This window comes from Patescibacteria group bacterium (genome assembly GCA_041665585.1).
In the GTDB taxonomy this organism is placed as follows: Bacteria; Patescibacteriota; Gracilibacteria; order JAHISY01; family JAHISY01; genus JAHISY01.
This window is the reverse complement of sequence record JBAYIN010000007.1, coordinates 1-53,489: the sequence shown is the minus strand read 5'-3', so window position 1 is coordinate 53,489 and position 53,489 is coordinate 1. Positions and strand designations below refer to the sequence as shown.

The window sequence follows — 53,489 nt, the reverse complement described above, 5'->3', positions numbered from 1 at the left end:
TATTTTTGTTTTTGGCTCCAGTGCTGATTTCATTCAGCAATCCGAGGATTGAAGAATGAGTGATTGAGAGATTTTTGATTCGACGAGCGAATCTCAATTCAGACAATCTCAGTAAAGGAACGCGCATATTCTACCAAAATTTGACCAAAATTGCAAAACTGTTTTTAGCCTATTTCAACTTAATCGCGACAATTTCAGAACGACTGCCGGTGCGCTCAGTCGGTCCCCAGACGCCTGTGCCGCTTGAAATATAAATTTGGAAATTGCCGATGCGGTGCAGACCATATTCGTAGCCAGCGTAAATCCACTTCGTGAGGAGCGTGAAAGGAAAAAGCTGTCCGGCGTGGGTGTGTCCCGAAAGCTGCAAATCGATTCCGAGTTCTTCCGCGTCGGTGAAATTTACATTCGGTTTCCAGTATAGATTTTGGTGTTTGGTTTCGCTCGCGTCGATGCCGGTCGGGGAGTGCAGCAGTAAGATATTCGTCTTGGCCGGATCGAAAACAGTATTGTCCGCGATAATTTTGCGGATATTTTTTTCCTCGCCAATCTGCGGATAGGCAATGCCAATTAGCTGCAGACCGGATAGGTCGATGATTTCGTCCTCTAAAATACGCATTTTAGTTCCGTGCAAAATCCGCAAGGAATCGGCGATGCCGCGGTAACCTTCGTGATTGCCGGTGACGAAATAAACGCCTTGTTTAGTTTGAATCTCGTCCAAAAGGTGGACATAAGATTCAAATCCATCCGCGCTGCCATCCAAGAGGTCGCCGGTGATGACGACGATTTCCGGCTGAAGCTGATTGATTTCATGCACGATTTTGCGCAAAAAACTTTCACCCAGAACTCCGCCGAGATGTACATCGGAAAGCTGCACGATTGTTTTGCCTTGCCACTCCGCCGGTAAATTGGCGAGTTCGATTTCAATATTCTTTACGACCGGATGAAACACATTCAACATGCCGAAGAGCGACCAGAGAATCGCCGTGGCGATGACGATTTGGGCGACGATTCGGAGATTCAGGTTCTGTCCGAAAATCCGCGCTGCGCCGATTACAATCCATGCGAGCAGAATCAGCCAAAACAAATTCAGCAAAACTCCGAACCAAACACCGAAACTCACGCTGACAATTTTCGTAAATAAATTACTGGTCAGGCGTGACAAGATCATCGATCCCACCAGTCCGGCGAAGAGCAAGAGCAGACCAAGCGCGATTTTTACTTGGACGATTTTGTCCTCAGTCGCGAAAGCGCGAACGCAAAAATCATAGACGGCGAAGTGGATGCTGAACACGACTCCGAGAATGACAACAAAAAACATCCCGAGTATTTTAGCTTATTTTGTAGTGTTTAAATTTACCACAATGCAAAAATAGCTCGACCTATTTGGCTGAGCTATTTTTGTTTTTGGCTCCAGTGCTGATTTCCATTCGACAATCCGAGGATTGAAGAGTGGATGATTGAGAGATTTTTGATTCGACGAGCGAATCTCAATTCAGACAATCTCAGTAAAGGAACGCGTATATTCTACCAAAATTTGATAAAAATTGCAAATTTATTATTCGACAACTTTCTCATCGACTGAGTTTGTGTTGGTAGAATTTTCTATTTGGGTTGGCGTATCGGCTGGCCGTTCGCCGCGTGGAGGGCGTTGTCCGGAACCATCTTGCGCTTGCTGAAAATCTCCTGGCATTTTATTGCGTCCCGGTTTGTTGGATTTTTGCGCGCCGCAGCCAGCCAAAAGAGTGACTGCCAGCAGTGAGACGGCGACGACCGAAAGGAAAGTCTTTTTAGAATTTTGCAATGAAAGGGGATTTAAAAAATAAAACGCTTCAAAAATAATACGCACGGATTTTGAAACTTCTTTCATCACTCGCTGCGCAAAGCATCGACCGGGTCGAGGCGGCTTGCCTTGAGCGCGGGATAAAAGCCGAAGAAAATTCCGACCAGTACGGAAAAAGTGAAGCCGACGAAGATTGAAATCGGGGAATGGAGGACATACCAATCTTCCAAATTATTTAAAAAGGGAATTGCGATCTCGCCGATGCCGATGCCGATGATGCCGCCGATCATCGAGAGAATCACTGACTCTGCCAAGAACTGCGCGAGAATATCTTTTTGTTCGCCACCGACTGCTTTGATGATTCCGATTTCGCGCGTGCGCTCGGTGACCGTCACGAACATCACATTCATAATTCCAATACCGGAAACAATTAAAACAATCGCGGCGACCGAAGTCAAAAGTATCGTCAGAGTGGTCGCGGTGTCAGTCGCGGCGCCGACCATCGAGCCGGCATCGAAAATTCGGAAATCATTTTCCTTCGCAGCTTTCAGCTTGTGATTCGCGCGCAGGAGCAGCTCGATTTCCGCGGTCGCGAGATCGACGGTGTCGGCGTCAGTCGCGAGGAAATACAGATTCGGCTTCGTCGTCGAGCCGAGCAGATATTTCGCTGCAGTGGAGTAGGGCACGAGCAAAGAGTCGTCGTAGCTCATCGGACCAGTGCTCGAGCCGATTTCTTTGAGTACGCCGATGATTTCGAGTTTCTTGTTGCCGACTGTCAGGATTTCGCCGAGTACGGTTTCTGGGTCGGTGCCTTCATCCCAAAATTTTTCTAAGACTCCGTTGCCGATGACCGTGAGCAGCGCGGTATTGCCAGATTCGTCTTCCGTGAAGACGCGACCGGCTGCGAGACTGAGATTGGAAATGTCAAAAAATTTTGCCGAGCTGCCAAAAACCGAAAAGCTCGAGCTGGTTTTGCCGTAGGAAAGATCCAAATTGCCCTGTAAAACAGCTGTCCCAACATTCACATAGGCAGCATTCGCCAAAACATAATCGACATCCTTTTCTGAAATCTTGGTCGAGCTGGCGGAATCGCGTCCGCGCATGCCCATCACGATGACCGAGGTGACATTGAGATTTTTGTACTGGTCGGCGACTTTTTGCTGGCTGCCGAGTCCGATGCCGACGACGATGATGACAGTCGAGACGCCGATCACGATTCCGAGCATGGAGAGACCGCTGCGCACCTTATTCGCGAGTAGAGCTTCAAACGCCATTTTGAGAGTTTCGAAATTCATTTTTCTAATTTGTAATCGTGGCTCGTGATTTTTCCGTCTTTCAGAAAAACAATGCGGTCAGCATATTTCGCGGCTTCCGGTGTGTGGGTCACCATGAGGACAGTCTTGTTGCGCTCTTTGAATTCACAAAAAATCTCCATAATTTCCTTGCCCGATTTCGAATCGAGCGCACCAGTCGGTTCGTCCGCGAGAATAATTTCCGGATCATTCATCAGCGCACGAGCGATGGCGACGCGCTGCTGCTGTCCGCCGGACAGCTCGGGCGGGCGGTGCCTGACGCGTTCACCGAGACCGATGCTTTGCAAAAGTTTGGTGGCGCGCGCTTCGCGCTCTGCGTGCGGGATGCGTGCGTAGATTGCGGGCAGTGCCACATTTTGCAGCGCGGTCATGCGTGACAGGAGATTGAAAGACTGGAAAATAAATCCCATCTTCTTATTGCGCACGAAGGCGAGTGCGTAGTCTTCCCGAATCACGCCGATGTCGCGTCCTTCCAAAAAATATTTGCCGCTCGAGAGCGCATGGAGGCAGCCGATGATATTCAGCAGCGTCGATTTGCCGCCGCCGGATTCACCCATGAGCGCGACGAATTCGCCTTTTTGGATTTCCAAATCAATACCGCGCAAAACCGGAACTTCCTCGCCGTTCGCGAGAAAATACGATTTGTGCACATCCTCGAATTTGATCAAAACATCTTTCATCTTAGCTGGGTGGTGGTCCGCTCATCGTGCCTCCGCCGCCTGTGGGACCGCTGCCCATGCCGCTGCTGAGACCTTTTTCTTCGAAGAAAGCTTGCCTCTCTTCATCAGTCATATTCTGCAGCGCGGCGCGTTCTTCTTCGGTGAAGGCTGGCGCGCCAGTCGGGGAAGCTTTTGACGCATTACTGTCGGCTGCGTCGACTACGATTTGCTCACCTTCGGTGAGTCCGGAGCTGACTTCGACCATCGAGCCATCATTAAACCCGGTCGTGATTTCGCGCGAGGAGCCGTCCTCCATTGAGACGAAACTTTTATCATTTCGCGTGACGACTGCGCCGACCGGAATCGCCAGCACACCTTTCGCTTCTCCGACGACGAAATCGACATAGGCAGTCATGCCTTCGCGAATCGGCACATCGCTCCAATCTTTGAGCGCAATGCGTACGGGATAAGTCACAATGCCGCCCGTAGTCGTCGAAGTGAGCGAGACGAAAGTCACGGTGCCCTCGACCTCGGTATCTTCGATGGCATCGAAAGTCGCAATTACCCGTTGACCCTTTTGAATTTGATTGATCTCGGCTTCCTCGATATTTACTTCGATGAAGAAAGTGTCTTTATTCAAAATTGTCGCGAAGGTTTCATTTTGGTCTTTGATGATGAGGTCGCCGACTTGTCCATTGAGCTCGACGATTTCACCGTCAATCGGTGCGGTGAGCGTCGCCTCGGCGATTTGATTTTTAATTTTTTGGACATTGATCTGCGCCGAATTAATCTGCGCCCGCAGCGTGGCGAGATCGACAGCAGTTGCCGGTTCGGTCAATTTCAAATAGTTCAATTCCGCGACATCGACCGAATTTTGCGCACTGGCTTCGCTGCGTTTGGCACTGGCTCGCGTTTCGGCGAGGCTGGTCTCAGCGTCTTGGATGTCGTCATTGAGCGAATCGACTTTGTCAGATTTCGACAAAACCTGTGAATTAATCGTCTGCTTCGAGGAAATCAAGCTTTGTTCATCCGAGCTCATTTTGGACTGGTAGCTCGACGCCGAAGATTCGAAACTTGCAAGCTCGCTTTCAGTCAAAATTGTCGAGGTGGTCGTATTTTCAAAAGTATCGTAGAGCGAACTGAAAGCATCGCTGAGCTCGCTCGTGAGTGCGATGGCGGCGTCGATTTTCGCGACGACATCAGCTTTACTGGAGCTTGCCGAGACGGCAGTGTAATTATTCAAAAGATTCCGGTAGTCCGATTCGGCTTTTGTGAAGCTGATTTCCGTGTCGTGTAATTTCACAGAATTCAACGAGCCGAGTTGTAGATAGTAATCACTGTCCTGGTCGAGAATTTTATCGGCGGCGTCCAGACTGCTTTTCACATCGATCAGGATTGAGTCGATTTTGAGTAGCGCGTTTTCGTAAGCTTGCGCGACGGCTTCGAGTGTCGCGTCAGTTGTCGCGTCGCCATTCTCGATCGATGCCAAATCCTTCTTCAGATTCGCGAGCTTCGTCTCAGCTTGCTGAATCGAGAATTCATTGTCTTCCTGAGTTTTGGCGAGACTGGCTTTCGACGAGTCTAGCGATTTTTGTTGCAGCGCAATTTCTGTTTTAGTCGCGCCGTCGAGTTCTGATTGCAAGTTCGCGTAGGCCGTGTTCAGTGAGTTCTGCGCGCTTTTGAGATCGAGCTCCAGGTCGGTCGATTCAATCGCGGCGAGCTTGTCGCCGGCATGGACTTGGTCGCCTTCTTTCACATAGACCGCGGTGATGTGTTCACCGGTCGTCGAGAAAGAAACCGCCACGCCGTCTTCCGCGACGACATTGCCGCTCGAGCTCACGGTAGTCTGCAAATCAGTTTTCGCGACTTTGAAAGTTGCGGTGGTCGCTTCGGTCGGGCTGCTGGATCCGCTCCAAAAATAACCAAAAGCGAAGGGCGCGAGCGCGACGATCACTACTCCGGCGATTATTTTCTTCGAAAGAAAACGCTTCCAGCTCTTCGAAGTTTGCCGGCGTTCCAAAATCTCGTCGAGGGAATCTGGTTCTTGATTATTGCTTAGGTGTGGCATCTTTTTCAGTGAAAATTAAATTAATAAATTCGGCGCTGTTTTTTTCCGGACTGGTGCTATCGAGCCAAATCGCGACGAAATCGCCTGGTGCGAGTTCGACTGGAGAAATCACAGCATCATTTTTCGCCGGAAAATCTTGCGCACTTACGAGCTCGCGCACACCGGCGGCATTGCGGGGAGGTTCGGCACGCCGTGTGATTTCGATACCGGCGGGAATTTCGACGACGATATTTTCTCCGGTGAAAGCATTCAAGCGTTCTTCCATTTCGGCGATGCGTGCCTGCGGCGGGAGCGTGTCCAGTTTGGTTCGCTGCTGGTCGGTCGGAATTGTCGGCGGCTGTTCGAGCTTCGCAATCGTGGCTTGGTTGCCGACGAGCGAGATGATTTTTCCCACTACTTCGGGCGCGCGTCTCGGTCGGTCATCGTGTGCGAGTTGCGGCAATTTTCTGAAGTCGTGCCGCGGTGCGTGTTCGCCGGTCAAGATCCCGGCGGCGAGACTGATGACTGCGATTGCGATTAGCGCAATGCCAATTTTATTGAGGTGGTGTTTTTGCAAGGGGAAATAATTATGTAAACACAGTTTTATTTAAATACGCGCGCGCCAATAATTTTCTTTCGATTTTTGAAATAAAAATTTGTCCGGCTGCGTATAACTTCTTTAGCAACCCGAACCTTGAAACCCAGGAGCATGGAGGAAATTTTCAAAATTGTTTTAAAATTCGAAATTCGAAAATTTTGCTCAGCTCAGGTCGCGAATTAGTTTCGTGCTTCGCGTTAGCAGTATTGATTTCTAAATCAATGTAAGTGTAATAAGTGCAAATGGAATAGAGATAGGTAAGTTTAAAATTTATAAACTTTCAAATGAATCCCAAATGCCAAAAGCCAAAATTACTTGAAATCTGTTAATCTGAATTTTGAAAATTATTTTGTGAATTGGCGGTTTGAATCTTGAAATTTTACTTCTGCTTCAGCAAACTAAAAATTAGTTTCAAGCTTCGCGTCGATATTTCCACTCTCCACCAAAATTGCCTCCACTCCCAAAAGACTCGAACTTGGATTCAGATGTCGAGCTCGTGCGGCTCGCGCTCGCCGATTCTGACGACTATGCTCGCATTGTTGAAAAATATGAGCGACCGCTGCTCCGCTATGTGTTGCGCATTTCCAATATCTCCCGCGAAGAAGGTGAGGATCTGCTCCAGAATATTTTTCTCAAGGCTTACCAAAATCTGCGTGACTTCGATTCCAGTCTCAAATTTAGCAGCTGGATCTACCGCATCGCGCACAATGAGGTGATTAGTAATTGGCGCAAAAAATCCGTCCGCATCGCCGAAGTCAGTCTCGAGTCAGCCGAAGCGGCGCAGCTGCTGAAGTCGACGCTCGACATTCCGACGACAACTGACGAAAGATTTTTGGCCGAATTTGTTCATTCGATTCTCGCAAAAATTCCGCAAAAATATCGTGAGGTTTTGATTCTGCGTTACCTCGAGTCCAAGGACTATGCCGAGATTTCCGATATTCTGCATTGTCCGATGGGCAGCGTCGCTACGCTCGTCCACCGCGCCAAAAAGGCTTTCGAGCTCACCGCAGGAGAAGCGGTTCTCAATAAATTTATTTAATTTTTGCAATGCAGAAACTTTCTGAAAAAATCTTGACCGAAATTAAAAAGCGCAAATTGGCGCCGCATTCGCGTGCGCTTTTTCTCGTCAAAAACTATGGCATTTGGGTGCTGGCACTGATTGCGCTTTTAGCTGCGGCAATTTTCGTCGGGACTTTCTCTGCGGAATTACTCCAAGCCGAATGGGAGTTGTTGCCGCACTTCCCGGGCGGCGAAATGAATTTCATTGCCCATACCTTACCGATTTTTTGGCTCGCGACGATTTTGGCTGCCAGTGCGTTTGCGTATTTTCTCTTTCGTCGCACTAAGCACGGTTATCGTTTCGGCGTGCTCGCGGTCGCGGGTGGGATTTTTGTCGCGAGCGTCGCGGGTGGAATTTCATTGCTGGCGACACCGCTGCCGCCGCAGCTGCACGCTCTGCGCGTCCAAAATTTTCCACCGCATTTCGAAGAGAGTGAATGGATGGATCCCGAAGAGGGTTTTCTTTTTGGTGAGGTTTTTTCGATTGAGGAAAAGCTTTTGATTCTGAATGCTCGTGATGCGTCAGTCTGGAATGTCGATATTACGACTGCCAAAATTCCGCCGGAATTCGTCATTGTCATTGGTGAGAAAATTCGCGCAATCGGTACCAAGACTGATGATACCAATTTCACAGCTGACTTTATTTTGCCTGCCAATCCCAGGCAATTAGAACGGGCGAGATTTGAAAGAAACATGCCGATGCGCGCGTATTAGTTTTCGAAAACGCGTTTGATATTCGTCTGATCGGGCACAAGGCTTTAATTTTTTAATTCCAAAAAAATGCAAAACAAGACTATCCTCGCGGGGATTTCCGCGCTCACCCTTTCGGCAATCGTGCTTCCTTCGGTTTATGCTTTCGGCGGCTTCGCCGGTCCGGGCAATCAGAATTTCGATCCAGCCAAAACGACTGCGATCGAGACAGCCATCGAAAACCAAGACTTCGCAGCCTTCCAGACTGCGACCGGAAATACCAGGATGACCGAAGATCAATTCACCAAAATGGCTACCAACAGAGCCACGATGGAAGCCGATCGCACAGCAATCGAGACCGCAATTACAAATGGTGATTACGCAGCTTGGGTCAAATTAATTACTGCCAAAAATTCTGACGCACCGATTCTCGAAGTAATCACAGCTTCTAATTTTTCTAAGCTCCAAGAGCTTCAGAATTTGCATGAGCAGGCGCAGGCGATTCAGGAAGAGCTGGGAATTGAGAGTCCAGGATTTGGTGGCATGGGTATGGGTGGTGACATGAAGGGTGGCGAACACGGTAGAGGTGGGCGTGGCGGAATGTTCGGCAGTCACGACAATGACACAGACGAAGAGTAACTCTTAATTTTGAGGGTGGGAAAAAGCCTCCGCAAGGGGGCTTTTTGTTTATAAAAATTTTCCGTGCGGGGAAATTTCTAGTGGAATTTTTGTAGGTTTTACTTTCCCTTCGCCAATTCTTCCGCGCGTTTTTTCGCAGCGAGTGTCGCGCGCTCGACGATTTTCGTAAGTCCCGCCTTTTCAAAAACTTTCAAAGCTGCGGCGGTGGTGCCACCTTTCGAAGTCACATTTTCCCGCAGCTTCGCAAAAGGAATTTCCGAGATGTCGGCTAATTTTGCTGCGCCGAAAAAAGTTTGACCGACGAAAGCAGCAGCGTTTTTGCCGAGTCCCATTTTGCGCGCCGCTTTTTCCAGGGCTTCGGCGAAGGCGAAAAAATACGCCGGACCGCTGCCGGAAATTGCCGTCACTGCGTCGAGCATTTTTTCGTTTTTGAATTCGGCCTGTTCGCCGAAACTTTCTAAGATTTGGCGCACCAAAACTTTTTCGTTTTTCGCGACTTGTCGGCTCGCGTGCCAGCCGGAAATTCCGCAGCCGACGGCGGCGGGAGTATTTGGCATGACGCGCACGATTTTCGCCGAGCCGGTCAGTTGCTTTAGCTTCGCGACGCGCGTGCCCGCGAGAATCGAAATCACGAGCTTGTCAGTCGAGAAATTTTCGCACAAAGATTCAAGCGACTGCGGTTTCACGGCGAGCAAAATTACGCCGACTTGTGGCGCGACATCTTTGATTGAATGCTCGGTTTTGATCTTAAATTTTCTTTTCAATTCGCCGAGCTTGCGATTGTCGAGATCGACTGCGCTGATTTCCGCTGGCGTGAAAACTTTTTCCCGAATGAGTGATGCGATAATTGCTCCGCCCATCACGCCTGCGCCGACGACTACTATTTTTGACATAATTTTTAGATTTAAATTTGGCTAGACTCAGAAGATGGTGAAGATAGTTAATTTTTAAAAATTTGGATTTTGGATTTATTTACAAAATTATAAAATTAAAAATTTTTTCGTCCGTCGAGAATCTCCCGAATAATCTGGGGAATTTTTTTCGCGAGTGCCTGCGGAGTCGTACTCTCCGATTTTAACGCAATTCTTTCGCCGGCGAGACCGAGCAAAAACGCGGCGAGGCCTGCCGCTTCGAAGGCTGCGACTTCGCGCGCGAGTAAACCGCCGGTGAGTCCGGCGAGTGTGTCGCCCGATCCACCGACCGTCAAAATCGGATTGCCGGTGTTGTTCCACCTTTTGCGTTCGCCCGAAATAATTGCATCGGTGCGACCTTTTTTCAAAATTACGGCATTCAGATTTTTTGGCATTCTCTGAAATTCCGCCGCGTGGGGAGTGAGGACGACTTGCGTCGAAATGAATTTCGGTAAATTCGGCAGCAGTGCGTCGGCGTCGAGCACGAGCGGTTGGCGACAGTTTTTCGCGAAGAAGCTGACGGCTTTCCCAGTTTCCGAATTCCGTCCGAGTCCGGGTCCGAGGACGACTGCTGCATTTTTTTCGCGTGCGAAGTCGAGAATCTCGCGAGCAGCTTCAAGCGTCAAAAATTCAGTATTACCCTTGAATTCGTGGATTAAAAAATTGGGCGAGAATTTTTTCGTGGCGGCGAAATTTACTCCCGGTACGAAAATGTCGACGAGATCGACGCCGGCAGCGAGTGCGCCGAGTCCGGCGAAAAGTGGCGCGCCGAGATAATTCGCGCTGCCGCCGACGATGACGACGCGACCATTTTCACCTTTGTGAGAATTTTCTCTGCGTCTTGGAAAATAAAATTCCACATCGCCCGGTCCGAAAAATTGCTCCGCTGATTTAGGGATTCCGATTGGGACGACGATTTCGCGTGCGGAATTTTTGCTCGCATGAAAGGCGATGACGAGTTCGGGTCTGAGATTGCCAGTCGGGACATCGAGACTGACAATTTTGCGATTCCCCCCACTGAAGTGGGGGGTTAACTGGGTGTTGGAGTTTTTTAATTTCGTGATGATGTTCGCGATTGGTGCGCGTAGCTTGCCTCGCTGTCCGACTCCCAAAAGCGCGTCAACCAAAAGTGCGCCATCGATTTTGGTCGTGCTCGAATATTTGGTGATGAGCTCTTTCGGTAATTTTTTCAAATAAAATTGCGCGTCTTGATTTTTCACTGCGCCTGCCAAAATTACTTCGACGGGAATTTTTTTCCGCAGCAGCTCCAGCCCGACGACGAAACCGTCGCCACCATTACCGCCGCTGCCGCAAAAAATCTGGACTTTTTTTGGTCGTCCGAATTTTTGTAAAATCACGGCTGCGGCTTGTTTTCCAGCGTTTTCCATCAGTTTCCGTGTCAGCACGCCGCGGAATTCCGAGTTGCGATCGAGGACGGCGGAAGGGAGTGCTAAAATTTTCATGCTAAAATTTCACCTGAATTCTCCCAAATATGCTGCGAAAAATCACTTTCTTTTTTCTTTCCTTTTTTATTCTGGCGCCACTCGCTTTTGCTGTGACGCCGGTCAATGTTTTCGTACGCGAGGGTTGCGGTCACTGCGCCGACGAAGAAAAATTTCTCACCGAGCTCGCGCAGACGCGCAACGACTTCGAAGTTTTTTATCACGACATCGGTGAAGTCGAGCATCGCGCGCATTTCGATGCACTGACCGCGCTGGAAAAACTTCCGAAAGCGACACCAATCACGCTCGTCGGCAACACCATCATCCAGGGTTTCAGTTCAAGTGAGACAACCGGTGCGCGGATTTCCGAAATTCTCAATGCGGCAGCGGGCAAAGAAACGCTGGATTTCGAGCAATTTATCGCAGCGGGCGGTAGTAGCAAAGTCGAAAAAGTCGGCGAGGGGATTTGTCAGGATACCGGTGAAGTCTGCGCGGCACCGGAGGAAAAATTAATCGTCGATGTGCCTTTCGTCGGCACGGTCGATGTCGGGAAATATTCTTTGCCGACGATGGCAGTCGTGCTCGGTTTCGTCGATGGCTTCAATCCCTGTGCGATGTGGGTGCTGGTCACTTTCCTGATTGTGCTTTTGCAAATTGGCGATCGTCGCAAAATGTTCGAGGTCGCCGGAATTTTTATTTTCGCAGAGGCGGTGATGTATTACGCGATTTTGAATGTCTGGTTTACGACTTGGGATTTCGTCGGACTCGATCGCTTCGTCACGCCGATCATCGGCGCGGTTGCAATCTGCGGAGCGATTTTCTTCCTCTGGGAAGGGTTCACGAGTGACGGGACATGCAAGGTGACGAGTCCGGAAAAACGCGCGAAAATTTCCAATCAAATCCGCTCCCTGGCTTCGAAGCCGATGACTTGGGCAGTCGCGGCGGGCGTACTCCTCCTGGCTTTCAGCGTGAATATCATCGAGTTCGCTTGCTCCATCGGCATTCCGCAAGCTTTCACCAAGATTCTCCAAATCAATTCGCTGTCTTTTTTGCACCGCCAATTTTTGCTCGCGATTTACATCTTCTTTTATGTGGTCGACGATCTCATCGTCTTCGCAATCGCGCTCGCGGGTATCGAGAAGCTGGGCATCACGCACAAATATTCCAAAATCTCGAATATCATCGGTGGAGTTTTGATGCTGATCCTTGGCAGCTTATTGATTTTCGCGCCTGAGCTTTTGGAATTTGCCTGAGTAATTTACGACTGCTGCACCCTTGAATTTAAAGCTCTTTTCTGTTAAAATAAAGAAAATAAAAACCAAATATGAATCAAGCTTTCGCAGAACCAGTCCAAAAAATTGATACCTTGCTGACGCGTGCCCTAGGCGTGCCGGCAGATTTGAGCGCGCAGTTTTGCCAAAAATTAAACGCAGCGCCCGAAGAGAGTCAAAAGGTCGCGCTCGAAATGATTGGCAGAAAAGCCCTCGAAATCGAAGCTGGCAAAAAAGCAATTTTGCAAAAAATTCGCTTGATTAAAAACAAAATTAAATTGGAACAGGAAAGGCTCAATAAAAACGCGGCGGAAGAAAATCTCATCGCAGCTTTAAAAAACATTTAACAAAAATCAAAATGCCAGACAACGCAGAAAATCCCGCTTTCGGATTTATGAAAACCCAAAAGACAGAGATTGGCTTAAATGCCGAGGAAATGAAAGCTGTTCTCGATACAGATGGGAAGCAATTTTGGACAGATCCAGAAATTGCGCAAATTGCCAGCAAAACAAATGAATTGAATTTGGCAATTCAAAAAGAAATTGCAGAGTCGCGTGCACTTCTTGGTTCGCCCGAAGAAAACGCTGAAAGTGCGCTGGCGAAATTAGGTGTCGAGTTGGGGCAGGCGATTGACGCTGCTGAAACAGTCGAGCCGATTGCCGCTGCAATTCAAAAAGCAATTAGTGGGTTGCAGGCTAATGAGCGAGTATTCGCGAACAAATACAATACGCAAGCATATTTAGCAGATCTTGGAATTTCGGTTGATACCAAATTGATTTGAGTCGTTGAGTCATTAAGTCATTGAGTCATTGGTCATGGGTTCGGAGGGTTGTTGGGTCTTTAAGTCTTTGAGTCATTGAGTGGATTTTCTAAAGTCGTGCTGGTGCAAAGTAGAAACGCCCAGACGGGCGTTTTTTCGTTGGAGATTATTTTGTAAATTACAAGACTTGAAAATTTTCGCAGCTCAAACCTGGATTAGTTTCGGGATTTACGCTAAGAAATATAGCCAACAAACTATAATTCAACATAATCTACATGCTTCCTAACCATGCCGTTAACGGCATGGTTAAAAGACATGCGTATGTTGTTTTGCAGTTGCTTGGCTATAGCTTTCTTTTTTTGTCAAGGCGATTTTAAGAATGATTTTACAAACCGAGAAGCTTTCCCTATAATTTTCCGGCTGATTTTTAGGTTGTGAGTGAGTCGTGAGTGAGAATTGCTATTTTTCCTCACCTCATTTTATTTATGGCTACCCCAAAAAAAGCTTCTAAAAAAGAAGCGAAAACGCCAGCTCGCGCCAAAGCGACTTCCGCGGGACGCAAAAAGCTGGTGCTTGAATCGACTGTGAAAGCGAAGCCTTATCGCATTCCGGCGGTTTTGCCGAATGCGCAGACCGCGCGTCCGAAGAATCCGCGCCGCTTCCTCGACAAGAAAAAAGTGCATGTGCCCTTGCCAAATCTCGTCGAGACGCATCTCAAGAGCTACAACTGGTTTCTCGAAGAAGGTCTGCATGAGCTTTTTGACGAAATTTCGCCGATTCAAGATTCCTCTGGCAAAAAATTGGAACTGCACATTCTCAAGCATTCCATCGAGGCTCCTAAATTGACTCCGACCGAAGCGAAGGAAAAAAGCGGCACTTACGAAGGTACGCTCAAAATTCAAGTTCGCCTCGTCAATAAAGTGACGGGTGAAATCAAAGAGCAAGAAGTCTTCTTCGGCGGTATTCCGCTCATGACTGACAAGGCGACTTTCATCGTGAATGGTATTGAACGCGTCGTTGTCTCACAGCTCGTGCGTTCGCCAGGCGTTTTCTTCTCGCCGAATCCGCTCGTCCCATATTTTCACGCTGCCAAAATTATTCCGAAACGCGGTGCGTGGCTCGAGCTCGAGACAGACAAACGCGGTATCATTTCTGTCAAAATCGACCGCAAGCGCAAAATTCCAATCACAGCTTTGATTCGCGCTTTCACTGGCTGGGACGATGCGAAGATTCTCAAAGAATTTGCCGATGTCGATACTGCTGAAGGGCGCTTGCCTTTCATCGCGACGACGCTCGAAAAAGATCCGGCTGAGTCAGTCGATGAAGCGGCTCAATTAATTTACCAAAAAATTCGTCCGGGTGATCTCGCGACACCGAGCAATGCGAAGGCTTTGATCGACCAACTTTTTTTCGATTACCGCCGCTACGATATGGGTCCGGTCGGTCGTTACAAGCTGAATAAACGCTTCGAGCTCAAAACGCCGGCGGACAAAAAACACCGCATTTTCCAGGTTGACGACTTGATCTTGATCATCAAGCATCTCATCAATCTCAATAATGGCATCGGCGCGTCGGACGACATCGACCATCTCTCCAATCGCCGCATTCGTGCGGTCGGAGAATTAGTCCAAAATAAATTCCGCGTCGGACTTCTCCGTGTCGATCGCATCGTGCGTGATCGTATGACGGTCATGGATCTCGAGACGGCCGCACCGCAACAATTAATTAACGCGCGTCCGATCACAGCTTCGCTGCGCGAATTTTTCGCGAGTTCGCAGCTCTCACAATTCATGGATCAGACGAATCCGCTCGCTGAACTCGAACACAAACGCCGTCTCTCCGCGATGGGTCCGGGTGGACTTAGTCGTGAACGCGCCGGCTTCGATGTGCGTGATGTGCATACTTCGCATTATGGTCGCATCTGTCCGGTCGCCACACCAGAAGGTCCGAACATTGGTTTGGTCGTCCATCTCGCAGCGTACGCGCGTATCAATGAATTCGGTTTCATCGAAACGCCTTATTACAAGATTGCCCAGGACGCGCCGCTCAAAGTCGAAGAATTAGTCTTGCGTCGTGCGAAAGCTGATATCAAAGATGGCAACAAAATTCTCGCGAAAGAAGGCGAGCCAATCACGAAAGAAGCGGCGAAGAAATTAATTGAAACCGCCAAGAAAGAAAAATCCGAGCGCGCGCCGACTCGAGCGTACATCACGACGGACTTCGAATACTACGACGCAGACGAAGAAGAGAGACTCAAAGTCGCGCAAGCCAACTCAGAATTGGACGAAAACAACAACTTTCTCAAGACGCGTATTTCTTCCCGTGAAGGCGGCGATCCATTACTCGCGCATGTCAACGATCTCACGCACATCGACATCGTGCCGCAGCAAATTTTCTCTGTCACGACTGCGCTCATTCCATTCCTCGAACACGACGACAACACGCGTGCCTCGATGGGCTCGAACATGCAACGCCAAGCCGTCAACTTGCTCAAGCCACAGTCGCCGCTCGTCGGCACGGGTGCCGAGGCAATCGTCGCGCAAAATTCCGACCAGATTGTGATTGCCGAAGACGATGGCGAAGTGACGAGTATCGACGCTTCGCAGGCGACGGTCGTCTACCGCAGCGGCAAAAAGCAGACTTACAAAATCGCGAATTACCAACGCTCGAATCAGGGGACTTGCATCACGCAGCGTCCTGTCGTCGATCTCGGTCAAAAATTAAAACGCGGCGACATCATCGCCGAAGGCGCGGCGGTCCATGAGGGCGAGCTTTCACTCGGTCAAAATTTGCTCGTCGCGTACATGTCCTGGGGCGGCTACAACTTCGAAGACGCGGTCATCATTTCCGAGCGCATCGCGCGCACGAATCGCTACGATTCCGTGCACATCGAGGATTATGTTCTCGGCGTCCGCGAGACCAAGCTCGGTATGGAAGAAGTGACGCGCGACATTCCGAATGTCGCCGAAGAACGGTTGAAAAATCTCGACGCAGACGGAATCATCCAAGTCGGCTCTTATGTTTCCGAGGGCGATATCTTGGTCGGCAAAATCACGCCGAAAGGTGAGACTGAGCTGACGGCTGAGGAGCGACTGCTCCGCGCCATCTTCGGTGAAAAAGCACGCGACATGAAAGATACTTCGCTGCGCATGCCGGGTGGCACAGGCGGCAAAGTCATCGATGTCAAAATTTTCACGCGCGATGACGGTGTAGAGCTTCCGATCGGTGTCGTGCGCCAGATTCATGTGCATGTCGCGCAACGCCGCCAACTCCAAGTCGGCGACAAGATGGCTGGTCGTCACGGCAACAAAGGTGTCGTCTCGATCGTCGTGCCGGAAGAGAACATGCCGTTCTTACCAGACGGTACGCCTGTCGACATTATCTTGAATCCGCTCGGTGTCACGAGTCGTATGAATATCGGTCAAATTCTCGAGACGCATCTCGGCTGGGTGGGACAAAAGCTCGGCTGCAAATTCGCGACGCCGGTACTCGATGGTATTTCAACTGAAAAAATTACCGAACTCATGAAAGAAGCCGGACTGCCGGAAGATGGCAAAGTTCAGCTTTTCGACGGTCAAACGGGCGAACCATTCAACCGCAAAACCACCGTCGGTATCACTTACATGCTCAAATTAAACCACCTTGCGGAAGACAAGATTCACGCGCGTTCAGTTGGACCTTATTCTTTGGTGACGCAGCAACCGCTCGGTGGCAAAGCGCAACACGGCGGACAACGCTTCGGAGAAATGGAAGTCTGGGCACTCGAAGCCTACGGTGCCGCGCATGTTTTGCAAGAAATTCTCACAATCAAATCGGATGATGTTTATGGTCGTTCCAAAGCTTACGAGGCGATCGTCAAAGGCGAGGAAATTCGTCGCCCGCGCACACCGGAATCATTCAATGTTCTCGTGAAAGAGTTGCAAGCGCTCTGTCTCAATGTCGAGCTGCTCGACCTCAATCCGGTCAATGAATTGGAAGAGGATGAAATGCTGACAGTCGATGAAGACGAAAGTCTTTCCGTCGCTGTCACCAAAGGTGAGGCTGGTGCTGGCGTATTCATCCCGGAAGACGAGCAAATTTCCGAGCTCGAAGATTTCTCTGACGAAGAGCTGGACGAGGAGGCCTCACTCGACGCGGTCGGTGAAAGCTCGATCAAAGAAATGAAAGACGACTTAGACGAACTCGAAGAAGGGAATTCGTAAAAAATGAAAGCGCGAATTGCAATTCGCGCCTACTAACTACTTTCTTATGATTAAAAAAATCTTAAATCTCGTCGGGGTTGTCGCAATAATTTTGGTTGGTTTTGCGTCCATTCCTTCTACGGCTAGCGCGGCTAGTTTTGGGTCAAGTTGTATGCTTTATATGTATCAGCCAAGCGAATTTCAATATCACCTTGAGTTAATCAATTCAAATACATTTCAGAAAGATGCTCTGTGTCGAGTTGGGACATATCGAATCGAAAACAATACAGGCACTGCAAAAATAACAGCAATGTCTGAATATTCATTAGATATTTCTGTCTCGAATGGAGATGATTTTACTGTTTATGTAGGGAAGGATGGTGAAGAAATTAGTCGACATCTTCAAAGCCCAATCACAGCTGAATCAGATATAAATAATTGCATGAGTAGTGTTACAGATACTGGTGGTGTGTTTAGTATTGAGTTGCTTGGTAGCGACGGTAAGCGTGTTGCCCATTGTCGTTTTACCAAGTACGACTATAAGGTTTTGAGTGGCGAAGCCAAGATGACAGAAATGAATGAATATGTCTTATATTTTGATGGTACAAAAAAAGGAAAGATTCAGGTTACAACTACCTCGCCAAGCTATTATCAGGCTCAATTTGAAATAGGAAATTCTGTAACATCCACATCCTGCACTGACTCGGATGGAGGGAAAAATTATTTTATGAAAGGAAAGGGGACAGGTATTTATGGTGGCGGCAACGGTGTAATTTGGGGAGAAGATAGCAACAAGTGCTCTGGGAGACAAGATCTTAGCCTGAATTACGGCGTAGTTTCCGATTGTTGTGCTGACAGCAGCAATAACAATCAATTAAATGAGGCTTATTGTGACGAAAACGGTTTTTTACAATCTGTTGGTTATAGTTGCCCTAATGGTTGCAAAGACGGAGTCTGTATTTCTTCTGGATCTACAACCACTACGACTATTCCTCCTGCTGGTTACGAAGATGTAGTCATCACAAATCCGACTGCAGCGTCGAATCCATTTTCTGATGTTTCCATTTCTTCTATCGAAGGCAAAGCGGCAGTTGAGCTTTATCGTCGCGCAGTTATTGGCGGGTTCTCGGATGGCGAATTCAAAGGCAGCCAGCCGGTCAATCGCGCTGAGGCGGCGAAATTTCTTTTGCTCGCACGCGGCATTACGGTCGGTAATTTGAAAAATAATGGTCGCTTTGGTGATGTGAAGACTGGCGAGTGGTACGAAAAATTTGTAATGAAAGCAGCTGAGAAAGGAATTATTAACGGCAATCCGGATGGCACTTTCAGACCTGCTAATACTGTCAATACAGCGGAGTTTCTGAAAATGCTAACGAAGACTTTCAATCTTTCTACGAATCTTCCTTACACTTATTCTGATGTTTCTAGTAATGCTTGGTTCGCGCAGTTTGCTGGCGTGGCCCAGAAATACGACCTTTTCCCGAATCGAGGCAGCCGATTTTTACTACCATCACAAAATCTCACTCGGAATGAAGTTGCGGTTGCGATTTATCAATATTTGAAGAGTCGATAAAAATTTTAAATTTTAAATCCTAAATTTTAAATTAATTTCATGCCAAACGATCCAACCCTCGACCGCGACAAACTCCAAGCCTTTGACGCGATTTCCGTGTCGATTGCTTCACCCGAGCAAATCTACTCGTGGAGTTACGGCGAGGTCACGAAGCCGGAGACCATCAATTACCGCACGCAAAAACCGGAACGCGACGGACTTTTCTGTGAAAAGATTTTTGGCCCGTCGAAGAACTGGGAATGCTACTGCGGCAAATACAAGCGCGTGCGCTACCGCGGTGTCGTCTGCGAAAAGTGCGGCGTCGAAGTGACGCGTTCTGTCGTGCGCCGTGAGCGCATGGGTCACATCAAGCTCGCTGTCCCGGTGACACACATCTGGTATCTGCGCTCGACGCCGAGCCGTGTCGGTTTGCTTTTAGACTTGCCAGTCAAGACGCTCGAGCAGGTCGTCTATTTCGCAGCGTACATCGTCAAATCCGTCGATGAGGCCGGACGCGAAAAAGCACTCGCCGATCTCGAAGAGGAATTCAAGAATCAGCAGAAGCTCGCGCGTGACGAGTTCAAAGACAAAATGAACGAAATGAAATTGCTCCACAAATCTGCGGCGACTGCCAAAGAAATTGCGGCGCAGGAAATCACCGCGCTCGAAGATGAGGCAGTCAGTGCCGTCGAAGAAATCAGCGAGCAGTACCATGTCTCGAAAGAACAGCTCCAGAATCTCGCGGTCGGCAAAGTCATTTCCGAATTAAATTACCGCGATCTCTCGATGAAATTCGGTCATGTTTTCGCGGCTGGGATCGGCGCGGAAGCGATTCGTGAAATCATCGCCGAGATCAATCTCGACGAATTCATCAAGCTGCGCACCGCCGAACTCAAAAAGGCGACGGGTCAGAAGTACAAAAAAACCATTAAACGGCTGAAGCTCGCGGGTTCGCTCAAGCAGGCGGGTCTCAAACCGGAGTGGATGATTCTCACTGTTTTGCCAGTTATCCCACCGGATTTGCGTCCGATGGTGCACCTGGATGGCGGTCGTTTCGCGGCTTCCGATTTGAATGACCTGTATCGCCGCGTCATCAATCGCAACAATCGTCTTAAACGCTTAATTGAGATTGGTGCCCCGGAAGTCATTCAACGCAATGAAAAACGCATGTTGCAGGAAGCCGTCGATACGATGCTGCACAATTCCGCGCGCAGCGCGAAAGCGGTTTTCTCCGTCGGCGACAAACGCAAATTGCGTTCGCTCTCCGACATGCTCAAGGGCAAACAGGGTCGTTTCCGTCAAAACTTACTTGGCAAACGCACCGACTACTCTGGTCGTTCCGTCATCGTCGTCGGTCCGAAATTGCATTTGACGGAGTGCGGCTTGCCGAAAGAAATGGCGCTCAAACTTTTCAAACCATTCGTCATCGGTGCGCTGATCAAAAAAGATTTGGCTTACAATGTGAAGTCCGCCGAAAAATTAATCGAGCAAAATCGCCGTGAAGTTTGGGATTCACTCGAGGAAGTGATTGAAGGTAAAAAAGTGCTCCTCAATCGTGCGCCGACTTTGCATCGTCTCGGTATTCAGGCTTTTCAGCCGGTCTTGATCGAAGGCAAAGCGATTCAAATTCATCCGCTCGTTTGTCCGGCTTTCAACGCCGACTTCGATGGCGATCAAATGGCCGTCCATCTTCCGCTTTCCACCGCTGGTCAGAAAGAAGCTTCCGAATTAATCGCGGCGACGCAGAACATGCTCAAGCCTTCGACGGGTGAGCCGACGACGGCACCGACGCAGGACATGGTGCTCGGCTGCTACTATTTGACGCTCGTGCGCGATGGGATGACTGGTGAGGGCATGGTTTTCACCGACATTTCCGAGGCCGTCAATGCGTACCGTTTGGGTGTCGTCCATTTGCATGCCAAGGTCAAAGGTCGTTTGGCGGCGGGCGAAGAGATTCACGAGACGACGGTCGGTCGTTTGATTTTCAATTCTTTCGTTCCCAAAGAATTGGGCTTCCGCAATACCGTAATGAACAAAAAGGCTTTGAAAAAAGTCATTGGTGATGCTGTCCAATTTTCCGGTCAAGACAAAGCGGTGCGTTTCTCTGACGATCTCAAACGCATCGGCTTCAAATTTGCAACCAAATCCGGACTTTCGATTTCCATGCACGATGTCATCGTGCCGGAAGCGAAGCACGCTTTGGTCGAGGCATCCGACGAAGTCGTGAAAGAAATCAACAATCAATACTGGAAAGGCTTCATCACTGACGACGAACGCTACCACCACACGATCAAAGTCTGGGCGGAGACGAAGCAGAAAATTTCCAAAGAAATTCAAAAGGCGACGCCTGAGGACAACGACATCTTCGCGATGATTGACTCCGGTGCGCGTGGTAACTGGGGACAGGTGACGCAGCTCGCCGGTATGAAAGGCTTGGTTGCGAATCCGGCTGGTAAGACGATTGAGCTGCCAGTGAAATCTTCTTTGAAAGAAGGCTTCACGATTCTCGAGTACTTCATCGCGACGCACGGCGGACGCAAAGGTAAATCCGACACCGCTTTGAAAACTGCCGAAGCTGGTTATCTCACTCGCCGTCTCGTTGACGCCGTTCAAGACATTATTTGCCGCGAAGCCGACTGCGGTTCCAAAGATTTCGTCATTCAACGCCGCGCGGAAATTGAAAAGATTGGTGAGAATTTCGCCGAATCACTTTTCGGTCGCACGCTCGCCGGACCGCTCGCTCATCCGAAGACAGGTGAATTGCTCGCGGACGCGGGGACGGAGATCGATCGTCCGCTGATGCAGAAGATCGAAGAGCTCAAGATTGACGGCGTAGCGATTCGTTCGATTCTCACTTGTCAGACAGAAAATGGCGTCTGCCAAAGATGCTACGGTCGTGACCTCGGTCGCGACACGACGGTCGAAGTCGGCACAGCCGTCGGCATCATCGCGGCGCAATCCATCGGCGAACCGGGCACACAGCTCACCATGCGTACCTTCCACATGGGTGGTGTCGCCGGTGAAGAAGATATCACGCAGGGTTTGAACCGCGTCGAAGAATTATTCGAAGCGCGCGCGCCCAAAGCCGAAGCCGTCATTTCCGAAGTCTCGGGCAAGGTCAAAGTTCACAAGAAAGACAATCAAACGCTCGTCACGATTACCGCGAGTGGTGAAAGTTTCGACCGCTATTTGCTCGCGGGATTCACGCCGGATATCAAGATTGGCGAAAAGGTCAAAGCGAAACAAATCGTCGCGCGTGGCATCGGCAATCGCCTCACGATTAAGACGCAGAATGCGGGCGTAATTGAAAAAATCACCGACAAAGAAATTGTCATTTCCCACACGAAGGGCAATGAACGCGAATACGAAATTCCTCCGCGCGTGGGTCTCGCGGTGCGAACTGGCGATCTCGTCAGTGCTGGTGCGCCGCTCACGATCGGTCATCTCAATCTTCGCAAGATGATGGAGCTGACTGACATCAAGACCGTCCAAAATTACATCGTCAAAGAAGTTCAATCGATCTACACCGCGCAGGGTCAATCCATCAACGACAAACATGTCGAAGTGATTGTCCGCCAAATGTTCTCGAAAGTGCGCGTGATTGATTCGGGCGACACGACTTTCCTTCCGGGCGAGGTCACCGATTCAGTCAAATTAAAAAACACGAATGCCGCGCTCGTCGAAGCTGGCAAGAAACCCGCCTCCGCCGAAAATCTTTTGCTCGGACTCACGCGTGTCTCACTCCACACGGATTCATGGCTCTCAGCGGCATCCTTCCAAGAAACAATTCGCGTCTTGGTCGAAGCTTCGACTACGAAGAAGATTGATATCCTGCATGGCCTGAAAGAAAATGTCATCATCGGTAAACTCATTCCAGCCGGTAAAACCTATCAAAAAATGCATCCTGAAGCACTTACGCTTTAGCAATAATTCAATAATCTAATAAGTAAATGATTCAATGATTCAATAAGCAAATGATTCAATAACTCGATTGTTGAAATCATCAAAATTGATTAGAATCCCGCAACTAAATCTTAAATTTTCAATTTTAAATTATTATGCCAACCATCAACCAACTCGTTCGCAAGTCACGCAAGACACCGCGCCGCAAATCTAAGTCGCCAGCGATGCAGTTCATCTCGAACTCATTGAAATCGACGACGCGCGAAATGAAACTGGGCTGTCCGCAGAAGCGGGGAGTCTGTGTGCGTGTCTACACGACGACGCCGAAGAAACCAAACTCCGCCGTGCGAAAAGTCGCGCGCGTGCGTCTTACCAATGGCTACGAAGTGATCGCGTACATTCCGGGCGAGGGTCACAATCTCCAAGAGCATTCCGTCGTGATGATTCGTGGCGGTCGCGTGAAGGATCTTCCTGGTGTGAAATACCACATCATTCGCGGTGTGCTCGATACGACCGGTGTCGCGAATCGCAAACAGAGCCGCTCGCTCTACGGTGCGAAACGCCCGAAGGCCGAGAAGAAGAAATAAGTTTGTAAGGATTAAGTTTTAAGGAGTAAGGACTAAGTAAAAAGCGGTAGAGACGAGGCATGCCTCGTCTCTATTTTTTTTATCCACTCTCGTTTGCTCATTGTGATTATTGCTAAAAGTTAACCCACCAGATATCTGGTGGGTTAACGCTTTGAACTGAGTAGTTGTTAACTCACCACCTAGGTGGTGAGTTAACTTTTAGGCTTCTTTTAGCTTTTTTTGCGCAATCAAAATTTGACTTTGTGGTTGTGTATCGATTAGATTCTCATCTTGATATTTTGCTTTCTTATGCCCACAACCCAACGAGAGACACCTCAGATAAAACTTAAAGTATTGATTAAATATCAATATCCAATGGCACGAGACAGAATCGGAGGTTTACTTGGAAGATTGGATGTCTCGACGGTTCGTGCGCCAGAAATTAGTGATGATGGAATATTATCTATTCCGGTCAATCAAGCCTACTTTTTAGGAGACGCCATTATTCAAAAAATTATCGTTGGTCTATCCAGGCGCGGAGTTGATGCCAAAATTGTGACAGCAGAATAGGTGGTCAAATAATTTGCATTTCCCCAGGATTCCCTTAAAATCTGCCAACAAATTATTTCCCGATTTAAAGGTGAATTAATTAGTAATCTTTAATCTCTTTCCATGAAACGCAAACTTGTGAACGGCATTCCGTTCAAAGGCGACCTGCTTCCAGGTGCCGATCCGCTCCAAGAAAAATTCATCAACTGTCTCATGTTGCACGGCAAGAAATCCATTGCTCGTGAGATTTTTCGTAAAATGCTGGAAGAAGTAAAAAAGAAAGGCGAGGGCAAGCCAGAGGAAATTTTCGTCCTCGCGATTGAAAATGCTTCGCCGGCGATGGAAGTCCGCCCGAAACGCGTCGGTGGCGCGGTCTACCAAGTGCCGATCGAGGTCAATGCCAATCGCCAACGCATCCTCGCGATGCGCTGGATTCTCGACGCGGCGCGCGGAGCCAAAGGTCGTCCGATGCATCTCAAGCTCGCTTCCGTCATTCTCGAGACGGCGAAAGGTGAGGGTCCGGCCGTGAAGAAGAAAGAAGATTCACATCGCATGGCGGCCTCCAACAAAGCTTTTGCGCATTTCGCCAAGTATTAAAAATTTGCGAGTCGCGAGTAGACGACATTCGCGAATGTCACCTACGGGTTTTTTTGTCGCCTGTGTTTTTTGTTTTTGTTAAAATAGTTTACGAATTAACCCCACCAAAATGACCAAAAATTCAGACCACGCGAAACACGCGTTCTTTTACCTGATCGCTTTTTTCGCGCTGGGCTTCGTCGCGACCGCGATTGGTCAAGTTATTTTCCAGCTCATTAATCATACACTCGTCGAAACTACTTCGAGCTATTCGGGCGATTATCTCCAGTCGATTCTGCGTTTCGCGATCTCGGCGCTCATTATTTCTGCGCCGATTTACTATCTTGCGACGCGTAAAATCAATTCCGACCTGGCGAAAGGTCAGCTCGATCCGGAATCGGGAATTCGTAAATGGCTGACTTACATCGCGATTTTCATCGCGGTCGCGGTCGCGGTCGGCGATCTCATTACGACGCTGAATTCTTTTCTTTCCGGCGAAATCACACTCAAATTTTCGCTCAAAGCTGCGACGATTTTCGCGATTGTCGGCGGATTCGGAGCGTACTATTTCTTCGATCTGAAGCGCAAGAATTTTGCGCGCGATCTGACGATTCGCACTTTCGGCATTGCTTTTCTCGTGGTCACCGCAGCTTGTCTGGTGATTGCTTTTTCCTTGCTTGATTCACCGGCGCGAGCGCGCGCTTTGCGCGAGGACGATGCACGCATTCAGGATTTGCAACAGATTTCTTGGGCAGTCACCGATCTTTACAATTTGAATTCCACACTGCCGCAAAATCTAGATGTGCTTGCTGCTGACGGCAAGCTTGATGAAGATGTTTTACTCGATCCGGTTTCCGGGCAGCAGTACGAATTCACGATGATTGATTCTTCGAATTACACGCTGTGCGCCAATTTCGAGCTTGCGACACCGGACGATGATGATTACAGTGATCCGGCTTGGCAGCATGTGGCTGGTCAGGCTTGTTTCGCGGTCAGTCTTTCTGGCATTCAGAAGGACTATCCGATCGTCAATGTGAAACCAATTCGCTGATTGAGTTTTCCCAAGATTCCGTTAAAATCACACGGCTGTTAATTTTTTAATGACTCAAATTTCCACAAGCACGACCGGAATTTTCCCGAAAATCGGTGGGACTGCGCCGTCGTTGCGCGCGAATTTACACAAATTTGACCGTGACGAAATCGACATCGCGGCAATCGAAACCATCATCCAAAAAAACATCGAGCGTGCGGTCGTCGAGCAAATTGCTGCGGGCATCGACTTGCCGACGGACGGATTGATTCGCTGGACCGATCTTTTTTCGCCTTTCGTCAAAAGTTGGCAGGGACTGACGCGCCGTGGTATTCACCGTTTTTACGACACGAATACTCTGTACGGCGAGCCGGTCGTCGAAGGCGAGCTTGTTTTCACCGCGTCGCATGCGGCGGCGGATTTCGCAATCGCCAAAGAATTTGGCGCGAAAAAAGCGACCTTGCCGGGAGTCTTCACTTTCGCGGCAGCTTGTGTCGATAATTTTTATCACGACGCGAAAAAATTACGCTCGGTCTTGGCGGCGAATTTACTGCTCGAAGCGCAGAAATTGGTTGAGGCGGGTGCGGAAATTATCGAAATCCATGAGCCAGAGCTTAGCTGGAATCAAGTTGATGTCGCTGAAATCACAGCAATTTATTCCAAGTTCGGTGAGCTCAAAACCAAGATTCTGGTCACGACTTATTTCCGCAATTTTTCCCAGGCGACGGCAGACAGTTTGCTCGTGGCGAAAGTCGGGATTGGAATTGATTGCTCCAAACCTTGCGAGATTGTGAGTCTCGCGACTCCACTCCTGCAAGTCGGCATCGTCGATTCGCGCGAAACCAAATTGGAAAGCCTGGAAGTTCTCGCCGCTCGTCGCGCTGAGGCACTGCAAAAATTTCCTACCGCCGAAATTATTTTCGCGACGACGAGTCATGTCGAATATCTGCCGCACGAAATCGCGCTGGCGAAAATTGCACTTTTACAAAATGTTAAAAATTTGAAATGAAAATTGACCTGAATTTACCGCTTCTTCCGACGACCTCGGTCGGCTCGTTTCCGAAGCCGGAGTATCTCGCGACTGCGCGCGCGCAATTTTACAGAAATGAAATTTCCCGCGAAGCCCTGCTCGCGTTGGAAGAGCAGGCGACGCGCGAATTTATCCTGCTCCAGGAACGCGTCGGACTCGATGTCCTCGTCGACGGCGAAGCGGAACGCGGCGACATGGCGACTTTCTTCGCCGAAAAAATGAACGGCTTCAAAATTTCCGAGCCAGTCCGTTCGTACGGCAATCGTTATTACAAAAAACCACGCATCGTCAGCGCGATTGAATTTCGTGAGCCGATGACAAAACACTTTTTCGAGTACGCCCAAAAATTAACTTCCAAACCGGTGAAGGGTATGCTGACCGGACCGTACACGATGATGGATTGGAGCTTCAATGAATTTTACGGCAGCCGTGAAGAAGTCGTGCGCGCTTTCGCCAAGGTGCTGCGTCAGGAGGCAATCGAGCTCATGCAAGCGGGTTGCAAAATTATTCAGGTGGACGAGCCGGCGCTTTCAGTTCGCTCGGACGAGATCGAGCTCGCGGCGGAAGGTTTGCGCTTGGTTTTGGACGGACTCGAAATGTACTCAATCACGCACATTTGCTACGGGGCTTTCGAATTTCTCGCTCCCAAAATTCACTTGCTGCCGGTCGATCAGATTGACCTCGAATTTGCCGGTCGTGACTTCGAATTACTCGAGCAGCTGCGCGGTCATGAATTCCCGCAGGATGTCGGACTCGGCGTCTACGATGTGCACACGCACAAGATTACGCCGCAGGCGAAGATTGAAGAATACATTGCCAAGGCTTTGACCTTTTTCCGACCGGAGCAGATCTGGGTCGATCCGGATTGCGGACTCAAGACACGGACTTTCGAAGAATCTGAAAAAGGCCTAGCCGAGATGGTTGCGGCTACGAAGGCGGCGAGATTAAGTATTAAGTAATAAGTGTTAAGTAATAAGGACTAAGAACTAAGTTTGTAAGGAGTAAGTTTTTTTTGTTGAAATTTGAGAAATGGTCGCAACAAGTTAAAATTTGCTCGCATAATTTCCCCCAAAATGAAAAAGTTTCTGCTCGCGATTTTGATCGCGCTCGCTCCGCTCGCGCTTTTCGGCTGCGGCGATGATCCCGTGGACACGACTGCGACTGAAGGAGTCGCTTTCCAAACCATGCAAGGTATCGTCCAGAAGCTGGGTGCTTCGATTTACCAGCAGGGGACCCATCGTCTCGAAAAAGACGGCGCGCTCGTCGCGTTGCTCGAGGCGGCTAGTCCGCAGATTGACCTCGGTGATTTCGTCGGTGAAAGCGTCGAAGTTGAAGGGATCGTCTCGCCGACGACTGAAGGCAATTTGCAAATCATGAAAGTGGTGACAGTCACGCCGCTCAGTACTACGGCGGCTGGGACGACGGCCCAGTACGAAAAATTTTCCGACGAGCAATTCGGCTTCTCAGTGAAATATCCGACCGAGCTCACGCCGACTCAGACGCGGCGCGGAGTCGCGTTTTACGATTCCGAGGAAAAGGTTATCGAGGTTGTCGTGCTCGAAAACTCTACGAAACAAGAGCTTTCCGAGTGGCTGATTGATAATTACAATTACACTGCGGATGCGCTGCGTCGTGTTTCGGTCGCGGGGCTCATGGGCTATCAATTTCAAAATACGACCGGTTCGGTGATTTACCTCGGCGATGGGGCGCAGATTTTCACACTCGCGTGGTATGACAATTCCACAGAGAATCGCGCGCGGAATCGCAATTACTATCTCGAGATTGTGCAGAGCCTGGTCGTCGCTGGCGTCGACACGACCGGCACCAATGTCGCGTCGACAGCGGTCGCCGGCGCTGCTGCGAAGGGCGAATTTTGTGGCGGGATCGCGGCAATCGGTTGCGCGACTGGAATGACTTGCCGACTTTCCGGCAATTATCCCGATGCCGGTGGTATCTGCGTCGCAGCGACCACGACGATCACGACGACAGCAGTGACTTCTGATCAGATTGCGGCGAACAATAGCTTGCCCTCGATTTCCGCAGGCGAGCTGCAGCGCGGTTGGTATTACGGCGACCGTGATGCCAAGAAGCCCGGCACGCCTGATACCTGGATTCTCGTCGACGCGGGTACGCGCGCCGCGATGTGGCGCCGAGTCGATACCACGGTCGAGCCGACAATCACGCTGCCCGAGGCGACCGCGACAGCGAGTCAGCTTTCGGGTGAGGAACAAAAAGTTTTTGATTATCTTTCTGCGAATATCAATGCGCTCTCGCCTGAAGCAGCCACCAGTGGCACATGGCAGCTCGACCAGCTGGCCTTCGTCGATCCGAATTTCGTTTACGCGATTTTTTCTGCCGGGCAAGGTCAGCAGCAAACGCGGCGCTTACTTTTCACCTACACGATTCAAGATGGCAAAGTCGCAGCTGAGATGCAGGCTTTTTTCAAAGTAGGTGTCGAGCAGGATTGGCTCGTCGTCGAAGGCGCCGACACGGCGGCTGGCAAGGCACAGATGATTGTGAATACGCGCGGAGAAATCGTCACCAATGTCTCCGAAGGCTTCCGCCTTTTCACGGATTACTCAAATGGTTTTTCTTTCCAGTATCCGAAAGACTGGTACTGGCAAAAAGCGAACATGACCAAGTTTGAATTTTCCGATGAGCCCTTTCCGGCCGGGATTGCAGTTTTGACCGTCCAGATCATGAGCGGCAATGCTTTCGACTTCGGTATCAAAACAACTGAAAAAACCGAGACCGTGATTTATGCGGCGCTGACTGCGACCAAGAGTTTGCGTTTCGCTATTGCAGATTTGAATTATCTCGATGTGCTCGAGACCGCGAGTGAGTCGCTGACTGCGCTCAATTAATTTTCCCGCAGTTTGTATTTTTACGAAAAAGCCAGCGAATAATAGGCGTCAATCGATTCGAGTGATTTTACGAGCGCGAGTCCCAGCAAACAACTCACGATGACAATGAGTGTGCTCAGGATGATTTTGGTTAAGTCTTTGAGTTATTAAGTCATTAAGTCTTTAAGTCTTTAGCTTGTTGAAAACTGGAACTTGGAAATTATTTCGTAAATTACGAAACTTGAAAATTCGAAAATTTTTCCAACTCAAGCCTGAGATTAGTCTCGCAATTCGAGTTTTCAGTTCGTCGCTCAGGCGAAAGATTTTCCATACTTTAATTCTTCGCCGCAATCACATTTTTACCGACCCATTTGCGCAGGGCTTCGGGGATCTCGATACCACCATTCGCGAGTTGGTAATTCTCGAAAATCGCGACCAACATTCTGGTCATCGCGATTGCCGTGCCATTCAGCGTGTGGACGAATTCCGTGCCGCTGTCACCGCGAAAACGAATCTTCGCGCGGCGGGCTTGGAAATCAGTGCAATTCGAGCAGCTCGTCAATTCACGAAATCTTTTCTCAGTTGGAATCCAGACTTCGAGATCGATCTTCTTCGCCGCTGGTGCGCCGAGATCGCCCGCGGCGATATTGACTGCGCGGTAGGGTAGTCCGAGTTGCTGCAAAATTTCTTCCTGTACACTGACGAGGAAAGCGTGTTCGTCCCAGGATTTCTCTGGATCGCAAAACGAAAACATTTCAAGCTTGTCGAATTGATGGACGCGGAAAATACCCTTCGTGTCTTTGCCGTACGCGCCCGCCTCGCGGCGGTAGCAGGTCGACCAGCCGACATATCTTTTTGGCAAATCGCCTTCCAAAATTTCATCGGCGTGAAACATCGTGAGCGGTACTTCGCTCGTGCCAGTCAAAAACAAATCGTCGCCTTCGGCATTCGTCTCGCTCGACGGATTCACTTCGTAAATGTTCATCTTCTCATTCGGGAAGAAGCCGGTCGCGACCATCGCTTTTTCATGAACGAGCGTCGGTGTAATCATCGGCGTAAAACCCTTGTTTTGTAGGATTTCCAGCGCGAACTGCGCGAGCGCGAATTCGAGTATGACGGCTTCATTTTTCAAATAATAAAAACGCGAGCCGGAAACTTTCACGCCGCGGCGCGTGTCGATGAGGTCACAGATTTCGCCGAGCTCGGCATGATCGCGCGGTACAAATTCGAAATTGCGAATCGCGCCGACCTGGCGCAGTGTGACGGCATCGTCTTCGCCGCCGTCGGGCGCGGACTTGTCCGGGGGGTTCGGAATCTCGAGTAATTTTTTGTCGAAGGATTTTTGCGCGCGGGCGAGCTGTTCTTCGTAATTTTTCAAGTCGCTCGCGACACCTTTCATCTCTTCAATCAATTTCGAGCGCAGGGCAGGGTCTTTCGCGCTCGCGATTTTTTGGTTTGCTTCGTTTTGCGTGCGCCGCAAATTTTCCACTCTTTGCAACAATTCTCGTCGCTCGTCGTCGAGCTCGAGTAATTCGTCCACATCTATTTTTCCGCCTTTGCGGGTGACTGCCGCGGCAAAATCTTGCGGATTGGAGCGAAGTTTTTGGAAATCAATCATGCCGGGATTTTAGCAAATTAGCGTCCGAAATCCTCCCTAACCCTCCTTTGCGAAAGGAGGGAACTACAAAATAGCAGTTTCAAGAGTCCCTCTTGGCAAAGAGGGCATGCCTGCTGGTAGGCAGGGTTGGGGAGATTTTTAGAATTTAGAATTTGGAATTTATTTTCCAACGAAAGCAGTTGCGCGATGCGCCTACAAAATTTAAAATCCATCCACTTTTTCTAACGAAACTAGTAACTAAAAACTGTTTGGGGCTACCGAGCCGAAGGCTGGACTTCGTCCCTCAGTTGGCTAGAGCATCCCGACGGTCATCGGGAGGGTCAGGGTTCAAGCGGTTTTATATCACGAAAATCTGGGGCTGTAGCTCAGTTGGCTAGAGCACTTCCATGGCATGGAAGGGGTCAGGGGTTCAAATCCCCTCAGCTCCACCAAAATTAGTTTGTAGTTGGTAGTTAATAGAAGATTCTATTAACTACTGTCTATCAACTACGAACTCTTAGAATTGCTGTAAAAATCTCAAATCATTCTCGAAGACCAGTCGCAGATCTTTGATCTCGTGGCGCAGCATCACCATGCGATCGAGCCCGAAGCCGAAGGCGAAGCCGCTCCACTGCGTCGCATCGACGCCGACATTTTTCAAAACATTCGGGTGGACGAGACCGCAACCGACGATTTCGATCCAGCCGGTTTTTTTGCAGGCGGCACAACCTTTACCGCTGCAAATCGTGCAGCTCATGTCCATCTCGAGCCCGGGTTCGACGAAGGGAAAATAGCTCGTGCGAAAACGAAATTTCGCGTCAGGATTGATGAGCTGGCGGACGGCTTCTTCCATCACGGCTTTCATATTTGCGAGCGAAATGTCCCTGTCGACGACCAAGCCTTCGAGCTGGTGAAACATCGGCGAATGCGACGCGTCGAAATCATCTTTGCGAAAAACGCGACCGGGCGCGACGATGCGAAATGGCGGTTTGTGTTCTTGCATCCAGCGAATTTGGACGCTCGAAGTTTGCGTCCGCAGCATTTTTCCATCCGCATTCTCGAGAAACAAAGTGTCCTGTGAATCGCGGGCGGGGTGATCGGCGGGGATATTGAGCGCAGTGAAATTGTGAAAATCGTCCTCAATCTGCGGGCCGGTCGCGACGGCGAAACCCATTTTTTCGAAAACTTTTTCGGCCTCGCGAATGAATTGCGTGAGCGGATGGAGCGTGCCGCGTTCCGTTTTTTCACCGGGCTGAGTCGGATCGATCCATTCCGTCTCGGCGAGCTTCGCGAATTTCGCGTGTTCGAGTTCGCCGAATTTCGCGGCGATGGCTGACTCGATTTCGATTTTGACTTCATTCGAAAGTTTGCCGACTTGACCTTTCTCCTCGCCTGACAGATCTTTCAGTCCGCGCAGGATTTCCGTCAGCCGACCTTTGCGACCGAGAAATTCCAGCTCGACGGCGCGTAGGCTTTCGGTATCCGTCGAAGCGGCGATTTTCGCGAGGGCTTCGACAGAGAGCGTCTTCAATTTTTCAATCATTGCGAAACAAATTTTAAAATATTAAATGTTAAATTTTCAATTGCTAGTCTTTCGCGGAAAAATAAATTTCGACAAGCCCGACTGCCGCTGCAATTAGTATGCCGTCCCACCAAGTCAGGATTCGTAAGATTTGGAAAACAAGCGCGACTTCGATGGCAATCGTTAGAAAAATTGACTGCCGAAGCGCGATTGAAATGTGTTGCAGGTAAATTTCACCTCGTCGAAACCAGACGCGAAAATAAAAGCCGGTGAGCGTCAGCGTGCCGACGAGCGCGAGGAAAAGTGCAGCGAGGAAAAATGGCACGGCGAGCGCCGTCGAGGTAAATGGGTCGAGTCGCAAAATTACGATTGCGAGCGCGCTCCAGCCGAGCACGGCGAGGAGGGTGAGTCCGAGAAGATACGACTTGGAACTTGGAGCTTGAAACATGGAACAAAACTTTTTATTTTTTAAAAATTAGTCGACCGACTCTCCAATTTTTTTAGAATCGCCGGAATTTTAGCAAAATCGGCGAGATGTACGATTCTTTGACTCGGCGAATACAGCGCGGCGGCAGGATGATAAAGCGGTAAAAAAACTTGTCCGTCTTGGCGGCGTTTGGGCTGACCGTGTGCGGCTGAGATTTTGAGTCCCGGCAAGAAACGATTCATCGAATGTCGACCGAGTGTTGCGATTAATTTTGGCTGGATAATCTCAATTTGCCGAGCGAGGAAAGGCCAGCAAGTTTCGACTTCGATTGGCTCGGGATCGCGATTTTCTGGCGGACGACACTTCACGACATTGGCGATGAAAATATCCGCGCGCGCGAGTCCGATGGAGGCGAGCATTTCATTCAAAAATTTTCCCGCCGCACCGACGAAGGGTTCGCCCTGCAGGTCTTCCGACTTACCGGGACCTTCGCCGATGAAAAGAATTTCTGCATTCGGGCTGCCCGAGCCGGGGACAGTCTTGCTGCGTTTTTCGCAAAGTTTGCAATTGCGACAAACCGCTATTTCTGCAGCGATTTTCGCGAGTTCAACGGATTTTGTTGCTGTGTCCATTACGGGAATTTTAACACTGCTGGAGTCTTCACTCCCTCCCCTCACCCCTCCCAGAGGGAGGGGGATGGAAATAAATTTCTCCCAGAGGGAGGGGGATGGAAATAAAGTTCTCCCAGAGGGATGGGGAATTAGGAAAATGAATTTAACTTACTACCTAGGTGGTGGGTTAACTTTTTGATCCCTCTCAGAGAAAGGAGGAATCAAGTGAGACCTCTCTTAATCCCTCCCCTTCGGGGGAGCCTGCCTGCCGGTAGGCAGGGCTAGGTGGGGGTTTATAGGGATGGCAACAGAATTAATTTTTTGTCAGTGATTTTTGTCTAAAAAATTTAGCAATTTCTCGACTGCTTTTCCGCGGTGGCTGAATTGTGCCTTTTCACTTTTATTCATAGCAGCAAAAACTTTCTCGGCACCGTCGGCGCGGAAGACGGAGGAGAGGGGAATGCGCGGCAAAATCGGCGCGCCGATTTTTTCCAAAATCTCGCCCGTCACTTCGCCGCGAAAAAAAAGCGTTTTTCCAAAACCCCCCTCAATCCCCCTTTGGCAAAAGGGGAGGCGAGCAAAGCGAGCAGGGGGATTTGCCAGAGCCAGGACACAAACAAATTTGGCTCGACGATTTTTCTTGTTCTCCATTCTCGCCAAAAAATGCGCGAGCCAGTCCTCGTCACTGGCGTTTTCGCCCGCGCCAAAGCGGACAGTCTGCACGCCGAGCTCGCCCGGCAGTGCCTCGACCAGGATGCCGGAATCGTCGGCGAGTGCGGGGAGTCCTGTTTGTGCGCAGCAAAATTCCGCTTTGATCCGCGCGTTTTCCTCGAACGCCGCGCCATCTTCCGGCGGTAATGTTATTTTTGGAAAATCTTTCAGAGTCAGGATTTCACAGTCCAAATCAGCGAGCGCGGCACTGAGTTCACGCGCCTTCGATGGATTCGCGGTCGCGAGCAGTAATTGAAATTTCAGGCTAAAAATGGTAAAATGACGCGATAACTTTACTAAAAATGCAGACCATACGCCTTCGTTCGCCACGGCGAACTACGGCGCATTACACACTAACAAAATAAAATATGACTGTAAAAACCAAAACGACCGATGCCAAAAAACTTTACAACCTGCTCTCTGATGCCGAGGTTATCTCGGACGGCGAGCGGTCGTTTTGGCTCACAAATTTCGACCGGCTTTCCGAGCAGGCGAAAAACGATCTCGCTGCGATTCTGAAAAATGGCGAACGCGAATTGCGCCAGGAACGCGATGCGCACTCCGCGCGTGTCGCCGAGATTGACACGAAGTGTGTCGCGCAGCTCCAGGCAGTCGCGAAAGCCAACAAACTGAAAGCTTCCGCGGGAGATGACGACGAAGATGATTACGACGAGGAAGAGATTCTGCGCACCTTACAACAAGCTGGCGAAATTTAAAAATAAAAATTAACCCCAATAAAATGTCTTTCAAATCTGCCTTCGCTGCAATCGGTCAAAATCTCGAAGAGGTTGGGAAACAAGAGGGCGAAGCGCTCCTGGCGGATGCCAAAGCGCGTGGAACAGTGCTTGCGACTGAAGCGAAAGATAAGGCTGTGCAAAAAATTGCAGAAAAAAAAGATGCAGCTGCTGAAAAAATTTCAGCGGTGGCGCAAGAAAAATTAAATCAAGTCGCGGACAAATTGCCGCCGCAGGTAGTTCAGTCCGGCGCGAAGCTCGGTTCCGTCGCGCAAGACCTGACTGCCAAAGTGGATCAGGTCGTCCCAGTCAGCCAGACGCTCCAAGATGGCAAAACAAAAATTTTGACTGCGGCGAAATTGGATGCGCCGAAGGCCTAAATTTAGGCTAAAAAATTAAACTTAATCAAAACAAAATGTCTTTCAATAAAACTGCCGAAATCGGCGCTGCCGTCAAAAATGACAAACAAAATGAAGGCGGCGGCGGTCCGCGTTCCGAAAAAAAAGAACAAGGCAAAGAGTGGAGCAGCGATCTTCAAAATGAACTCGCGCAAAAAATTTCTGGCGCGACGAAAGAAGAATTAAAAAAAACGGCGGATGCTCTGCCGGTGCGACCCGTCCAACGCGGCGATACGCTTGGCACACTCGCGCAAGGCCTGACTGACAAGTTGGTTTGGAATACGCCGGTCGATTATCGCAGCTCGCGAATCGCGGAAGGCAAGAAGCCGACTAAATTAATCGATGCGAAGGATATTTATTCAGGTCAATTTGTTTGGGTTGAGAATGGCACGATTATTGTGGCAGATGGAATGCCACAATCTTTAGAGAAACAGGGCGAAAAGAAAAATGAAAAGAAAGACGAAGATGAGAATCATGAATCTAAGGACAAATCTGATGAGCACCTCAAAGAGGAATCTACAAACAAATCTACAAGTAATTCCGTAGCCGAGGAACAAGTTTCTCCAGCAAATAAAAATGGAGATGATGAAAAGACTCAAAAATCGGAAGTTCCTGTCAATCCAGTCGTGTCTGGGGCAAAGTCTGAACAGGCTCCGGCGACTCAGCCAGATTTGAATGGAACAAAAAATCCAAAGACAAGTGAAGCGCAATCAGCCAACCCGGCTAAGCAAAATAAATCAGGAGAATCGCAATCTAATTCAGCAGAGCCGCAATCAGGATCAAAGACAGAAAAGCCTAAAACCCAAGCTGAAAAAGAGGCTGCGCTAGAAGCCGAAATGGAGAAAAACAAGGCGGGCGTGCTTGCGCGTGTGCAAGAGTTAGGCGGCAAAAATCTTGATGATCCAATTACGATTGCTGGTCTGAATTTCACGCCACAGATTCATCCTGGGAATGGAGGATTAAATGGTGCCGAAGATTGGAATAAAAATGAATATGAATATTGGCGAAACGGCGCATATAAAGGTTACTCAATTACCATTGGAATTGGTGTCACGCCGCCACATGTTTTGCGTTATAGCCATAATTTTTCTTCTATTGAAACCACTGATGTCCTCCCCAATAAGGCTGGATTGGAAAAAGCAATTGAGGCAGTCAAACAGGAAATTGATGTAGAGAACGCAAAGAAAAATAAGCCGGAGGAAGCTCCGAAAACCCAAGCTGAAAAAGAAGCTGCACTGCAAGCCGAAATGGAGAAAAACAAAGCTGGCGTGCTTGCTCGCGTGCAAGAGCTTGGCGGACAAAAGCTTGATGCTCCAGTCTCCATCGCCGGCTTAACTTTTAGTCCAGATGATGGTAGTAATGTTTGGCGTGATAATGTTCACGAATGGATCTTTAATAACATTTATTGGTTCACAACCGATTATAAGGATGACAAAATCTGCTTTGGCATTCACACTCAATCACCGCATGTCTTGTGTTTTCAAGCTGAAGCTGAAGCTAAAAAGTCGTCAGATGTCCCAGGCGACAATAAGGCTGGTTTGGAAAAAATGATTGAAGAAGCCAGACAAAAAATTAATGCAGAGAACGCAGAGAAAAATAAGCCGGATGAAAATCCGAAAACCCAAGCTGAAAAAGAAGCTGCGCTAGAAGCAGAAATGGAGAAAAACAAAGCGGGCGTGCTTGCGCGTGTGATTGAGCTTGGTGGTAAAAAACTTGATGCTCCAATTTCTATTGCGGATTTAATTTTTGAGCCAGATGAAGGAAATGGTGGCTTGAGTAATGCCAATGATTGGACTGATGAAGGTCGCCATTATTGGTTGTCGATTGAATATGAAGGTCGGGCAATTTCTTTTGGAATTGAAGCTAAATCTCCGCACGATGTGAGATTTGGAACATCTAGAGTTAAAGGTTTTCCTACTTTAGTTTTAACTAATTTAATCGAGACGGAAAAGCAAAATATTGATTTGGCAGTGAAAGCCGAAAAAGCAGCCGAGCCAAAAAATCCGGCAGCGCGAGCACCTGAAACTCAGCCTGAAACCCAGCCTGAAACTCAGCCAGCAAGACCGCCTGAAATTATATTTGGTGATGACAATGGAAAATTAACGCCTGAACAAAATTCTCAACTCAAGGAGGCTTTAGATTCATTTCAGGCTGAGTTTGGGCTCAAGAATATCCGCGCGAAAACTTTTGGTGGAATTGGTTTTGACAAGCAAATAGTCGTTGATTTCAAAGATGATCAAGGTAAAGACCATACTTTGGATAGCGGTGGTCACCTCAGGATGAAAACAGCTCTTGAAGAGATTATCGAAAAATTGAATAAGTTTAATTTGTACGAACCAGAGTCAACTCCTGCGTCTCAAAAATACCAGGAAGCTCAATCAAAAATTGGAGAAGAGGCGCCTGTTTTTTCTCCATCCTCCAAGCCGGCAGCTGAGTCGCAATCAGTGAAGCCAGAGGTCTCAGTCGCTACACCAGAAGCGCAAGCTGCACAAGAAAAACTTGAAAAATTTGCGGAAGCGCGTAAAGCAGGTGTGCTTGCGCGAGTGAAGGAGCTCGGCGGAACTAGTCTCGAGGATCCATTTACATTACAAGGGCTAACTTTTTCGGAGTGGATGGTCGACGCTGAAAGCATGGCCTATCATATGGAAGCTCAATATAAAGGTCACGATATAGACATAATGATTCGTATGGAGAAGCCATATTCTTTCTCTTTGCACGGTTTTATCGGAGGTGTAGTTGACCGTGATGTTCCTAATAACAGCAAGCCTGAATTGGAGAAAATGATTGATGAGCTTAAAAAGGAAATTGATACAGAGGAGGCAAAAAATTCGTCAACTGGAAAATTTTTCGAGTCGGTTAGCGCGGGAGGCGCGGCAGCTTGGTCGTTCATCAAAGATAAATATGCCGAATATATTAACCCCAAAGAAGAAACGACTGAGGTGAAACCTGAATCAGATCCAGTCAAGATTGAGCGACCAGACACATTAGCCCGAAGACAGGAGAATGGTGATGCAGCTTTAAATGGAATTAATTCAGATGCTCTTGGTAAGCAGCTTGAAGCATACAAGCAGGATATTGCAGGTGGTTCGACCGAAACTCCCATCAATACGGCTGAACAAAATAAACCGACAAAAGAAGTTTTGGCTCAACGAATGCAAAAAAGCGGAAAACTTTTAGATACATTTTTAACGAAATCAGAGGCGCTCAAAAATAAACATGGATTAATCCAAGCAAATATCGCTGATCGTCTGACCGAAATTAGTAGCAAGCTCCAAAGCCCTGACCAAATCACATTGAAAGAATTTGATGCGATGGATGCCGCGATGGAACAATACATTATCTCGCTCGACAAGATGCTCGCGAGCAATTAGCTCAGTCGCTGATTAATCTTTTGAAATAAAAAATAGACAAGGGAAAAAAGGGAGGCGTCCGACATCTGCGATTAAGCAAATGTAGAGCCTCCCTTTCTCCGTTTTAATCACCTTTCTTGTTCCGCCGACTGCGGTTTTTGCAGCCGAGTTTTGCACAGCCGAGCCGGCGGAAAGAACTTATTCCGGGAAGACCGGGGCGTCGAAGACGCCCTTGTCAGACTCAAGGTGAGCCTTGGTGAAAGGCCACCTCGAGTCTATTACTTTCGCCGAGTTGGCGAATTTCTTCGTCCTCTCGGCAACTTCGAGCAGAGCCGCCCGCTGATTGGCGAGCTCTGATTCGACCTCATCGACGCGGGCGTCAGTCGCGGCGATGTTTTCCGAATTGTCGGCGACGCCTTTGGCGACCGCTTTCAATTCGTCTGCTGTTTTTTTCTGTTCGGCGGCGACCTTTTTGATGCCGACCTCATTTTTTTGGAGACGGTCGGCAAGCTTGCCGCGCTCAATCGCGGCGTAATCGAGCCGCTGGTTGAGCCGAGTTTGCTCGGTGGCGGATTGGTCAATCCGTTGCTCAATCCGGTCGCGCTCGTCGTTGAGCTTTTTCTCGGCATTTGCGGTCGCGGTTTTTAAATCGCCGACTGCGGTCTGTGCCGCGGCGGATGTTGTTTTCGCCGCTGCCGCGTCAGTTTTCGCCGTTGCCGCGTCGGTTTTTGCGGCCTCAATGTCGGACTTGATCGCCGTGAGGTCGGGCGAAGATCTCAGCCCAATTACGATAATCAGGATGAGCGCAACCAGTGCGCCGATCGCGCCGAGGACCCCGAGCCAACTGCGGGTTTCGCCCCAGTCGATTGGTTCCCTGGCATTCTCGGCGAGGATAGTCTCAAATTCAAGGAACTCCGCCTCACTGACCTCCTTCCAGTGTCTGTTGTTCCTGTAATTTGAGGCCTCCGTTGCGTCTTCCACCGTTATGTATTTATTCGGTTCTTCTACTTTTTGGAAGTAAAAAACAGCGGGGCGAATATTCCCGGGTTCGGCGGGCTTGGGTTCGGCGGGTTTTGGCATCGCCTCAGCACGAAGCTTGTGCTCCGGGATGAATGTCCAACCATCTTCAACAAAACGGGTTTCGTAATCCTCCTTTGTGACCTCCTCCCAGCCATTTTTGGCCAGGTAGTTGAAAAAAGGTTGGTCGCAGTCGCAAGCGACTGCAGACGTTTTTTTGCTGCTGTGATTGACGAAGTAGGATTTTTCTTCTGATGACATGAGCGTTTCTCCCTGTGATTGTTAGTTGTTGGTTGTTGCCCGTCTATTCGTTGTGAACCATCTCAGCCGGCAATGGCTGTGATGGGTTGAAATACTCCCACAAACTTCCTGCCGCCAAACTTATGGTGGCAGCCACTCCTAACGAGAATATAGCTATTACTAGTTTCTTCTTAAATGCCAAGACGCTTCTCCTTTTAGTTTTTTTAGTTCAGTTAATTTTCCCTAGACAGCCCGACTGCCAGACAGCTGTCATTACGAGGAGCGGAGCGACGAAGCCCCGAAGGGGTCCCTTCGGGATAATCTCAATCTTCATGAGATTGCTTCGTTCGTTGCCTCACTCGCAATGACGCTATGATGGTAGCCCGACTGCCTAGGGAAAAAGGAAATTTTGATAAATCCCCCTATCCCGCCAAGGCGGGATTTCCCCCTTTGCAAAGGGGGACTTTAGGAAGATTTTATTTTTTAAAGGTGATTCAAACGGAGAGATTATCTGCCAGCGAGACGGCTCGCGATCCGCCGTGGCGGATACGAGCAATCATGCACGAGCAGATTGCTCTCCATTTTGATCGCGAGATTTCAAAGAACGAAGCTTGTCCTCAGAAAACCAAGAATCCTGAGCAGGAAGCTGCCCCGCACTCAGAGGCAGCTTTCCACGCAGGATTTTTTTCGCGAGCTATGAGTGCATGGGAAATTGAAAAAGGAGGTTATTGTAAATAATTAAATTTGTTTTGTCAAGCGATTGGTCGATTTTTCCCATCTCGCCAAAAGCACTCAAAAAAGCTAGAATCTAGCGTGATGAATCAAAAATCTTACAAAATCGCAGTTTTGCCAGGGGACGGTATCGGCCCCGAAGTCATGGTCGAGGCGAAGAAAGTCCTGGAGGCAGTCGGCGCGAAATTCTCAATTGGTTTCGAATTCGATGAGCAATTAGTCGGCGGTGCGGCGATTGATGCGGTCGGGGAGGCTCTGCCGGCTGAGACTTTGGCAGCTTGTGAAAAATCCGACGCGATTCTCTTCGGCTCGGTCGGTGGTGAGAAGTGGAATGCGTTGCCGCCGGAAAAACGCCCAGAGGTCGGCGCGCTGCTGCCGCTGCGCAAACACTTCGATCTTTTCGCGAATATTCGTCCGGCAGGCGTGCTGCCGATGTTGCGCAATTCTTCACCACTCAAGCCGGAAATTATCGGCGACGGTTTCAGCTTCACTGTGATTCGTGAATTGACTGGCGATGTTTACTTCGGCGCGAAAGAGCGGGGCGCAGATTTCGCGAGCGACTTGATGATTTACCGTAAAAATGAAGTTGAGCGCATCGCGCGCGTCGCTTTCGAACTAGCCAAAAAATCGCGTCAGAAAGTGACGAACATCGACAAGGCAAATGTGCTCGCGACTTCCCAATTTTGGCGCAAGATTGTCGAGGAAGTTCACGCGCGAGAATTTCCTGAGATTGAGCTCGAGCATCTGTACATCGACAACGCGACGATGCAGCTGCTCGTTCGTCCGCAGCGATTCGACATCGTCCTCGCTGGCAATCTTTTCGGCGACATTCTTTCTGACGAGGCGGCGCAGATTTCGGGTTCGATCGGGCTGCAAGCTTCGGCTTCGATCAATGCGAAAAAGTTCGGACTCTTCGAGCCGATGGGTGGCAGTGCGCCGGACATCGCGGGACAGGGAATCGCGAATCCAATCGCGCAAATTGGTTCGGCGGCGATGATGCTCGATATTTCCTTCGGCGAATTGGCTGCGGTAAAAGCGATTAAGCAAGCAATCCTCGCGACTTTGGAATCAGGTCTGCGTACGGGTGATATTTTCACCGGCACCACTGGCGAGCAAAAAGTTTCTACCAAAGAAATGGGTGATGCAATTATTAAAAATTTAAAATGAAAAAAACCACTATTCACAAAATCTTCGTTGCGTTCATGGCTCTCATCCTTTTAGCGAGCGCGATTCTGCCGTTTTTTGCCGGTGGATTTTGAACCCTCCCCTAACTCCTCCCAGAGGGAGGGGGATAGAAATAGAGTTCTCCCACTAATTTATAAAACCGTTAATTCACAACTTAAGTGATGGGCTAACTTTAGTTATGGAAAATTTCTCTCCATTGCAGGAGCTTAAATAAAAATCCCTCCCCTTTGGGGGAGGCTGCCTGCCGGTAGGCAGGGCTAGGTGGGGGTAACCTAAATTCTCTTTGATTTCGGTCGCTTCGCGAAGCGTTTCTCTAGAATTTTGCGCGCAATCTCGCGATCGTCCCAGGGAATTTTTTTCGTGCCGATGACTTGAAATTGTTCGCAGCCTTTGCCAGCGAGCAGCACCGTGTCGCCTTTCTCCGCGTTCATCAGAGCGAAATGGATCGCCTTTTTTCGGTCGGATTCGATCGTGAAGCCCGCGCCTTCTTCACGCGTCACGCCTTCGCGGACTTCGAAAATAATTTTCTCCGGATTTTCAGTGAAAGGATCGTCGCTCGTCAAAACAATTTCATCCGCAAATTTGCTCGCGAGTGTGCCCATCACGGGGCGCTTCGTGCGATCGCGATCGCCGGTCGCGCCGAAGACGAGCCATAATTTCCCGGGTGTGACCGCGCGAAATGTCCGCAGCAATTTCTCGAGCGCGTCGGGCGTGTGCGCGAAGTCGACGACGACGCGGAAATTTTGTCCGGCCTCGACGGTCTCGAGTCGTCCCGGCAGTGGCTTCAGATTGCGAAAAACTTTGCGGATAATTGTCGGTCGAATTTTCAAGGCGAGGGCGAGCGCGCTCGCGGCGAGAATATTCGCGACATTGAAATTACCCAAAAGTTTGGTCTTGATTGCGAATTTTTCTTCCATGCCGATGACATCGAAAGTCTGCGAATTTTCGCGCACGGTGAGATTCTCGGCACGCAGGTCACCCTTTTTCAGTCCGAAGGTGACGATGCCGATTTCCGGAATGCGTAAAAATCGTTCGACACTCGGGTCTTCCGCTGGCAGGATGGCGATTTTTTCACCACTCGTTTGATCTTGCGCCAGCCGCCAAAAAAGCTGCTCTTTCGCCGCGGCATAATTTTCAAAATTGCCGTGGAAGTCGAGGTGATCGTGTGTGATGTTGGTCAAAATCGCGGCGCTGAAATTTACGCCCCAGACACGATTTTGCGTCAGCGCATGACTCGAAACTTCGATCACGGCGTAGCTGCAATTCGCCTCGACCGCTCGGCGCAAAAATTTCTGCACGCCGCCGCGACCGAGCGAAGTCATTTTCGTCAGGTTGTCCCACTTCTTATCGCCGAGCCAAAAATTAATCGTCGTCGCGAGCGCGACGCGCTCACCATTTGCTTCGAGGATTCGCGCGACGAGATTCGCTGTGGTGGTTTTACCATTCGTGCCCGTGATGCCGATGACCGTGATTTTCTTCGCAGGAAATCCGTAAAAAACCGCCGCGCCGACGCCCCACAAAAAATGCCATGTTAGGCGCAGGGGATTAGTTGGCGAAATTAAATTTTTAATTTTAGCGAGCACAGAATGATTTTACCGAATTTCTAATTTTAAATTTAGCAACAAATGCCAAATTCTAAAATCCAAAGATTTAATCAAGTTCAAATTGCAAATATTTTGGCATTTAACTTTGGGCTTGATTTGATATTTGAGTTGGTGTTTGTCCTGGGGAAGTTAATTCACGAGATACCTTGCCTACCGGCAGGCAGGTCTCGTGGGTTAATGTGATATACCTAAAATTTCGCGTGCAGTCGCACAATCTTTTTCAATCTGTTTTTTCAGTTCTTCCGCTGAATCAAATTTTCGTCCTGCACGAATTTTCGCCAAAATCTCGAATGCGGCTTCCGGCGGTGATTCAGTGAATTTCGTCAGAACATGAATCTCGAGCGTTTTTTCGTCGTCAAAAGTTGCGCGCTTGCCGAAAAATAAAATCGCCGGCCAGACTTTTTCGTCCAGAAAAAGGCGGGCAGCGAACACGCCCGACTCGCTTGGAAAATTTTCCGGCAGCTCAAAATTCAAAGTCGGAAAACCAAGCGTCCGACCGATACCGCGACCCGGGATAATTTTCCCCGAAAAACGCATTCAAAAAATATTAAATATTAAATTTTCAATTTGAAATTATTCAATGACTTCGACTTCGTCTTTGTCTCCGCCGACGAAGCTCATGATGACGAAGGCGACTGCTGGCAGTGAAAACCAAATGTTGTAGTTTTCCGTCATTAATTTCGCCAAGGTCGAGCCAGTCGTGATGTCGACGCCGAAGGTTGTCGTCGCCGTACCGACGAAAACGCCGCCGGAAATATAGACCAAAATAGTCGAAACGATGAGACCAGCCGAGAGAAAACCAAATGCGCCGGTGGTCGTGAGATTCAGAATCATCGAGCGCTCGTAATCCATCGCCACGAAGAAGCTGCCGCGGACTGTGATGAGCAGAATGACAAGTACGAAAAGCAAAATTTTGGAAACGACCAAAACACTTGGACCGAAATTGCCGACATTCAACACAAAATTCGGATCGGACAGCACGAAGGTGTCGAGTAAATTGCCGAAGCCGTCGGCGGTGAGCGTCGCGATGTAGGTCGCGATGATGATTTTGAGCGTGGAATTCCGACCGACGATGAAAGAATATGCCACTACGATGGCGAAGAAAACGATGATAAACAGATCCCAAGTCGGTAGAATTTGCATCGTAGGGAATTTTAGCGGAAACGAATTTTGCTTGCGAGTACCACTCAGGCTCTAATTTAATTTTGCCTGCTAAATAAAAATTCCAAAAATCAAATTCCAAACTCCAAACAAATAAGACTGTAATTTGGTGCTTGGAATTTATTTGGTATTTGGATATTGGAGCTTGGTACTTTCTATTACGGTTCATCGTGTCCGCCTTCGTTCCAGGGATTGCAGCGCAAAATTCGCCAAATGATTTTCGGTAGGGCGCGAATCACGCCGTATTTTTTCAGCGCAATTTTCCCGTACTCAGAGCAGCTCGGCTGGAAGCGACAGTAACCGTGCGGAAAAAAAACGCGCAGCCAGGAGTGATCGGGTGAGAGTGTTTTCTGATAAAGCCAAATCAATCCGCGCAAAAGATTGCGGGGAAGTTGCCAGATGAAAATTAGAAAGTTTTTCACGCCGGAATTTTAACTCGCTTTCGCCGAATTTTCCGCAATGATGAATTAGCGCGAGTTGAGGCTTGAACGCATTTCTGTGATGTACCGCTCAATCAATTCATCGAGTATGTTTCTCTCAGAGTCTGTAATTTTTATCAGTCCATCTTGTTTCAAATTTTGCTCCCCGTATCCTGGGATTTTTCCGGCGACATAGTCTAGAAATGTTTTCAGATATTCGGGATGCCATAGAGTCATCGTAATCAGCTCGTTTGCGTCTTCTATTGCACGCACGGCATTTCGCGAAGCGGCATGTCTGACAGCGTTGTAGTCTGGGACATTGCCCCAAGTCGATAAGCCTCTTTCCGGATTTTGTGTTCTTTTTTGATAACAGAATTCAAATAAAATTCCGAGCTCTGAAACAATTTCTCCGCTCAATACTTTTTCGTACCATTTTGTTGGCTCTACAGGAGATTCTTGTTGCATCAAATATTTTTGGTAGGCGTGGCTGGTTTCATGCAGAAATCTATATTGGTCAGTTTCATCTCCTGGTTTTGGAAATAAATTTTCCCCAGTTGCGCTGTTTTTTCCTAAGCGAAAAATATAATAATTGTACTGTTCGGTTGGCATTGGGAGCTCATTTATCGAAATTTTGTTGTTTCCATATTTGCAACCCCAAGAATTTCTCCACACATCAATTTTTTGAATGCAGTCTTTTTCGGCTAAAAATAAGCCTAATTTTTGCGGTAAGTTTTGGTTTGGATTGTTTGGTTTTATTTGACTCGGCAAGGTCAGACAAGCTGTGATTGCACTGCGAATTTGCTCGTGACTGAGTTTGTCACGGCTGCTTCTATCAAACTCAATCATTTAGTCAGGTTGTTTTTATCTCCATCTCCATTCGTAGTTTTTTCTCTCGCTGTTTTTGCGATGAGCGCTTGTTCCATGGCTGCGACTTTTTGTTTATCAATTGCCTCGACGGGTGCCCCGGCGAGTGGTGGTTGCTCGAGCTCGTCCGGCAATTTCGCGAAAGCCTTGTCTTTGACATTCGCGAGTTGCGCTTCGAGGTCGATGCCGATGCGCGCCGAAATTTCCTGATCGACGAATTCGCGTTTGCGTCCATATTTCAAGCGCGAATATTCTTTGATTAGTCCGGCGACTTTTTCATTTTTACCTGTCTCGTCCCAGACAGTCGACATCGAAAATGGTCGGCTCGTCGTGTTGTCGATGTTCAATTTGATGTACGCCGAATAATTCGCGATGTTGATGACATCTTGATCACTCAAAAGTGGCGCGTATTCTTTCGCCATGTATTCCGCGTCGGCAGCACCGATTTTGAAGTTCATCATCGTGCCCACATTACCGAAGACAGCGTCGCGAATAGTTGGATCTTCGCGTGAGCCACCCTCGGGACCGCTCTGGTGCGTGAGCTGACCGATGTATTGGTGCGCGATGATGAGTCCGAGGTGATATTTACGCGCTTCGGAGAGAATCGTCGCAAAAGCATCGGTCGCGAAATTTTGAAATTCATCGACATACAGCCAGAAATTTGGCCGCTCTTCTTCCGGTACATCGACGCGACTCATCGCCGCCATCTGCAATTTATTCACGATGATGAGTCCGAGTAGCTGCGCGTTGATGTCGCCGACTGCACCCTTCGACAAGTTCACGAGAATAATTTTTTTCTCGTCCATGACTTTGCGGAAATCAAAAGCCGAATGTTTCTGACCGATGATGTTGCGCATCATCGTGTTCGTGATGAAGGGTCCGAATTTCGCCGAGAAATACGGAATCATTTCCTCTTTTTCGCGCGCGCCGGTCTTCGCCATTTCCCGATCCCAGAAGCTGCGGACGACCGGATTTTTAATTTTCGAGATTTTGTACTGACTGAATTCGTCGTCGGTGAAGAGGCGGGGGAGGTCGATTAGAGTCGCGCCCTCTTCTTCGTCGTCCATGAGCGTGAGGCAGCCATTTCTGAAATAATGCTGGATGCGCGGTCCAAAAATTTCGCTGCCGAAAAGCTTGATAAAAATTTGCATCGCGGAAAGCGAGGCGAAATCTTTTTCTTCCGCCGTTTTCGCTTCGAGCAAATTGAGCCCCATCGGTCGTTCGAGGTCGGCGGGGTTGAAGATGATGACATCCTTCGCGCGTTCTTTCGGAATGTATTTCAAAATGTCTTCGATCAAATCACCGTGCGGATCGACGACGCCGACACCATCGCCATTCGCGATGTCCTGACGCGCCATGTAAGAAATCAAAGCGGATTTACCTGAACCGGATTTTCCAATCATATAAAAGTGGCGCGTGCGGTCGTCCGGTTTGATGCGCACTTCTTTCGTTTCGCCGCGATATTTATTCAGACCGATCAAGAGCGGCGCGTCTTCTTTCTTCGGCAAATTCACCGGCGGTGGCAGAATCTTGTATTTCAGCCATTCGATCAGTGGCGTGAAATTATAGCGGCTCGTCGGGAAATGAAAAATGCTCGCGAGTTCAGTTGGCACAAGCAGGCATTCTTTTTCCGTGATGGGCCAGACGCCCTGCGCCGGTAATCTTTTGCGGAAATTAAACAGCATCCAGCCGTCATTCAAAAAATCTAGGAAAATCATGCGGCGATTTTGCAGCCAATTCAGATATTCATTTTTGTACATGCCGAAAGCCGTCGCGAGTCCATTCGTGATTTGCTCGGCTGCAGCTTCGCTGTCGCTCGCGCCGACGATGCGAATCAGCGTGTCGAAGGCCGGTTGCGCGATTTTTTCACCAGCCTGTTTCAAGCTTTCGTCAGTGGCTTGATCGCGGACAGTGAATGGATCGCCGCCGCTCGCGCCGGGCTGATTCGTGCCGAGTTCACTGATGGCGGCGTCATTGCCGAGCACGAATACTTTGATCAGCGAAACCAGCCAACCGAGACCGGGGATGCCGATACTTTTCTTCTTCTTGAGCAGTTCACGGTTTAGAGCTTTGCGTGCGGATTTTTGCCAGCCGCCGATTAGGTGGCTGCCTTTGCGTGGACGGATGACGAGCTGCACGCTCGCGCGATCTTCAGTTCTCAATTTTGACAAAACATTGGTCAGCGAATTGAGCGGGTCATTTTCGACGACTTTGTAAGTTTTGAATGGTCGCCAGCTCGGCATTTTCTGGTAAAAGAAAAAGCACTTCGCGTGGGATTTCTTTGGTGCCGGCTCGGGCAATTCTTTCATCGGCTCGACATAGGCGTCGGGATAAAAACTCGTAATCTGTTTTTCGACGACGCCCGCATAATATTTATTTGTGATGACATAAAAATTAATTTTGTCTTTTTCGTAAAAAAATTCGAAGCTCACGAGATCAGTTCCGAAGATTGCTGAGCGAATAATGTTGCCGAGGTTCATTTCACTGATTTCGTGGAGTGCGCGGTAGAGTTGCTCCATCACGCCGATTTTTTCGCGGAAATCTTTTTCAGTCGCTTCTTCGCGGTCTTTGTGAGTTTCTTGCCGCGGTTGTGTCACTTTCAGGCAGACCAAACCGCGCGCCCATTGCAACTGGTAGGCGAGGCGGACGGAATACTTCACGATGTCCCAGATGAACCAGGCTGTTGTCACGAAAACAAAAATCGTGATGGTGTGATTCCACCAGCCGGGCGCACTGACATACCAATTCCACCAACCTTGGATTCTTTCCCAAGTCAGCCAGCCGCGCGCGAATTCGAAAAGCGCGACTCCGGCAATCACAAAAACTTCCCAGAAGCGCGCGATAAAGCGGATGAAGAAACCCATTGATTTTTTATTTTTAAATCAGGTTATTTTAGCAAAAATAAGCCCAAAAAGCAATGAACATGAAGCATGAAGCATGGAACGGTCACCTTAGTGTTAAAATGCGAAAGAAAGATTGAAGTGTTATGATTGTAAGGATTATTAAGAGCTTTGAAGATTGTTGGGTGGTCAAAGTCTTCAATTTTCAATCTTAAATCTTAAATCTTAAATTCCTTTGGTTATTCGCCGCTCTCGCCGCCGTTCAACTCGTCGTCGCTCGTATGCTGCGACACCAGTCCGCCGTTCGCGCTCTTCCATTTTCAAAAAAATCTTTTCCTCCGCTTCCAAAACTTCACTCAAGCTCGAAGTTGATTCGCGCATCGCGCGCGACATTTGGGCGATAATTTATTTCGTACTTGGCGTTCTCACTTATCTCTCGCTCGGTGGCGGCATCGGTCAATTCGGGCAGTGGTGGGTCATGAGTTTTCGGGGACTTTTTGGGATTGGAATCAATTTCGTGCCAATCATTTTTTTCGTAGTCAGTGGCGCACTCGTCGCTTCGAAGACAATCCAATTTAATTTCACCCGCATCTTCGGCATCGTGCTGCTCGTCGCGACGAGTCTCGGCATCGTCCATCTCTCGACTTTGCCGAATGAAATGCTTTCGGCTGCGCCGGAATACGGCGGAATTGTCGGCTTCGTCATGTCAGTTTTTTTGCGCGCGACTTTCGCGGACATCGGCGCCAAGATCATTCTCTTCGCTTTATTTTTAATCTCCATTCTGCTCGCTTTTGGTGTCTCTTTCCGTGATATTTTTTCGTTCGTCCGTAATTTAATTTACGGTCAGGAGGCGGCAAAACCAGTCGAAAATGGTAATTTGAAAGTGCGCGATTTCCAGAAAGAAGCGGAGGAGAAATCATCTAAAAGACTTGAAAAAGCTGAAGATTCAGAATCCAAAAAAGATTCCAAAACGGCGGAGTTTCGCATCAATCGTCCGGGCGCGGTCAAGCTGGCGGCTGAATTCAAGCCGGAAAAGTCCAAAATTTCCGACGCAGAGTGGACGCCGCCGTCACTCGACTTGCTCGACGAAGCGGCGAAATCAGCTTCAGTCGATGAGGTTTTGCTGCGGCGTCAGGCGGAGGTCATTCGCCAAAAATTATCGCAGTTTGGCATCGAGGTCGAAATGTTTGATGTGAATGTCGGACCGACCGTGATGCAGTACACCTTGAAGCCGTCCGAAGGAGTCAAGCTTTCCAAGATTGTGGGATTGAAACACGATTTGGCTTTGGCTTTGGCTGCCAAAAGTCTGCGTATCGAGGCGCCGATTCCCGGCAAAAGTTTAGTCGGCATCGAGATTCCAAATGACAAACGCACTTTGGTGCGCCTCAAAGAACTTTTGCTGTCCGATCAATTTTCCAAAATCAAATCGAATCTGCGTGTCGTGCTCGGGCGCGATGTTTCGGGCAACGCGCGCATTGCCGATCTCGCCGACATGCCGCATCTGCTCGTCGCTGGTGCGACCGGCTCCGGTAAATCCGTCGGAATCAATACTTTCCTGCTTTCACTGATTTACCAAAATTCGCCGAATGATTTGCGTCTGATTCTCGTCGATCCGAAACGCGTTGAATTGGTTCCATATAACGGCATTCCGCATTTGCTGACGCCGGTAATTAATGATCCAGAGAAAACAATCTCCGCGCTCAAGTGGGCGGTCGGCGAAATGACGCGTCGTTACATCGAACTCTCCAAAGCGAAAGTCCGTAACATCAAAGAATACAACGCGACGAAACCACCGGAAAAAATGCCGTACATCGTAATTGTGATTGATGAGTTGGCGGACCTCATGATGGTCGCGCAGAAGGAAGTCGAGGGCGCAATCATGCGACTCGCGCAAATGGCGCGTGCCGTCGGCATCCATCTCATTCTCGCGACACAACGACCGTCGGTGAATGTCATCACCGGTGTCATCAAGGCGAATATCCCAACGCGACTTTCTTTCGCCGTCACTTCCGGCGTGGACTCCAAGACAATTCTCGATGGAGTTGGTGCGGAGGATTTGCTCGGACAGGGTGACATGCTTTTCATCCCGCCGGGAGAGTCGAAGCCGGTGCGTATTCAGGGGGCTTTCATCTCGACCGACGAAGTGCGCAAAGTGACGAACGCCATCAAGCTCAATCTCGACGAAGAGCCGGAATACAATGACGAGATTACCGATTCACAAAAAAATGCCGGTGTCGTTTTGCCGGGCGTCAAAAATTCTTCAGCTGATCAGAAGCCGGGCGGCAGCGATGAAGACATCATTCGCCAGGCGGCGCGTGTCGTCGTCGAGACTGGTCGCGCTTCAGCCTCACTTTTGCAACGCCGGCTTTCACTCGGTTATGCGCGCGCAGCGCGCATGATTGATTTACTCGAGGAACGCGGATTCGTCGGACCGGCGGACGGAGCGAAGCCGCGTGCGATCTATGTGACGGCTGAGAAATTAGACGAGATGGAAGCAGGCGCGAGTGATCCGGAAGCAGCGGCGAAAGCGGAAGTTTCGCGACAATTAGATGAAATGGATCGTGGAAGAGGGGAACGCTAAATTAAATCCACATCTCGAAACTTATAAATATTCATTTGGTTCGAGGTCATTGGTCACTAGGTTCGGAGGGTCATTAAGTCGCTAAGTCTTTAAGCCATTAAGTCGTTGAGTGGATTTTCTAAAATCGTGCCGGTGCAAAGTAGTGGGTTAATTGAACTTGCGGGAGTCGTCACCTGATGCTGTCGCCAGCACTCCTAACCCCGGAATTAATTCCGGGGTTAAAAATAGGTTAAAAATGAGACGGATAAAAAATTCGAAAATTCTATCTTTACGCTGATTGTTGTTCTTCCAACCCATAAAAATCATTTTTTTCAGGGAAATAACTTACTTTATCGATTCTGACATCTGTGATGGGTCCTAAATTTTTATCAGGAGCAAATCTGACTTGGTTTGTGTTGCTCGGTTGCGGAAACCTAATTTCGGTAAATTTATCGCCTGTAGTGCTTCGATCTATTGCAACTTGTAAAGCCGTAATTTTTTCTCCACTCGGATTCTTAAAAGACAATCGCAAATCCAGCTTGCCAGTCCGCCGTTCTCTGACAATAATTTCGTGAGGAATTGGCTGGCTGTGCTCGAATTTTTGAGAGCTGATAGTGCCGCTTAGCTGGTCGCGAATGGAATCGACAATTTTTTTGAAGCGATTTGAAAGTGATAAAGACCGAGGAGTTTCCATATTTTTAGGATTAAAAGGTGCTTAATTTTAGAACAAAAAATCTAAAAGTCAAATCAGGCTAAAATACTTTCCGTGAAAGATTTCATGTCAATCGCGGTTGCCGAGGCAGAAAAAGGTTTGCGCCGCAAAGACGGCGGACCATTTGGTGCGGTGATTATTCGCGCTGGCGAGATTGTCGCTCGGGCGCACAACGAAGTTATTAAAAACTCCGACCCGACTTGCCACGCTGAGATGCAGGCGATTCGTGCTGCCGCGAAAGAATTAAAACGCTTCGACCTTTCTGACTGCGAGATTTATTCCAGCTGTGAGCCGTGCCCGATGTGTCTCGCCGCGATTTGTTGGGCGCGGATTCCACACATTTATTTTGGCGCGACGCGCCGCGATGCGGCAGCGATTGGTTTCGCTGATGCAGAAATTTACGATTTCATTTCCGATAAAATCCAAAAAAATTCGCCCGTCAAGAAACAACTTGGGCGCAAAGCTTGTCTCGTTCCTTTTCAAAAATGGCTAAATTTAAAGTCTAAAACTCAATATTAAAATGTCGAATTCCAAAATCTTGATTTCGAAGTTACAGAAATTTTTCGCCGCTCGGGGATTTACGCGCGCGGTCGTCGGGCTGTCGGGCGGAGTCGATTCGGCTGTCACGCTTGCGCTCGCGGTGCATGCGCTCGGCGCGGAAAATGTTTTCGGCTTGATTCTGCCGCGGCGAAATGTGAGCTCGGCTGAATCCAAAATGCTCGCCGAAAAATTGGCGGAGCAATTCGGTGTCCGAACTTTAGAATTTGAAATTGGCGCAATCATTGAAAAATTCTCGCCGCCGTGGACACAAAACCATTTAGCCGAAATCAATCTCGCGCCACGCATTCGCATGACTGCGCTTTACAATTTCGCGAATTCTGAAAACGCTCTCGTGCTCGGCACCTCGAATCGCTCCGAGATTTTGCTCGGCTACGGCACGAAATTCGGCGATTTCGCAGCGGATGTTGAAGTGCTCGGAAATCTCTTCAAAACAGAGGTTTTTGCGCTTGCGCACGAGCTTGAAATTCCACTTGAAATAATTTCCCGTGCGCCGACCGCCGAGCTCACTCCCGGTCAGACTGACGAATCCGAGCTGGGTGCGAATTATTGTGTGCTGGATGAAATTTTGCAGCGACTCGAAAAAAATAATTTTGCGTTGCCGGAGCAGGCGACTGAGCTGGAGCAAAAAATTCGCGCGCGCGTAGTTGCTAACCTTCACAAAACTGAGCTCACACAGATGCTTTGAAAATTGAGTTTTCTTTTTCCAGAACTCTCCGTTAAACTTTCCTCAATAAAAAATAACCCATTCCCAATGTCTCCAAAATCTATCTCTTTCCTTGAGCGCGTGACACGCAATCTCGGGTCGCTGTTTGTCGCACTCTTCGTCTTGTCGGCAGCCGCCTTGG

At 49.0% G+C, this 53,489-nt stretch carries 44 protein-coding genes, 1 tRNA gene and 1 pseudogene; 25 read left to right on the top strand and 21 right to left on the bottom strand.

What is annotated here, in order from left to right; all coding sequences use genetic code 11:
- Window positions 1-169: 169 nt before the first annotated feature.
- From WCV72_04860 to WCV72_04835, 6 genes are all read right to left on the bottom strand, one after another.
- Window positions 170-1,318: a metallophosphoesterase gene (locus WCV72_04860; GenBank protein ID MFA6458683.1), complete on the bottom strand. Its 1,149-nt coding sequence runs from the start codon at window positions 1,316-1,318 to the stop codon at window positions 170-172.
- 237 nt (window positions 1,319-1,555) lie between these two features.
- Window positions 1,556-1,801, bottom strand: a complete 246-nt coding sequence (locus WCV72_04855) for a hypothetical protein (GenBank protein ID MFA6458682.1) — start codon at window positions 1,799-1,801, stop codon at window positions 1,556-1,558.
- Window positions 1,802-1,866: 65 nt separating this feature from the next.
- Window positions 1,867-3,075, bottom strand: coding sequence for an ABC transporter permease (locus WCV72_04850; protein ID MFA6458681.1), 1,209 nt, complete (start codon window positions 3,073-3,075; stop codon window positions 1,867-1,869).
- Window positions 3,072-3,773, bottom strand: a complete 702-nt coding sequence (locus tag WCV72_04845) for an ABC transporter ATP-binding protein (protein ID MFA6458680.1) — start codon at window positions 3,771-3,773, stop codon at window positions 3,072-3,074. The genes WCV72_04850 and WCV72_04845 overlap by 4 nt, the downstream gene beginning before the upstream one ends.
- A gap of 1 nt (window position 3,774) precedes the next feature.
- Window positions 3,775-5,820: an efflux RND transporter periplasmic adaptor subunit gene (locus WCV72_04840; protein MFA6458679.1), complete on the bottom strand. Its 2,046-nt coding sequence runs from the start codon at window positions 5,818-5,820 to the stop codon at window positions 3,775-3,777.
- Entirely contained in the window at window positions 5,801-6,376 is a 576-nt protein-coding gene (locus WCV72_04835) for a hypothetical protein (protein ID MFA6458678.1), read from the bottom strand. Before WCV72_04835 ends, WCV72_04840 begins: the two co-directional genes overlap by 20 nt.
- Window positions 6,377-6,845: 469 nt before the next feature.
- Here WCV72_04835 and WCV72_04830 point away from each other — a divergent pair, with 469 nt between their 5' ends.
- The 3 genes from WCV72_04830 to WCV72_04820 all read left to right on the top strand — a co-directional run bounded on the left by WCV72_04830 (window position 6,846) and on the right by WCV72_04820 (window position 8,785).
- Complete coding sequence (locus tag WCV72_04830; protein ID MFA6458677.1) at window positions 6,846-7,436, top strand: RNA polymerase sigma factor; 591 nt, start codon at window positions 6,846-6,848, stop codon at window positions 7,434-7,436.
- 8 nt (window positions 7,437-7,444) lie between these two features.
- Window positions 7,445-8,170, top strand: a complete 726-nt coding sequence (locus tag WCV72_04825) for a hypothetical protein (GenBank protein MFA6458676.1) — start codon at window positions 7,445-7,447, stop codon at window positions 8,168-8,170.
- 66 nt (window positions 8,171-8,236) lie between these two features.
- Entirely contained in the window at window positions 8,237-8,785 is a 549-nt protein-coding gene (locus WCV72_04820) for a hypothetical protein (protein MFA6458675.1), read from the top strand.
- Window positions 8,786-8,883: 98 nt separating this feature from the next.
- Here WCV72_04820 and proC read toward each other — a convergent pair whose 3' ends face one another.
- Both proC and WCV72_04810 read right to left on the bottom strand, forming a co-directional pair.
- A complete protein-coding gene (gene proC / locus WCV72_04815; GenBank protein MFA6458674.1) occupies window positions 8,884-9,678 on the bottom strand; it encodes a pyrroline-5-carboxylate reductase in 795 nt (264 codons plus the stop codon).
- A 95-nt stretch (window positions 9,679-9,773) separates the two neighbouring features.
- Window positions 9,774-11,159: an NAD(P)H-hydrate dehydratase gene (locus WCV72_04810; GenBank protein MFA6458673.1), complete on the bottom strand. Its 1,386-nt coding sequence runs from the start codon at window positions 11,157-11,159 to the stop codon at window positions 9,774-9,776.
- A 29-nt stretch (window positions 11,160-11,188) separates the two neighbouring features.
- On the opposite strand from WCV72_04810, the gene WCV72_04805 reads away from it, so the two are divergent.
- From WCV72_04805 to WCV72_04745, 13 genes are all read left to right on the top strand, one after another.
- The gene (locus tag WCV72_04805; GenBank protein MFA6458672.1) at window positions 11,189-12,391 is read left to right on the top strand and encodes a glutaredoxin; all 1,203 of its coding nucleotides are present in this window, start codon (window positions 11,189-11,191) and stop codon (window positions 12,389-12,391) included.
- 71 nt (window positions 12,392-12,462) lie between these two features.
- Window positions 12,463-12,756, top strand: a complete 294-nt coding sequence (locus WCV72_04800) for a hypothetical protein (protein MFA6458671.1) — start codon at window positions 12,463-12,465, stop codon at window positions 12,754-12,756.
- An 89-nt stretch (window positions 12,757-12,845) separates the two neighbouring features.
- Window positions 12,846-13,190, top strand: a complete 345-nt coding sequence (locus tag WCV72_04795; GenBank protein MFA6458670.1) for a hypothetical protein — start codon at window positions 12,846-12,848, stop codon at window positions 13,188-13,190.
- Window positions 13,191-13,654: 464 nt separating this feature from the next.
- Window positions 13,655-17,371 carry a DNA-directed RNA polymerase subunit beta gene (locus WCV72_04790; protein MFA6458669.1) on the top strand — a complete coding sequence of 1,239 codons (3,717 nt, stop codon included), beginning with the start codon at window positions 13,655-13,657 and terminating at the stop codon, window positions 17,369-17,371.
- Window positions 17,372-17,417: 46 nt separating this feature from the next.
- On the top strand, window positions 17,418-18,923 hold the full coding sequence (locus WCV72_04785) for an S-layer homology domain-containing protein (GenBank protein ID MFA6458668.1): 1,506 nt from the start codon (window positions 17,418-17,420) through the stop codon (window positions 18,921-18,923).
- A gap of 39 nt (window positions 18,924-18,962) precedes the next feature.
- Entirely contained in the window at window positions 18,963-22,826 is a 3,864-nt protein-coding gene (gene rpoC / locus WCV72_04780; GenBank protein MFA6458667.1) for a DNA-directed RNA polymerase subunit beta', read from the top strand.
- A 134-nt stretch (window positions 22,827-22,960) separates the two neighbouring features.
- Complete coding sequence (rpsL, locus tag WCV72_04775) at window positions 22,961-23,392, top strand: 30S ribosomal protein S12 (protein ID MFA6458666.1); 432 nt, start codon at window positions 22,961-22,963, stop codon at window positions 23,390-23,392.
- Between the two features lie 333 nt (window positions 23,393-23,725).
- Entirely contained in the window at window positions 23,726-23,941 is a 216-nt protein-coding gene (locus WCV72_04770) for a hypothetical protein (GenBank protein MFA6458665.1), read from the top strand.
- 102 nt (window positions 23,942-24,043) lie between these two features.
- Window positions 24,044-24,517 carry a 30S ribosomal protein S7 gene (gene rpsG, locus WCV72_04765; GenBank protein MFA6458664.1) on the top strand — a complete coding sequence of 158 codons (474 nt, stop codon included), beginning with the start codon at window positions 24,044-24,046 and terminating at the stop codon, window positions 24,515-24,517.
- Between the two features lie 109 nt (window positions 24,518-24,626).
- Window positions 24,627-25,547: a DUF5671 domain-containing protein gene (locus tag WCV72_04760; protein MFA6458663.1), complete on the top strand. Its 921-nt coding sequence runs from the start codon at window positions 24,627-24,629 to the stop codon at window positions 25,545-25,547.
- Between the two features lie 49 nt (window positions 25,548-25,596).
- Window positions 25,597-26,535, top strand: a complete 939-nt coding sequence (locus tag WCV72_04755; GenBank protein MFA6458662.1) for a hypothetical protein — start codon at window positions 25,597-25,599, stop codon at window positions 26,533-26,535.
- Window positions 26,532-27,515, top strand: a complete 984-nt coding sequence (locus WCV72_04750) for a methionine synthase (protein MFA6458661.1) — start codon at window positions 26,532-26,534, stop codon at window positions 27,513-27,515. Before WCV72_04755 ends, WCV72_04750 begins: the two co-directional genes overlap by 4 nt.
- A 114-nt stretch (window positions 27,516-27,629) precedes the next feature.
- Window positions 27,630-29,420 carry a hypothetical protein gene (locus WCV72_04745; protein MFA6458660.1) on the top strand — a complete coding sequence of 597 codons (1,791 nt, stop codon included), beginning with the start codon at window positions 27,630-27,632 and terminating at the stop codon, window positions 29,418-29,420.
- 313 nt (window positions 29,421-29,733) lie between these two features.
- Here the strand turns inward: WCV72_04745 and serS are convergent, their stop codons facing one another.
- Window positions 29,734-31,017, bottom strand: a complete 1,284-nt coding sequence (gene serS / locus WCV72_04740) for a serine--tRNA ligase (GenBank protein MFA6458659.1) — start codon at window positions 31,015-31,017, stop codon at window positions 29,734-29,736.
- 354 nt (window positions 31,018-31,371) lie between these two features.
- Here serS and WCV72_04735 point away from each other — a divergent pair.
- Window positions 31,372-31,448 (top strand) — tRNA-Ala (locus WCV72_04735).
- A gap of 65 nt (window positions 31,449-31,513) precedes the next feature.
- Here WCV72_04735 and pheS read toward each other — a convergent pair.
- From pheS to WCV72_04715, 4 genes are all read right to left on the bottom strand, one after another.
- Entirely contained in the window at window positions 31,514-32,539 is a 1,026-nt protein-coding gene (gene pheS / locus WCV72_04730; protein ID MFA6458658.1) for a phenylalanine--tRNA ligase subunit alpha, read from the bottom strand.
- 43 nt (window positions 32,540-32,582) lie between these two features.
- Window positions 32,583-32,966 (bottom strand): hypothetical protein, encoded by a 384-nt coding sequence (locus tag WCV72_04725; GenBank protein ID MFA6458657.1) that lies wholly within the window; start codon window positions 32,964-32,966, stop codon window positions 32,583-32,585.
- A 20-nt stretch (window positions 32,967-32,986) separates the two neighbouring features.
- Entirely contained in the window at window positions 32,987-33,577 is a 591-nt protein-coding gene (locus tag WCV72_04720; protein ID MFA6458656.1) for a uracil-DNA glycosylase, read from the bottom strand.
- A gap of 303 nt (window positions 33,578-33,880) precedes the next feature.
- Complete coding sequence (locus WCV72_04715; GenBank protein MFA6458655.1) at window positions 33,881-34,597, bottom strand: non-canonical purine NTP pyrophosphatase; 717 nt, start codon at window positions 34,595-34,597, stop codon at window positions 33,881-33,883.
- Window positions 34,598-34,635: 38 nt separating this feature from the next.
- Between WCV72_04715 and WCV72_04710 the strand changes: the two genes are divergently transcribed.
- From WCV72_04710 to WCV72_04700, 3 genes are read left to right on the top strand one after another with little or no spacing between them, the layout of a single operon-like run.
- Window positions 34,636-34,983, top strand: a complete 348-nt coding sequence (locus WCV72_04710) for a hypothetical protein (protein ID MFA6458654.1) — start codon at window positions 34,636-34,638, stop codon at window positions 34,981-34,983.
- A gap of 23 nt (window positions 34,984-35,006) precedes the next feature.
- Complete coding sequence (locus tag WCV72_04705; GenBank protein ID MFA6458653.1) at window positions 35,007-35,381, top strand: hypothetical protein; 375 nt, start codon at window positions 35,007-35,009, stop codon at window positions 35,379-35,381.
- Between the two features lie 35 nt (window positions 35,382-35,416).
- A complete protein-coding gene (locus WCV72_04700; protein ID MFA6458652.1) occupies window positions 35,417-38,770 on the top strand; it encodes a hypothetical protein in 3,354 nt (1,117 codons plus the stop codon).
- A 177-nt stretch (window positions 38,771-38,947) separates the two neighbouring features.
- On the opposite strand, the gene WCV72_04695 is transcribed toward WCV72_04700, so the two are convergent.
- Window positions 38,948-40,027: a hypothetical protein gene (locus WCV72_04695; protein ID MFA6458651.1), complete on the bottom strand. Its 1,080-nt coding sequence runs from the start codon at window positions 40,025-40,027 to the stop codon at window positions 38,948-38,950.
- 354 nt (window positions 40,028-40,381) lie between these two features.
- Between WCV72_04695 and WCV72_04690 the strand changes: the two genes are divergently transcribed.
- The gene (locus WCV72_04690; GenBank protein MFA6458650.1) at window positions 40,382-40,744 is read left to right on the top strand and encodes a hypothetical protein; all 363 of its coding nucleotides are present in this window, start codon (window positions 40,382-40,384) and stop codon (window positions 40,742-40,744) included.
- 78 nt (window positions 40,745-40,822) lie between these two features.
- Entirely contained in the window at window positions 40,823-41,905 is a 1,083-nt protein-coding gene (gene leuB, locus WCV72_04685) for a 3-isopropylmalate dehydrogenase (GenBank protein ID MFA6458649.1), read from the top strand.
- A gap of 290 nt (window positions 41,906-42,195) precedes the next feature.
- Here leuB and WCV72_04680 read toward each other — a convergent pair whose 3' ends face one another.
- The 6 genes and pseudogenes from WCV72_04680 to WCV72_04655 all read right to left on the bottom strand — a co-directional run bounded on the left by WCV72_04680 (window position 42,196) and on the right by WCV72_04655 (window position 48,835).
- Complete coding sequence (locus tag WCV72_04680) at window positions 42,196-43,506, bottom strand: UDP-N-acetylmuramoyl-L-alanyl-D-glutamate--2,6-diaminopimelate ligase (protein ID MFA6458648.1); 1,311 nt, start codon at window positions 43,504-43,506, stop codon at window positions 42,196-42,198.
- A 195-nt stretch (window positions 43,507-43,701) separates the two neighbouring features.
- Entirely contained in the window at window positions 43,702-44,064 is a 363-nt protein-coding gene (locus WCV72_04675; GenBank protein ID MFA6458647.1) for a riboflavin kinase, read from the bottom strand.
- A 36-nt stretch (window positions 44,065-44,100) separates the two neighbouring features.
- The gene (locus tag WCV72_04670; GenBank protein ID MFA6458646.1) at window positions 44,101-44,670 is read right to left on the bottom strand and encodes a hypothetical protein; all 570 of its coding nucleotides are present in this window, start codon (window positions 44,668-44,670) and stop codon (window positions 44,101-44,103) included.
- Between the two features lie 185 nt (window positions 44,671-44,855).
- Window positions 44,856-45,110, bottom strand: a pseudogene (gene yidD, locus WCV72_04665) (membrane protein insertion efficiency factor YidD).
- A gap of 45 nt (window positions 45,111-45,155) precedes the next feature.
- On the bottom strand, window positions 45,156-45,953 hold the full coding sequence (locus tag WCV72_04660) for a hypothetical protein (protein ID MFA6458645.1): 798 nt from the start codon (window positions 45,951-45,953) through the stop codon (window positions 45,156-45,158).
- Window positions 45,950-48,835 (bottom strand): type IV secretion system DNA-binding domain-containing protein, encoded by a 2,886-nt coding sequence (locus WCV72_04655; GenBank protein MFA6458644.1) that lies wholly within the window; start codon window positions 48,833-48,835, stop codon window positions 45,950-45,952. Before WCV72_04655 ends, WCV72_04660 begins: the two co-directional genes overlap by 4 nt.
- Before the next feature lie 211 nt (window positions 48,836-49,046).
- Between WCV72_04655 and WCV72_04650 the strand changes: the two genes are divergently transcribed.
- Entirely contained in the window at window positions 49,047-51,392 is a 2,346-nt protein-coding gene (locus tag WCV72_04650; GenBank protein ID MFA6458643.1) for a DNA translocase FtsK 4TM domain-containing protein, read from the top strand.
- 268 nt (window positions 51,393-51,660) lie between these two features.
- Here WCV72_04650 and WCV72_04645 read toward each other — a convergent pair whose 3' ends face one another.
- Window positions 51,661-52,065, bottom strand: a complete 405-nt coding sequence (locus WCV72_04645) for a hypothetical protein (protein MFA6458642.1) — start codon at window positions 52,063-52,065, stop codon at window positions 51,661-51,663.
- A gap of 72 nt (window positions 52,066-52,137) precedes the next feature.
- Between WCV72_04645 and WCV72_04640 the strand changes: the two genes are divergently transcribed.
- Both WCV72_04640 and nadE read left to right on the top strand, forming a co-directional pair.
- Window positions 52,138-52,602, top strand: coding sequence for a nucleoside deaminase (locus tag WCV72_04640; protein MFA6458641.1), 465 nt, complete (start codon window positions 52,138-52,140; stop codon window positions 52,600-52,602).
- Between the two features lies 1 nt (window position 52,603).
- A complete protein-coding gene (gene nadE, locus WCV72_04635) occupies window positions 52,604-53,329 on the top strand; it encodes an NAD(+) synthase (GenBank protein MFA6458640.1) in 726 nt (241 codons plus the stop codon).
- Window positions 53,330-53,489: the final 160 nt, after the last annotated feature.

What these genes read in the sequence shown, in the direction of transcription:
- WCV72_04860 (MFA6458683.1), bottom strand. Translation starts at nt 1,318, where the DNA reads ATGTTTTTTGTTGTCATTCTCGGAGTCGTGTTCAGCATCCACTTCGCC.
- WCV72_04850 (MFA6458681.1), bottom strand. Translation starts at nt 3,075, where the DNA reads ATGAATTTCGAAACTCTCAAAATGGCGTTTGAAGCTCTACTCGCGAAT.
- WCV72_04845 (MFA6458680.1), bottom strand. Translation starts at nt 3,773, where the DNA reads ATGAAAGATGTTTTGATCAAATTCGAGGATGTGCACAAATCGTATTTT.
- WCV72_04840 (MFA6458679.1), bottom strand. Translation starts at nt 5,820, where the DNA reads ATGCCACACCTAAGCAATAATCAAGAACCAGATTCCCTCGACGAGATT.
- WCV72_04825 (MFA6458676.1), top strand. Translation starts at nt 7,445, where the DNA reads ATGCAGAAACTTTCTGAAAAAATCTTGACCGAAATTAAAAAGCGCAAA.
- WCV72_04820 (MFA6458675.1), top strand. Translation starts at nt 8,237, where the DNA reads ATGCAAAACAAGACTATCCTCGCGGGGATTTCCGCGCTCACCCTTTCG.
- proC (MFA6458674.1), bottom strand. Translation starts at nt 9,678, where the DNA reads ATGTCAAAAATAGTAGTCGTCGGCGCAGGCGTGATGGGCGGAGCAATT.
- WCV72_04810 (MFA6458673.1), bottom strand. Translation starts at nt 11,159, where the DNA reads ATGAAAATTTTAGCACTCCCTTCCGCCGTCCTCGATCGCAACTCGGAA.
- WCV72_04805 (MFA6458672.1), top strand. Translation starts at nt 11,189, where the DNA reads ATGCTGCGAAAAATCACTTTCTTTTTTCTTTCCTTTTTTATTCTGGCG.
- WCV72_04800 (MFA6458671.1), top strand. Translation starts at nt 12,463, where the DNA reads ATGAATCAAGCTTTCGCAGAACCAGTCCAAAAAATTGATACCTTGCTG.
- WCV72_04795 (MFA6458670.1), top strand. Translation starts at nt 12,846, where the DNA reads ATGAAAGCTGTTCTCGATACAGATGGGAAGCAATTTTGGACAGATCCA.
- WCV72_04790 (MFA6458669.1), top strand. Translation starts at nt 13,655, where the DNA reads ATGGCTACCCCAAAAAAAGCTTCTAAAAAAGAAGCGAAAACGCCAGCT.
- WCV72_04785 (MFA6458668.1), top strand. Translation starts at nt 17,418, where the DNA reads ATGATTAAAAAAATCTTAAATCTCGTCGGGGTTGTCGCAATAATTTTG.
- rpoC (MFA6458667.1), top strand. Translation starts at nt 18,963, where the DNA reads ATGCCAAACGATCCAACCCTCGACCGCGACAAACTCCAAGCCTTTGAC.
- rpsL (MFA6458666.1), top strand. Translation starts at nt 22,961, where the DNA reads ATGCCAACCATCAACCAACTCGTTCGCAAGTCACGCAAGACACCGCGC.
- rpsG (MFA6458664.1), top strand. Translation starts at nt 24,044, where the DNA reads ATGAAACGCAAACTTGTGAACGGCATTCCGTTCAAAGGCGACCTGCTT.
- WCV72_04760 (MFA6458663.1), top strand. Translation starts at nt 24,627, where the DNA reads ATGACCAAAAATTCAGACCACGCGAAACACGCGTTCTTTTACCTGATC.
- WCV72_04755 (MFA6458662.1), top strand. Translation starts at nt 25,597, where the DNA reads ATGACTCAAATTTCCACAAGCACGACCGGAATTTTCCCGAAAATCGGT.
- WCV72_04750 (MFA6458661.1), top strand. Translation starts at nt 26,532, where the DNA reads ATGAAAATTGACCTGAATTTACCGCTTCTTCCGACGACCTCGGTCGGC.
- WCV72_04745 (MFA6458660.1), top strand. Translation starts at nt 27,630, where the DNA reads ATGAAAAAGTTTCTGCTCGCGATTTTGATCGCGCTCGCTCCGCTCGCG.
- serS (MFA6458659.1), bottom strand. Translation starts at nt 31,017, where the DNA reads ATGATTGATTTCCAAAAACTTCGCTCCAATCCGCAAGATTTTGCCGCG.
- pheS (MFA6458658.1), bottom strand. Translation starts at nt 32,539, where the DNA reads ATGATTGAAAAATTGAAGACGCTCTCTGTCGAAGCCCTCGCGAAAATC.
- WCV72_04725 (MFA6458657.1), bottom strand. Translation starts at nt 32,966, where the DNA reads ATGTTTCAAGCTCCAAGTTCCAAGTCGTATCTTCTCGGACTCACCCTC.
- WCV72_04720 (MFA6458656.1), bottom strand. Translation starts at nt 33,577, where the DNA reads ATGGACACAGCAACAAAATCCGTTGAACTCGCGAAAATCGCTGCAGAA.
- WCV72_04710 (MFA6458654.1), top strand. Translation starts at nt 34,636, where the DNA reads ATGACTGTAAAAACCAAAACGACCGATGCCAAAAAACTTTACAACCTG.
- WCV72_04705 (MFA6458653.1), top strand. Translation starts at nt 35,007, where the DNA reads ATGTCTTTCAAATCTGCCTTCGCTGCAATCGGTCAAAATCTCGAAGAG.
- WCV72_04700 (MFA6458652.1), top strand. Translation starts at nt 35,417, where the DNA reads ATGTCTTTCAATAAAACTGCCGAAATCGGCGCTGCCGTCAAAAATGAC.
- WCV72_04695 (MFA6458651.1), bottom strand. Translation starts at nt 40,027, where the DNA reads ATGTCATCAGAAGAAAAATCCTACTTCGTCAATCACAGCAGCAAAAAA.
- WCV72_04690 (MFA6458650.1), top strand. Translation starts at nt 40,382, where the DNA reads ATGGTAGCCCGACTGCCTAGGGAAAAAGGAAATTTTGATAAATCCCCC.
- leuB (MFA6458649.1), top strand. Translation starts at nt 40,823, where the DNA reads ATGAATCAAAAATCTTACAAAATCGCAGTTTTGCCAGGGGACGGTATC.
- WCV72_04675 (MFA6458647.1), bottom strand. Translation starts at nt 44,064, where the DNA reads ATGCGTTTTTCGGGGAAAATTATCCCGGGTCGCGGTATCGGTCGGACG.
- WCV72_04670 (MFA6458646.1), bottom strand. Translation starts at nt 44,670, where the DNA reads ATGCAAATTCTACCGACTTGGGATCTGTTTATCATCGTTTTCTTCGCC.
- WCV72_04660 (MFA6458645.1), bottom strand. Translation starts at nt 45,953, where the DNA reads ATGATTGAGTTTGATAGAAGCAGCCGTGACAAACTCAGTCACGAGCAA.
- WCV72_04655 (MFA6458644.1), bottom strand. Translation starts at nt 48,835, where the DNA reads ATGGGTTTCTTCATCCGCTTTATCGCGCGCTTCTGGGAAGTTTTTGTG.
- WCV72_04645 (MFA6458642.1), bottom strand. Translation starts at nt 52,065, where the DNA reads ATGGAAACTCCTCGGTCTTTATCACTTTCAAATCGCTTCAAAAAAATT.
- nadE (MFA6458640.1), top strand. Translation starts at nt 52,604, where the DNA reads ATGTCGAATTCCAAAATCTTGATTTCGAAGTTACAGAAATTTTTCGCC.